Origin of the sequence: Caldicellulosiruptor diazotrophicus, assembly GCF_017347585.1 — a bacterium.
GTDB classification, from domain to species: domain Bacteria; phylum Bacillota; class Thermoanaerobacteria; order Caldicellulosiruptorales; family Caldicellulosiruptoraceae; genus Caldicellulosiruptor; species Caldicellulosiruptor diazotrophicus.
The window spans coordinates 2,262,844-2,320,514 of sequence record NZ_AP024480.1 but is presented as its reverse complement, the minus strand read 5'-3'; the positions used below and the strand labels follow the sequence as shown (position 1 = coordinate 2,320,514).

The 57,671-nt window shown below is 33.8% G+C and carries 55 protein-coding genes and 2 pseudogenes (1 of these 57 running past the window's edge); 43 read left to right on the top strand and 14 right to left on the bottom strand.

Translation table 11 applies throughout. The features are described from left to right. Positions 1 to 116: 116 nt before the first annotated feature. The 4 genes from CaldiYA01_RS11010 (at position 117) to pstB (ending at position 5,643) form a co-directional block, all read left to right on the top strand. Positions 117 to 548 (top strand): MarR family winged helix-turn-helix transcriptional regulator, encoded by a 432-nt coding sequence (locus tag CaldiYA01_RS11010; RefSeq protein ID WP_207179695.1) that lies wholly within the window; start codon positions 117 to 119, stop codon positions 546 to 548. 37 nt (positions 549 to 585) lie between these two features. Beyond that, entirely contained in the window at positions 586 to 2,814 is a 2,229-nt protein-coding gene (locus CaldiYA01_RS11005; protein ID WP_207179692.1) for an ABC transporter ATP-binding protein, read from the top strand. Further along, positions 2,811 to 4,694, top strand: a complete 1,884-nt coding sequence (locus CaldiYA01_RS11000) for an ABC transporter ATP-binding protein (RefSeq protein ID WP_207179690.1) — start codon at positions 2,811 to 2,813, stop codon at positions 4,692 to 4,694. The genes CaldiYA01_RS11005 and CaldiYA01_RS11000 overlap by 4 nt, the downstream gene beginning before the upstream one ends. A 193-nt stretch (positions 4,695 to 4,887) precedes the next feature. Next, positions 4,888 to 5,643, top strand: a complete 756-nt coding sequence (gene pstB / locus CaldiYA01_RS10995; RefSeq protein WP_207179688.1) for a phosphate ABC transporter ATP-binding protein PstB — start codon at positions 4,888 to 4,890, stop codon at positions 5,641 to 5,643. On the opposite strand, the pseudogene CaldiYA01_RS12560 reads toward pstB, so the two are convergent. After that, a pseudogene (locus CaldiYA01_RS12560) lies at positions 5,620 to 5,682 on the bottom strand (hypothetical protein); the annotation flags it as partial. The gene pstB and the pseudogene CaldiYA01_RS12560 overlap by 24 nt on opposite strands. On the opposite strand from CaldiYA01_RS12560, the gene phoU reads away from it, so the two are divergent. From phoU to CaldiYA01_RS10960, 7 genes are read left to right on the top strand one after another with little or no spacing between them, the layout of a single operon-like run. Continuing rightward, a complete protein-coding gene (gene phoU, locus CaldiYA01_RS10990; RefSeq protein ID WP_207179686.1) occupies positions 5,681 to 6,424 on the top strand; it encodes a phosphate signaling complex protein PhoU in 744 nt (247 codons plus the stop codon). The pseudogene CaldiYA01_RS12560 and the gene phoU sit on opposite strands and share 2 nt — an antisense overlap. Further along, positions 6,414 to 8,189, top strand: coding sequence for an EAL domain-containing protein (locus CaldiYA01_RS10985; protein WP_207179684.1), 1,776 nt, complete (start codon positions 6,414 to 6,416; stop codon positions 8,187 to 8,189). The genes phoU and CaldiYA01_RS10985 overlap by 11 nt, the downstream gene beginning before the upstream one ends. Continuing rightward, a complete protein-coding gene (locus CaldiYA01_RS10980; protein WP_207179682.1) occupies positions 8,186 to 9,712 on the top strand; it encodes a Ppx/GppA phosphatase family protein in 1,527 nt (508 codons plus the stop codon). Before CaldiYA01_RS10985 ends, CaldiYA01_RS10980 begins: the two co-directional genes overlap by 4 nt. A 19-nt stretch (positions 9,713 to 9,731) precedes the next feature. After that, positions 9,732 to 10,481, top strand: a complete 750-nt coding sequence (gene tmk, locus CaldiYA01_RS10975) for a dTMP kinase (RefSeq protein ID WP_207179681.1) — start codon at positions 9,732 to 9,734, stop codon at positions 10,479 to 10,481. Continuing rightward, on the top strand, positions 10,466 to 11,188 hold the full coding sequence (gene tmk / locus CaldiYA01_RS10970; RefSeq protein WP_207179679.1) for a dTMP kinase: 723 nt from the start codon (positions 10,466 to 10,468) through the stop codon (positions 11,186 to 11,188). Before tmk (CaldiYA01_RS10975) ends, tmk (CaldiYA01_RS10970) begins: the two co-directional genes overlap by 16 nt. After that, positions 11,166 to 11,753, top strand: coding sequence for an HD domain-containing protein (locus tag CaldiYA01_RS10965; protein WP_207179677.1), 588 nt, complete (start codon positions 11,166 to 11,168; stop codon positions 11,751 to 11,753). The genes tmk (CaldiYA01_RS10970) and CaldiYA01_RS10965 overlap by 23 nt, the downstream gene beginning before the upstream one ends. A 17-nt stretch (positions 11,754 to 11,770) precedes the next feature. Continuing rightward, on the top strand, positions 11,771 to 12,133 hold the full coding sequence (locus tag CaldiYA01_RS10960) for a hypothetical protein (RefSeq protein WP_207179675.1): 363 nt from the start codon (positions 11,771 to 11,773) through the stop codon (positions 12,131 to 12,133). A 54-nt stretch (positions 12,134 to 12,187) separates the two neighbouring features. Here the strand turns inward: CaldiYA01_RS10960 and CaldiYA01_RS10955 are convergent, their stop codons facing one another. Further along, complete coding sequence (locus CaldiYA01_RS10955; protein WP_207179674.1) at positions 12,188 to 13,465, bottom strand: methyl-accepting chemotaxis protein; 1,278 nt, start codon at positions 13,463 to 13,465, stop codon at positions 12,188 to 12,190. 186 nt (positions 13,466 to 13,651) lie between these two features. Here CaldiYA01_RS10955 and murA point away from each other — a divergent pair, with 186 nt between their 5' ends. From murA to CaldiYA01_RS10870, 17 genes and pseudogenes are all read left to right on the top strand, one after another. Beyond that, positions 13,652 to 14,896: a UDP-N-acetylglucosamine 1-carboxyvinyltransferase gene (gene murA, locus CaldiYA01_RS10950; RefSeq protein WP_207179672.1), complete on the top strand. Its 1,245-nt coding sequence runs from the start codon at positions 13,652 to 13,654 to the stop codon at positions 14,894 to 14,896. An 88-nt stretch (positions 14,897 to 14,984) separates the two neighbouring features. Then, complete coding sequence (locus CaldiYA01_RS10945; protein WP_207179664.1) at positions 14,985 to 15,398, top strand: DUF1284 domain-containing protein; 414 nt, start codon at positions 14,985 to 14,987, stop codon at positions 15,396 to 15,398. Continuing rightward, the gene (locus CaldiYA01_RS10940) at positions 15,391 to 16,335 is read left to right on the top strand and encodes a biotin--[acetyl-CoA-carboxylase] ligase (protein WP_207179662.1); all 945 of its coding nucleotides are present in this window, start codon (positions 15,391 to 15,393) and stop codon (positions 16,333 to 16,335) included. Before CaldiYA01_RS10945 ends, CaldiYA01_RS10940 begins: the two co-directional genes overlap by 8 nt. A 17-nt stretch (positions 16,336 to 16,352) precedes the next feature. Further along, positions 16,353 to 17,483, top strand: coding sequence for a dihydropteroate synthase (folP, locus tag CaldiYA01_RS10935; protein ID WP_207179660.1), 1,131 nt, complete (start codon positions 16,353 to 16,355; stop codon positions 17,481 to 17,483). Between the two features lie 26 nt (positions 17,484 to 17,509). Further along, complete coding sequence (locus CaldiYA01_RS10930) at positions 17,510 to 17,725, top strand: DUF3006 domain-containing protein (protein ID WP_207179658.1); 216 nt, start codon at positions 17,510 to 17,512, stop codon at positions 17,723 to 17,725. Between the two features lie 4 nt (positions 17,726 to 17,729). Then, positions 17,730 to 18,203: a 2-amino-4-hydroxy-6-hydroxymethyldihydropteridine diphosphokinase gene (gene folK / locus CaldiYA01_RS10925; protein ID WP_207179656.1), complete on the top strand. Its 474-nt coding sequence runs from the start codon at positions 17,730 to 17,732 to the stop codon at positions 18,201 to 18,203. 7 nt (positions 18,204 to 18,210) lie between these two features. After that, the gene (locus tag CaldiYA01_RS10920; RefSeq protein WP_207179655.1) at positions 18,211 to 19,005 is read left to right on the top strand and encodes an SDR family oxidoreductase; all 795 of its coding nucleotides are present in this window, start codon (positions 18,211 to 18,213) and stop codon (positions 19,003 to 19,005) included. Between the two features lie 28 nt (positions 19,006 to 19,033). Continuing rightward, entirely contained in the window at positions 19,034 to 19,588 is a 555-nt protein-coding gene (locus tag CaldiYA01_RS10915) for a Uma2 family endonuclease (RefSeq protein WP_207182842.1), read from the top strand. Between the two features lie 26 nt (positions 19,589 to 19,614). Continuing rightward, entirely contained in the window at positions 19,615 to 20,949 is a 1,335-nt protein-coding gene (locus CaldiYA01_RS10910) for a hypothetical protein (protein WP_207179653.1), read from the top strand. A 36-nt stretch (positions 20,950 to 20,985) separates the two neighbouring features. Then, positions 20,986 to 21,654, top strand: coding sequence for a PspA/IM30 family protein (locus tag CaldiYA01_RS10905; RefSeq protein WP_207179651.1), 669 nt, complete (start codon positions 20,986 to 20,988; stop codon positions 21,652 to 21,654). A 215-nt stretch (positions 21,655 to 21,869) separates the two neighbouring features. Next, positions 21,870 to 24,164, top strand: a complete 2,295-nt coding sequence (locus CaldiYA01_RS10900) for a SpoIIE family protein phosphatase (RefSeq protein WP_207179644.1) — start codon at positions 21,870 to 21,872, stop codon at positions 24,162 to 24,164. Next, positions 24,145 to 25,221 (top strand): stage II sporulation protein D, encoded by a 1,077-nt coding sequence (spoIID, locus tag CaldiYA01_RS10895; protein WP_207179642.1) that lies wholly within the window; start codon positions 24,145 to 24,147, stop codon positions 25,219 to 25,221. The genes CaldiYA01_RS10900 and spoIID overlap by 20 nt, the downstream gene beginning before the upstream one ends. A 40-nt stretch (positions 25,222 to 25,261) precedes the next feature. Beyond that, on the top strand, positions 25,262 to 25,663 hold the full coding sequence (locus CaldiYA01_RS10890) for a hypothetical protein (protein WP_207179640.1): 402 nt from the start codon (positions 25,262 to 25,264) through the stop codon (positions 25,661 to 25,663). Next, positions 25,614 to 26,219: a hypothetical protein gene (locus CaldiYA01_RS10885; protein ID WP_207179638.1), complete on the top strand. Its 606-nt coding sequence runs from the start codon at positions 25,614 to 25,616 to the stop codon at positions 26,217 to 26,219. The genes CaldiYA01_RS10890 and CaldiYA01_RS10885 overlap by 50 nt, the downstream gene beginning before the upstream one ends. 136 nt (positions 26,220 to 26,355) lie before the next feature. Then, positions 26,356 to 27,294, top strand: coding sequence for a DUF4097 family beta strand repeat-containing protein (locus CaldiYA01_RS10880; protein ID WP_207179636.1), 939 nt, complete (start codon positions 26,356 to 26,358; stop codon positions 27,292 to 27,294). Positions 27,295 to 27,382: 88 nt separating this feature from the next. Further along, positions 27,383 to 27,978, top strand: a pseudogene (locus CaldiYA01_RS10875) (IS607 family transposase). After that, the gene (locus CaldiYA01_RS10870) at positions 27,926 to 29,122 is read left to right on the top strand and encodes an RNA-guided endonuclease InsQ/TnpB family protein (protein WP_207179635.1); all 1,197 of its coding nucleotides are present in this window, start codon (positions 27,926 to 27,928) and stop codon (positions 29,120 to 29,122) included. The pseudogene CaldiYA01_RS10875 and the gene CaldiYA01_RS10870 overlap by 53 nt, the downstream one beginning before the upstream one ends. 263 nt (positions 29,123 to 29,385) lie before the next feature. Here the strand turns inward: CaldiYA01_RS10870 and CaldiYA01_RS10865 are convergent, their stop codons facing one another. From CaldiYA01_RS10865 to CaldiYA01_RS10845, 5 genes are all read right to left on the bottom strand, one after another. Next, positions 29,386 to 30,099 carry a SurA N-terminal domain-containing protein gene (locus CaldiYA01_RS10865; RefSeq protein WP_207179634.1) on the bottom strand — a complete coding sequence of 238 codons (714 nt, stop codon included), beginning with the start codon at positions 30,097 to 30,099 and terminating at the stop codon, positions 29,386 to 29,388. Positions 30,100 to 30,214: 115 nt separating this feature from the next. Beyond that, complete coding sequence (locus tag CaldiYA01_RS10860) at positions 30,215 to 31,837, bottom strand: NAD+ synthase (RefSeq protein ID WP_207179633.1); 1,623 nt, start codon at positions 31,835 to 31,837, stop codon at positions 30,215 to 30,217. A 19-nt stretch (positions 31,838 to 31,856) separates the two neighbouring features. Then, positions 31,857 to 32,303 (bottom strand): type VII toxin-antitoxin system MntA family adenylyltransferase antitoxin, encoded by a 447-nt coding sequence (mntA, locus tag CaldiYA01_RS10855; protein ID WP_207179632.1) that lies wholly within the window; start codon positions 32,301 to 32,303, stop codon positions 31,857 to 31,859. Between the two features lie 67 nt (positions 32,304 to 32,370). Next, positions 32,371 to 33,897, bottom strand: a complete 1,527-nt coding sequence (locus CaldiYA01_RS10850) for a response regulator transcription factor (RefSeq protein ID WP_207179629.1) — start codon at positions 33,895 to 33,897, stop codon at positions 32,371 to 32,373. Between the two features lies 1 nt (position 33,898). Further along, complete coding sequence (locus CaldiYA01_RS10845) at positions 33,899 to 35,629, bottom strand: sensor histidine kinase (protein WP_207179627.1); 1,731 nt, start codon at positions 35,627 to 35,629, stop codon at positions 33,899 to 33,901. 264 nt (positions 35,630 to 35,893) lie between these two features. Between CaldiYA01_RS10845 and CaldiYA01_RS10840 the strand changes: the two genes are divergently transcribed. The 5 genes from CaldiYA01_RS10840 (at position 35,894) to CaldiYA01_RS10820 (ending at position 43,710) form a co-directional block, all read left to right on the top strand. After that, positions 35,894 to 37,246, top strand: coding sequence for an extracellular solute-binding protein (locus CaldiYA01_RS10840; protein ID WP_207179626.1), 1,353 nt, complete (start codon positions 35,894 to 35,896; stop codon positions 37,244 to 37,246). Positions 37,247 to 37,366: 120 nt separating this feature from the next. Beyond that, positions 37,367 to 38,251 carry a carbohydrate ABC transporter permease gene (locus tag CaldiYA01_RS10835; RefSeq protein WP_207179619.1) on the top strand — a complete coding sequence of 295 codons (885 nt, stop codon included), beginning with the start codon at positions 37,367 to 37,369 and terminating at the stop codon, positions 38,249 to 38,251. Next, a complete protein-coding gene (locus tag CaldiYA01_RS10830; protein WP_207179618.1) occupies positions 38,248 to 39,087 on the top strand; it encodes a carbohydrate ABC transporter permease in 840 nt (279 codons plus the stop codon). Before CaldiYA01_RS10835 ends, CaldiYA01_RS10830 begins: the two co-directional genes overlap by 4 nt. Positions 39,088 to 39,220: 133 nt before the next feature. Next, on the top strand, positions 39,221 to 41,662 hold the full coding sequence (locus CaldiYA01_RS10825) for a glycoside hydrolase family 2 protein (protein WP_207179617.1): 2,442 nt from the start codon (positions 39,221 to 39,223) through the stop codon (positions 41,660 to 41,662). 212 nt (positions 41,663 to 41,874) lie between these two features. Next, a complete protein-coding gene (locus CaldiYA01_RS10820) occupies positions 41,875 to 43,710 on the top strand; it encodes a glycoside hydrolase family 15 protein (protein ID WP_207179616.1) in 1,836 nt (611 codons plus the stop codon). 64 nt (positions 43,711 to 43,774) lie between these two features. Here the strand turns inward: CaldiYA01_RS10820 and CaldiYA01_RS10815 are convergent, their stop codons facing one another. The 5 genes from CaldiYA01_RS10815 to CaldiYA01_RS10800 all read right to left on the bottom strand — a co-directional run bounded on the left by CaldiYA01_RS10815 (position 43,775) and on the right by CaldiYA01_RS10800 (position 46,091). After that, positions 43,775 to 44,374 carry a hypothetical protein gene (locus tag CaldiYA01_RS10815; protein WP_207179615.1) on the bottom strand — a complete coding sequence of 200 codons (600 nt, stop codon included), beginning with the start codon at positions 44,372 to 44,374 and terminating at the stop codon, positions 43,775 to 43,777. 86 nt (positions 44,375 to 44,460) lie between these two features. Beyond that, complete coding sequence (locus tag CaldiYA01_RS10810) at positions 44,461 to 45,012, bottom strand: hypothetical protein (protein ID WP_238480526.1); 552 nt, start codon at positions 45,010 to 45,012, stop codon at positions 44,461 to 44,463. Further along, positions 45,002 to 45,127 (bottom strand): hypothetical protein, encoded by a 126-nt coding sequence (locus tag CaldiYA01_RS12420; RefSeq protein WP_269076401.1) that lies wholly within the window; start codon positions 45,125 to 45,127, stop codon positions 45,002 to 45,004. The genes CaldiYA01_RS10810 and CaldiYA01_RS12420 overlap by 11 nt, the downstream gene beginning before the upstream one ends. 63 nt (positions 45,128 to 45,190) lie before the next feature. Next, positions 45,191 to 45,739: a hypothetical protein gene (locus CaldiYA01_RS10805; protein WP_207179612.1), complete on the bottom strand. Its 549-nt coding sequence runs from the start codon at positions 45,737 to 45,739 to the stop codon at positions 45,191 to 45,193. After that, a complete protein-coding gene (locus tag CaldiYA01_RS10800; RefSeq protein ID WP_207179610.1) occupies positions 45,729 to 46,091 on the bottom strand; it encodes a hypothetical protein in 363 nt (120 codons plus the stop codon). The genes CaldiYA01_RS10805 and CaldiYA01_RS10800 overlap by 11 nt, the downstream gene beginning before the upstream one ends. A gap of 294 nt (positions 46,092 to 46,385) precedes the next feature. On the opposite strand from CaldiYA01_RS10800, the gene CaldiYA01_RS10795 reads away from it, so the two are divergent. The 10 genes from CaldiYA01_RS10795 (at position 46,386) to CaldiYA01_RS10750 (ending at position 56,493) form a co-directional block, all read left to right on the top strand. Next, positions 46,386 to 47,579, top strand: coding sequence for a glycosyltransferase family 4 protein (locus CaldiYA01_RS10795; protein ID WP_207179609.1), 1,194 nt, complete (start codon positions 46,386 to 46,388; stop codon positions 47,577 to 47,579). A gap of 38 nt (positions 47,580 to 47,617) precedes the next feature. Continuing rightward, positions 47,618 to 49,756 carry a sugar phosphate nucleotidyltransferase gene (locus CaldiYA01_RS10790; RefSeq protein WP_207179606.1) on the top strand — a complete coding sequence of 713 codons (2,139 nt, stop codon included), beginning with the start codon at positions 47,618 to 47,620 and terminating at the stop codon, positions 49,754 to 49,756. Between the two features lie 74 nt (positions 49,757 to 49,830). Next, the gene (locus CaldiYA01_RS10785) at positions 49,831 to 50,817 is read left to right on the top strand and encodes a glycoside hydrolase family 5 protein (protein WP_207179604.1); all 987 of its coding nucleotides are present in this window, start codon (positions 49,831 to 49,833) and stop codon (positions 50,815 to 50,817) included. Positions 50,818 to 51,022: 205 nt separating this feature from the next. Next, positions 51,023 to 51,388, top strand: a complete 366-nt coding sequence (locus tag CaldiYA01_RS10780; RefSeq protein ID WP_207179602.1) for a DUF2089 domain-containing protein — start codon at positions 51,023 to 51,025, stop codon at positions 51,386 to 51,388. Positions 51,389 to 51,393: 5 nt separating this feature from the next. Beyond that, positions 51,394 to 51,831: a hypothetical protein gene (locus CaldiYA01_RS10775; RefSeq protein ID WP_207179600.1), complete on the top strand. Its 438-nt coding sequence runs from the start codon at positions 51,394 to 51,396 to the stop codon at positions 51,829 to 51,831. Positions 51,832 to 51,863: 32 nt separating this feature from the next. Further along, a complete protein-coding gene (locus tag CaldiYA01_RS10770) occupies positions 51,864 to 52,121 on the top strand; it encodes a hypothetical protein (RefSeq protein ID WP_207179598.1) in 258 nt (85 codons plus the stop codon). Then, positions 52,118 to 53,875 (top strand): ABC transporter ATP-binding protein, encoded by a 1,758-nt coding sequence (locus CaldiYA01_RS10765; protein WP_207179596.1) that lies wholly within the window; start codon positions 52,118 to 52,120, stop codon positions 53,873 to 53,875. Before CaldiYA01_RS10770 ends, CaldiYA01_RS10765 begins: the two co-directional genes overlap by 4 nt. Positions 53,876 to 53,888: 13 nt before the next feature. Then, positions 53,889 to 54,404, top strand: coding sequence for an ABC transporter transmembrane domain-containing protein (locus CaldiYA01_RS10760; RefSeq protein WP_207179594.1), 516 nt, complete (start codon positions 53,889 to 53,891; stop codon positions 54,402 to 54,404). A 70-nt stretch (positions 54,405 to 54,474) separates the two neighbouring features. Continuing rightward, positions 54,475 to 55,893 carry an ABC transporter ATP-binding protein gene (locus CaldiYA01_RS10755; RefSeq protein ID WP_408612152.1) on the top strand — a complete coding sequence of 473 codons (1,419 nt, stop codon included), beginning with the start codon at positions 54,475 to 54,477 and terminating at the stop codon, positions 55,891 to 55,893. Positions 55,894 to 55,992: 99 nt separating this feature from the next. Continuing rightward, positions 55,993 to 56,493 carry a VanZ family protein gene (locus tag CaldiYA01_RS10750; protein WP_207179592.1) on the top strand — a complete coding sequence of 167 codons (501 nt, stop codon included), beginning with the start codon at positions 55,993 to 55,995 and terminating at the stop codon, positions 56,491 to 56,493. Positions 56,494 to 56,500: 7 nt separating this feature from the next. On the opposite strand, the gene CaldiYA01_RS10745 is transcribed toward CaldiYA01_RS10750, so the two are convergent. Next, positions 56,501 to 56,992: a DNA-binding protein gene (locus CaldiYA01_RS10745; protein ID WP_207179591.1), complete on the bottom strand. Its 492-nt coding sequence runs from the start codon at positions 56,990 to 56,992 to the stop codon at positions 56,501 to 56,503. Between the two features lie 6 nt (positions 56,993 to 56,998). Next, positions 56,999 to 57,671, bottom strand: partial view of a TrkH family potassium uptake protein gene (locus CaldiYA01_RS10740; RefSeq protein ID WP_207179589.1) — the 3' portion only. Its footprint extends 839 nt past the window's final position; only the last 673 of its 1,512 coding nucleotides appear in the window; the start codon falls outside the window, past its right edge — the gene reads right to left on this strand; it ends in the stop codon at positions 56,999 to 57,001.

Genomic DNA, 57,671 nt, shown 5'->3' with positions numbered 1-57,671 from the left:
TTCTTTAATTTTAACATATTGACAACTTTCTATTCAAAGAGTAAAATTTAATTCGTATCAAAAATATTTATATTCGAAATATTCGATACGAAATAATTTATTATATGGTGGTGCAAATGGAATTAAGAGAAAAGAAAATAAGGCTTTTAAGGTTACTAAAAGAAGTGTCAGTCAAAATAAAAGAGGCGCTAAAGTATAAAAGGGATGAATTTGAAATACCTGCACCTCATTGGATGATAATGGCGATGCTTGATGAAAACGGCAAAATGAAGGTGGGTGATTTGAGCGAAAAGATTGGTCTTTCAAACAGCACAGTGTCAGGAATATTAGATAAGTTGGAAGAACAGGGGTTTATTGAAAGAATTAGAAGTAATGAAGACAGGAGAGTTGTTTGGGTGCAAACAACTCAAAAGTTCAAAGAATGCCTCTACGAGCACTTCAAAGAGGCAGAAAAGCAGTTTGAAAATTTACTCAGCAAAGCAACAGAGGATGAGATAGACAAAGTGCTTGAGGGCTTTGAAACGCTCAAAAGAATCTTGGAAAGATAAAAACTCAAAATATAATAGCAAAAAGGGTGATAGAAAGTTGAAAAAAGTACTCAAATACCTAAAACCTTATACTCTGCTTGTATTAGCAGCAATTTTGTTTGTGTTTATTCAAGCTATGAGTGAACTCACATTACCTGATTATATGTCAAAGATAGTAAATGTTGGGATACAGCAAAGCGGTATCGAAAATGCAGTACCTGAGGTTATAAGAAGTTCTACCATGGAAAAGGTGCTTTTATTTGTCCCGCAAGATAAAAAAGATGATATTTTGAGTATGTATGATCATGTGACAAAAACTTCTATTGATTACAGTAAGTATCTAAAAAAATATCCTATCTTATCAAATGAAGATATATATGTATTAAATACAAAAGAAAAAGACAAGATTGATAAGGTAAATGTTGATTTAGGCAAAGCAATTTTGGCTGTTGCTGGAATAGAAAAGATAAAGAAAGAGGCAAAAAATGGTGTTATTAACTTTAACGGCAGGCAAATACCTGCAAGTATTGACCTTTTTGCCTTATTAAAACAGCTTCCACAGCAGCAGGTAAACCAAATTCAAGAAGAAATAAACAAAAAGTTTTCGTCGCTTGGTGACAGTATGATAGTTCAAGCTGCAGCCTCTGTAATAAAAGATGAGTATAAAAAAATTGGTATAGACATAGGGAAAAAGCAAACTATGTATATTATCAGGATGGGTTTACTTATGCTTCTTTTAACATTGATTTCAGCTATCTCAACAATTTTAGTTGCATATTTTGCTGCAAAATCTGCAGCAGGCGTTGCAAGGGACTTGAGAAAAGATGTATTTTCTAAGGTTGAAAGCTTTTCTATTGAGGAGTTTGATAAATTTTCGACAGCTTCACTTATTACAAGAACAACAAACGACATCATGCAAATTCAGATGCTTTTAGTAATTGGAATTAGAATGCTATTTTTTGCACCTGTGATGGGGATTGGCGGTGTATTCAAAGCTTTGTCTAAGAGTCATTCGATGTCTTGGATAATTGCTCTTTCTGTGATAGTTCTTCTTGGACTTATAATGGTTTTGTATGCTATTGCAATGCCAAGATTTATGCTTATGCAAAAATTGATAGACAGGCTTAACCTTGTTGCAAGAGAGAATTTGTCTGGAATAATGGTTGTCCGTGCATTCAATGCTCAAGAATTTGAAGAACAAAGATTTGATGAGGCAAACAAAGACCTCACAAGGGTTGGACTTTTTATCAACAGGGCAATGGCAGTGCTATTTCCGTCGATGATGTTTATAATGAATGGTACAACTCTTTTGATTGTTTGGGGTGGTGCACATTATATTGAAAATTCAAGTATGCAAGTTGGTGATATGCTTGCGTTTATGCAGTATTCTATACAGATAATCTTTTCATTTTTGATGCTTTCAATGCTCTTTATCCTTGTACCAAGGGCCGCTGTTTCTGCAAGACGTATTGAAGAGGTTCTTTCAACAGAACCTACAATTAAGAATCCTGAAAAGCCTGAAAAGTTCAGAGAAGATATGAAGGGTATGGTAGAGTTTAGAAATGTATCATTCAAATATCCGGGTGCAGAAGAGTATGTTCTTCAAAATATAAATTTCAAAATCTTACCAGGCCAGACAGTTGGAATAATTGGCAGAACAGGAAGTGGTAAAAGCACGCTTGTAAATCTCATTATGAGATTTTATGATGCAACAGAAGGTGAGGTTTTAGTAAACGGGGTTGATGTGAAAAGAGTAAATCTTGAAGATTTAAGGTCAAAAATAGGGTATGTTCCTCAAAAGAGCTGGCTTTTTAGCGGTACTATCAAATCAAACCTCAAGATTGGCAACGACAATGCAACAGATGAGGATTTAAGACAGGCTGCTGAGATTGCGCAGGCACTTGAGTTCATAGAAGAAAAACCTCAAAAGTTTGATACAGAGATTTCACAGGGTGGTACTAACGTATCAGGTGGACAAAAGCAGAGACTTTCAATTGCACGTGCGCTTGTAAAAAATCCTGATATTTATATATTTGATGAAAGCTTTTCAGCACTTGATTTTAGAACTGAACTAAAACTCAGAAAAGCTTTAAAAGAAAAGCTAAAGGACAAAACAGTGATAATAGTATCACAGAGGATTGCGACATTACTTCATGCAGACCAGATAATAGTTCTTGAAGATGGGAAAATAAGTGGTATTGGCAAACATGAAGAACTTTTAAGAAGCTGTGAGACTTATCGTGAGATTGCTATTTCACAGCTTCCAGAGGAGGAATTGCTGGCATGAGCGAAAGACAGACAGCATCGTACAGACCACATATGCAAAGAATGAGAAGACGCGGTCCTGGTGGACCTATGGGACCAGGATTTGTCGGTGAAAAACCAAAGGATTTTAAGACTGCTATGAAAAAGCTTATAAAGTATTTGTCTGCTTATAAATTTTCAATTATAGCAGTAATTGTTCTTGCAATGTTATCTGCTGCATTTTCAATTGCGGGTCCCAAAATTCTCAGCAAAGCAATTACAAAGATATTCGAAGGACTTATGAGTAAGATAAGCGGTTCAAGCAATGGTATTGATTTTGAGTATGTTGGTAAAATCATTTTAATTTTGTTAGGACTTTATATTGTTAGTGCTTTATTTGGCTATATTCAGGGCTGGATAATGTCTGGTGTTTCAATGAAGTTAACATACAGGCTCAGAAAAGAAATCTCACAAAAGATAAATAGACTTCCCTTGAAATACTTTGAGAGCACAAACCAAGGTGAGATACTTTCAAGAATTACAAACGATGTTGACACACTCACACAGACTTTGAATCAAAGCCTTACACAGATAATAACTTCAACTACGATGGTCATCGGTGCGCTTGTAATGATGCTGAGCATAAATGTCTTGATGACAGTAGTTGCTCTGCTGATAATTCCAATTTCTTTTTCTGTTGTTGCGCTGATAATTGGTAAGTCACAAAAGTTTTTTATGCAACAGCAGGAATATTTAGGACATGTAAACGGTCAAGTTGAAGAAGCATACGGGGGGCATGTTGTCATCAAAGCTTTCAACGCTGAAAAGAAGACGATAGACAAGTTTAACTTTTTCAACAACAAACTATATGATGCTGCTTGGAAATCACAGTTTTTGACAGGTGTTATGATGCCGCTTATGAACATAATAGGCAATCTTGGTTATGTTGTTGTAACAGTTATGGGTAGCTATCTTACTATAAAGAGGACCATCGAGGTTGGCGATATTCAGGCTTTTGTCCAGTATATAAGGTCGTTTACACAGCCAATTGCCCAGATTGCAAATATTTCAAACATTCTTCAGCAAACAGCAGCTTGTAGCGAGAGAGTGTTTGAGTTTTTAGAAGAAGAGGAAGAGGTGCCAGATACACCAAATCCAGAGATTGATCTTGAAAACATAAAAGGCAATGTAGAATTCAGAAACGTCAGATTTGGTTACAAGCCAGATAAGATTGTTATAAACAACTTTTCTGCAGATATAAAAGCTGGTCAAAAAATAGCAATTGTAGGTCCGACAGGTGCAGGTAAAACCACTATTGTAAAGCTTTTGATGAGGTATTACGATGTGAATGATGGTGCGATTTTGATAGATGGCCACGATATAAGAGAGTTCAAACGTGAAGATTTGAGGTCGTTTTTTGGCATGGTATTGCAAGACACATGGCTTTACAATGGCACAATAAAAGATAACATCCGCTATGGCAAGCCAGATGCAACAGATGATGAAGTGATAAGAGCTGCAAAGCTTGCACATGCAGACCATTTTATAAGAACATTGCCACAGGGTTACGATACAGTGCTCAATGAAGAAACAACAAATATTTCTCAAGGTCAAAAACAGCTTTTGACAATTGCAAGGGCAATCCTCAAAGACCCAAAAATTTTGATACTTGACGAGGCAACAAGCTCTGTTGATACCTTGACAGAACTGCAGATACAAAAGGCAATGGACAATCTCATGAAAGGAAGAACATCTTTCATAATAGCCCACAGGTTATCAACAATAAGAAACGCAGACCTCATCTTGGTTATGGACCATGGCGACATTGTCGAACAAGGTACACACAAAGAACTTTTGCAAAAAGGCGGATTTTATGCTCAGCTTTACTACAGCCAGTTCGAAAAGGAAGAAGAAGTGGTCTAAAGAAAAATTAATTCCTCCTCCATTTAAGTAATTTTTGGGGGAGGAATTTTTATATTAGTTTGATATTAACTTTTAAAGAATTTTTAACATAGATATAAAATGAATTTAAACTTAAGATGGTATTATACTGTTGAAAAAAAAAGAAAAATAATTTAAATTGTTGGGTTAAGTAGTAAAGGGGATTGTATGGATTATGGAGTCAAAAATAGAGACCATTGATTTAAACCTTTTTTATGGAAATGAACAAGCTCTCAAAAATGTAAATATTTCAATTCCAGAAAAAGCAATCACAGCTTTAATAGGACCATCTGGATGTGGCAAGTCTACTTTTTTAAGGACCTTGAACAGAATGAATGACTTAATAGAAGGAGTAAAGATTTGGGGAAAAGTATTTATTGATGGTACTGACATTTATGCAGATAGTATAAACCTTATAGAACTTCGCAAAAAAGTGGGAATGATTTTTCAACATCCAAATCCTTTTCCTATGAGTATATACGAAAATGTTGCTTATGGTCCAAGGATTCATGGAGTAAAAGATAAGAAAAATTTGGATGAAATTGTCGAAAGATGTCTTATAAGGGCAGGACTTTGGCAAGAGGTAAAAGATAGGCTTTCAAAAAGTGCTTTTTCGCTTTCTGGTGGACAACAACAAAGACTTTGTATTGCGCGGGCTCTGGCAGTAGAACCACAAATTCTTCTCTTAGATGAGCCAACTTCAGCACTTGACCCCCTTTCCACCCTTCGTATCGAAGAACTTCTGATAGAACTGAAAGAGTATTACACTATAGTAATAGTTACTCACAATATGCAACAGGCAGCAAGAATTTCTGACTGGACAGGTTTTTTCTTAAATGGTGAGCTTATTGAGTTTGGTAAAACAATAGATATCTTCCATGCACCCAAAGACAAAAGAACAGATGATTACATATCTGGAAGGTTTGGCTAATGCCCAAAAAATAACTTTGAGAACGAGGTAGGTAAAAATGATACGTTCGACTTTTTTAAGAGAGCTTAAAGAAATAAACTTTGAAGTTTACAAAATTGCAAGTCTTGCACTTGAAGCAATTGAAAAAGCTATGGAGGCTTTTATAAAACAGGATGTAAGTTTAGCCACTGAAGTTATCAAAAACGATACTGACATAGACAATATGATAGAGGAATTAGAGAAAAAGAGTACTATTGTTATAGCAACTCAGCAGCCTATGGCAAGCGATTTAAGACTTTTAGTAGCTGCTACAAGAATAGCAAATGATATAGAAAGAATAGCAGACCATGCTTCTGATATTTCTAAACTTGTGTTAAAGCTTGAAGGTCAACAACTCGTTGAAATTGGGAATGAAATACCCTATATGTCAGAACTTGCAAGAATGATGTTTAAAGATGTAATGGAAGCGTATATGCTTTCTGATATAGAAATGGCCAAAAAAGTAAAAGCTATGGATTGTAAAGTTGACCAGATGTTTAGGTTTCTTCTTGAAAATATAGAAAAGACAATTAAGGAAAAGCCAGAGTTCACATCTCAATGTATTTTGCTTATATTAATTGTTAAATATATTGAAAGAATAGCTGACCACGCAACGAATATAGCAGAGTGGATTGTATATAAACTTACAGGGCTTCTAAAACATGAGTGGGAATTTAATGATGCAGCTACTGAAACAAATAACATAATTATGGATAAAAGAGAAAAAAATAAACAAAATGGTGAAGAAGAAGATGTCAAGTAAACTTGATTATTTAAACTTTTTAATTGAAAGACAAAATATTGACCTTTCATTTCAACCAGTTGTGTTTGCAACATCTGCTCAGGTAATTGGCTGGGAAGTGTTTCTTATAAACCCATATGAAACTGGTTATATTGATTTAAAACTTTTGTTTGATATCATGAAAGAAAATGAACTTATTATTAAGATTGACAAAATTATTTTTAAAAAGATTGTGGATGTTTTAATCAATAATAAAAATAATATAGAAAATAGAAAATTTTTTGTAAATATCTCACCAATATCTCTTATGAATAATGATTTTACTACATTTATAGCAAGTATTCTTTCTACCAATCCTATGATAACAAAAAATATTGTATTTGAAATAAGTATAAAATCATGTGAGAATTTGTCTGTTAATGATTTGCACTATTCAATAAAAGTCCTTAAAAAACAAGGATTTACATTTTCTGCAGAAAATATAGGCTCACTTTATTTTTTTCTTGATTTCATATCTATCTCAAAACCCACCTATGTCAAAATTGGTAGGGAGGTATATCGCGATATAGCCATGGATTCTATAAAAAGTAAATACTTGCACTCTTTTATAGAATTCTGTGACGAAAGTCAAATAAAAGTTATCGCTACAATGATTGAAAAGATAGAAGAACTACTAAGTTTACTGGAAATTGGGATTGAATATTTGCAAGGATATTTTATAATGCCTCCTAATATAGAACTAAAACACACGGTCTCTAATGATATAAAAGAGCTTTTATTGGAAACTATAGAAAACCAAAGGAGATATTATCTTTTTAAAACTTCAAAAATTTGCATAGGAACGCTTTGTATAAAGATACCTTATGTTGAACCCAATGTATCGTGTGAGAAAGCTCTTGAGATTTTAGAAAAAAATCCAAAACTACATGGGCTTGTTGTAACAAAAGATGGAAAAGTTAAAGGACTTATAAAAAGGGAAAAATTTTTACTTAATTTATCTACGATGTATGGCTTTGCAGTGTACTCAAAAAGACCTGTGGCACTTTTGATGGATTCAAACCCATTGGTCGTAGAATACAATGCTTCATTAGACGATGTAGTCAGAGAACTTTCTGCAAGGGAGAATGAGGATATTCATGATTACATAATTGTAACCAAAAATGGGATGTATGAAGGTGTGGTTACAATAAAAGATTTGTTGAAAAAGTCGACACAGCTTGAAATAAGTTTTGCAAAGCATTTAAATCCGCTTACCAACTTACCAGGTAATTTATTGATTGAGAAAGAAATAAGTAACGCCTTAGAAAATGAGAAAGAATTTTATGTCTTTTATGTTGATATTGATAATTTTAAGCCATTCAACGACTATTATGGATTTGAAAAAGGTGATAAGGTTATATTACAACTTGCATCTATATTAAAACAAATACAAATGGACTGGCAAGAAAAAATTTTTGTTGGGCATGTTGGCGGTGACGATTTTATTGTAATTGTTTATGACAAAGCAGAAGTTGAGAAAATTGCTAAAAAAATAATTGAAGAATTTGATTCTTCAATTCCATATTTTTACGACAACTATGACCTTAGTAGGGGCTATATAGAATCTAAAAACAGAAAAGGAGAGGTGGAAAAGTTTGGGCTTATGAGTTTATCAGTGGCTTGTGTTAAAGTTGTACCTGGAATGTTTTCAAACGTTGAAGAAATTTCAAATTGTCTTTCGGATGTTAAAAAATTTTGCAAACAGAAGAATACCAGCTGCTATATAATATGGGAAGGTGAAACATGAAAAGAAGAATAGGAATAATCGATATCGGTTCGAATACCGTAAGGGTTGTAGTGTATGAGGTTGATAAAGGAATATTTTTTAGATTAATCGAAGATGAAAGCATAGTAGTAAGACTTGCAGAATATGGAGAAAACAACCAGATACCTTCTTATAAGATTTCGCTTTTAGTTGAAGTACTCAATTTTTTTAAAGCGCTTTGCAAGATGAATGGAGTTGCAAAACAGGATATATTGGTAGTTGCTACCGCTGCTATTAGAGATGCAAGCAATAAGATGGAAGTTTTGGAGAATATAAAAAAATCTACAGAATTAGAAGTTAAAGTACTTTCAGAATTTGAAGAGGCAAACTATAACCTGTGGGCAATAAAATGTTCTTTAAACTATCAAGATGGACTTTTGGTTGACATTGGCGGTGGAAGTACAGAGTTTGTTTATTTCAAAGATAAAAACTTAAAGTACTGGGGTTCAATCAGGCTCGGTGCTGTAAATTGTTCAAAAATGATTATGGAGTCTTCTTTATCATTGAATGAAATAGAAAGCGAAGTAAAGTTGATTTTTGAAAAATATAGATGGATGGAAGAATTAAATAATGTAAACCTGATAGGAATTGGTGGAAGTATAAGGAATCTCGGAAGAATTATTCAACACAAAAAAGGTTATCCTATTACTACCTTACACAATTTTGCAATTTCATATCAAGAATTTATTGAGGTTTATAACATGCTTCAGAGTTTAGAAGTTGAAAAACGAAAAAGTATTCCAGGACTTTCTGAGAAAAGGTCTGATATTATTTTAGGAGCTTTTTTGATATTGAAAGTGCTGATTGAAAGAATAAAAGCTCAGCAAATTTATGTCAGTTCATACGGACTTCGCGAGGGTATATTGTTTGAAAGCTTATTCAAAGATGCAAATTCAACGGCTTTTTCCTCTGAAATACTATTAGAGTATAGCATAAATAATTATTTGAATTTCTTCAGCTTTAGCAAAAAACATGCCAAAAATGTGTGCAGATATGCTACTATGTTATTTGACCAGCTATTACCTATTTTTCCGAATTATTTTACCAAAGAAGATAGAATTATTTTAAAAACGGCTGCTTTGCTTCATGATATAGGAACTTATCTAAGTTTTTATCAACATGCTCAGCATTCAGCTTATGTAATTTTGAATCTCCCGTTATTTGGAATTTCACATCAAGATATTATACTTACTGCAGAGATTATATCTTTTCATGAAAATTCAAAATCAAAAGCACCTTTTTTGACAAGGTATATTAATTTATTAAGTCATGACAAGATAAAAAAGATAAAGCCACTTGCATTTATATTAAAACTGGCTGAGATACTTGATAAAAGAGAAAATGGACTTGTTACCTCTATAAGATGTAGTGAAGAATGCGAAAAAGTAGTTTTAAGAATATATTCAAAGTCGAATCTTGGAATTGAAATATCTCTCGCAGAAAGATTAAAACCTCAATTTGAGAAGATATTTGGCAAACAGCTTATTATAAAAAACAATATGTAAAAGGAGATGAAATATTCCAATGATGTTTAAAGAAATAAGAGGTTTGGGACTTACCAAAACATATGAAGGAAGATTATTTGTTGTAGAGGGATGTGACGGTTCTGGTAAATCTACTCAAGTTCATCTTTTAAAAAAGTGGTTAGAATTTTTGGGATATACAGTATTTTTTACTGAATGGAATTCATCTGATTTAGTAAAGAATGCTACAAAAAAGGCAAAAAAGAAAAATCTATTAACTCCGACTACTTTTTCTCTTTTGCATGCTTGTGATTTTGCTGATAGGTATGAAAGGCTTATACTTCCTCATTTGCGAGCAGGATATATAGTATTGTGCGACAGATATATCTACACAGCTTATGCACGGGACATCGCAAGAGGCTGCAATCCTGACTGGGTCAAGACAGTATATGATTTTGCAGTGAGGCCAACTGTAACATTTTATTTCAAAGTGCCTGTAGATATAGCAATTGACAGGATTTTAATGGGTCGAACACAAATAAAGTACTATGAAGCAGGGATGGATTTGGGTTTGAGTACTGATACTACAGAAAGTTTTAAACTTTATCAGTCAAAGATTATTCAGATGTACGACATGCTTGCTGAACAGGAAGGGTTCATTACAATTGATGGGACTCTTTCTATAAGACAACAGCAAAAGATGGTCAGAGAGATTGTTCAAAGATATCTTCATGATTACAAACCACCTACTCAAAAGTGGATATTGAGTACTTATAATAAGGAAGGTGAAGCTAAATGGCAACTGAAATGAAATTTTATGGATTTGGACTTCCCAATTTCGAATTATTACAAAAGCGTGGAAAGTTGGTTGTAATAGAAGGACCGGATTGTTCTGGAAGGTCAACACAGATAGAGCTTTTGAAAGAATGGCTTGAAGCAAGCGGTTATGCAGTTTTAAATACTGGATTAAAAAGATCTAGACTAGTAGGTGATGTTATACAAAGAGCCAAAAAGGGCAATATACTTGGAAAGACTACTTTAAGTCTTCTTTACTGTTGTGATTTTGCTGACCAGCTTGAAAATCAAATAATCCCTGCTCTCTCTGCAGGTTTTATTGTCCTTGCGGATAGGTATATCTTTACTCTTATGGCTCGTGATATTGTCAGAGGAGCAGATAAAGAATGGCTTAAAAAACTTTTAGGTTTTGCTGTAGTTCCTGACCTAATAATATATCTTGATGTTAGCATTGATATTTTACTTACCAGAACATTTCAGAAATATGGACATCTTGATTACTGGGAATCTGGTATGGATATTCAGCTTTCGGCTGACATGTTCGAAAGTTTTAAAAAATATCATTTTTTGCTCAAAAAAGAATATGAGGAAATGGCAAAGGAATACAATTTTGTAGTCGTTGATGGTAATCAGGGCGTAGGCATAATACAAAAGAGAATTAGGGAAGAAATATTAAAAATACTACAAGAGGAGGATAAAAATGAATCAGTTAGAACTGTTTGACCATAACGTGCTTCAACTTGCTCAAAAATATGGATATGATCCGCGACATGCAAATTTTGTAAAAGAACAAGCACTATTTTTGTTTGACAGCACTATAAATTATCATAACTTGTCAGATTCTGATAGAAAGCTTTTGGAACATGCTTGCATACTGCATGATATTGGAACATTTATTAATGAGAAAAAACATCACAAACATTCATATTACCTAATTAAAAATGACCTTGCCTTAAAGGAGTATCCAAAAGAAGTAAAAAAGATTTTAGCTTTGGTGTGCTATAACCACAGAAAAAAAATTAAGTCGAAAACGTTTAAACTAAAAACTAAAGACAAAAATCTGACACTTATATTGAGTGCAATTTTAAGACTTGCAGACAGCTTTGATTATTCGGGCGAAGAGATACAAATAAAGGGAATAAAAATTGAGAATGATTTTTTAAGGATTGTTGTTGATGGAATAATAACACCTACTCTTCTTCGCCGAGTGGAAAAAAAAGGAGAACTGTTTTTGTATCTATTTGAGTTGCAAAAGATTGAAATTGAAAACAAGGTAAGGGTAAGCTAAAAAGGAGGCATGTGAAAATGAACAGTGAAAATAAATTTGCTTTGGAGATGGAAGATTTAAAAAAAGAAGTTAAAAATCTAACACAAGTTGTTTGGGCGCTTAACCAGCAAATGTTTTCTTTATGTTCGAGTATAGAAAATTTAAAGCTTTTGTTGGATGAGAACTATAAAATAAACGAAAAAGCATTTTTAAAAATTGAGATTCTGGGAAGAGTTCATCAAGAACTTCTGAAATGGAGAAACGAAAAACAGCATAAAGAACTTCAAAAAGAACTTGATTGTAAAATAGAAAAGCTTGAAAATCTTGTTAATCTCCTATTAGATAACGTTTATTGTATTCATTCCCGGCTGTCTGATACTAAAGAGTATACACAAAAATAGAGCAAAAACAAGGGGTTGGCCTTTTAGAAAAGTTTGAAGGACAACCCCTTGTTTTTATCGTATCTTATACTTCTTAAGCCTCTTTTCGAGCTCATCAACAAGCTTTTGAAGCGACTGTGCAGAGTATTTCATTTCGTTTATTGAGTTTAACTGATTTTCAACAGTTGCTGCAACCTCCTCAGATGCTGCAGCTGTCTCTTCAGATACAGAAGATATACTCTCTATTGCCCGAATAACCGCATTTCTTGCTTCTTCCATTCTGCTTAGCGCTTCTTTTACAACATATGTCTTTTCTACAATTGCATTTATCTCATCAGAAATTTTGGCAAAAGACTGCTGCGATTCCACAACTGCATCTTTCTGACCCAACGCTGCTTCTTTTATTTCATCTATTATCTTAATTGTATTTTCTGTCTCACCCAAAATAACATCGACAATAGAATTTATCTCATCTGCTGCCTTTTTGCTCTGGTCAGCAAGTTTTCTGACCTCATCCGCAACAACTGCAAATCCTCTTCCTGCCTCACCTGCCCTTGCTGCCTCAATTGCAGCATTCAAAGCTAAAAGGTTTGTTTGTTCAGCAATTGTGTTGATAACCTCAACAAAGTTGGAGATATTTTTGATTCTCTCTATAAAAGAGATGATAGTGTCAATTACTTTTTCAGCTGTTGACACTGCAATTTCGCTCTTTTCTCTAAGGGCACTCATCTTTTCAATTCCCTCTTTGTTGAGAATATCAATCTTATTTGCTTCATCAATCACACCATTATAGCTTTCAGATACAGCATTTATCTGTTCAGAGAGGTTATTTACAAGCAAAACACCGTGCTGTGCTTCTTCAGCTTGCTGGGATGCACCTTTTGCAATCTCTTCAACTGTCTTTGCTATCTCTTCAATTGCAGCAGCTGCTTCTTCAGATGTCTTTGTAACCTTTTTAGATGCACCGACGATTGCGTTTGACAGGTCAAAAAAGCTCTCAATCAGTGTTTTTATATCCGAAAGAACAATGTTTACACTCGATGCTACTCTCTGGATGTTGCCGAACTCTTTTGATGAGATTAGCCTGCTGTAATCACCGTTTTTGATTTTTTCAAGGACATCTTCAAGCTTGGAAATCATTTTGTTCATCTCATAGCGAATCATAAAAGCAGTCAGCGCAAGTGTCAGTAAAAATGTAACTGTTGCAACTAAGATAGAATAGAGTTTTAATTTAGCTGTTGGCATTATAATACCAAGTATGATGTCAAGTACAATAATAAAAGCTAAGGCGACATATGTAAGACTCATAACTCCTTTTTTCACAGTGCCATTTTGGTCATTTTTTGGTGGCATTTAGTTCACTCCTTTAACCCAAAAATTTCTCTTGTTATTTCTATTATAATACAAGATGTGTCCTTTTTGCTAATATTTCTTTTCAGAATAGTATCTAAAAATTATATATAACTTTTTGTCTAAAGCTATAAAAAGATTTCAATACTACTATAATAAACAGAACTTTAAGATAGGGAAGAGAAATAAATGTCGAAATTTGTAATAGAAGGTGCAAATAAAATTTCTGGTTCGATAAAAGTTCACAGCTCAAAAAATGCGATATTGCCACTTTTGGCAGCGTCCTTGTTGTCAAATAACAAGGTTGAAATTCTGGATGTTCCGCTTTTGGAGGATATTAAAATACTTTTACAGCTTCTTGCCTACTGTGGTTGTGATGTGAAAATTGAAAACAATAATCTGCAAATCACTCCTGATATCAAAAACGGTGATATAAACGTAGATGGGGTGAACAAACTCAGAGCTTCAATACTTCTTTTAGGAAGCCTTCTTGCACGTGGGAAAAAGGTTGTGCTGGGTATGCCGGGCGGGTGTAACATCGGCACACGACCAATTGACCTTCACATAAAAGGGCTTTCCCAGCTTGGCGCAGAGATTAAACTCAATCAAGGGTACATTGAAGCAAAAGTTAAAAAACTAAAAGGTGCCAAGGTATATTTAGACTTTCCATCTGTTGGAGCAACAGAAAATATCATGATAGCAGCCGTTTTAGCAGAGGGTGAAACAATAATAGAAAATGCTGCAACAGAACCTGAGGTTGTATGTTTGGCAAATTTTTTGAATTCAATGGGAGCAAAAGTGATGGGTGCCGGCACTGATACCATCAGGGTTTTGGGAGTGAAAAAGCTTTCTGGCTGCTCATTTGTGCCAATTCCAGATAGGATTGAGGCGGGAACGTACATGGCAATGGCTGCGATGTGTGGCGGTGAGCTTGAACTTACAAATGTTATTTGTGAGCATATAAGACCTATTATTGCCAAGTTCAAGGAGAGCGGTGTGAAGGTCTATGAAGGGGAAAATGCTGTGCGCGTTGAGGCACCGGATAAGATTTTAGCAACAGACATAAAAACCTTGCCTTATCCTGGTTTTCCGACAGATATGCAAGCACCAATGATGAGTATGCTAAGCATAGCAAAAGGAACAAGCGTTGTCATTGAGACAATATTTGAAAACAGATTCTTACATGTTGGAGAGCTTGTCAAAATGGGCGCGAATATAAAAGTGGAAGGAAGAGTAGCAGTGGTTGAAGGTGTTAAAAAGCTAAAAGGTGCAAAGGTTGAAGCAAAGGATCTGCGCGGTGGTGCTGCACTCGTTTTGGCAGCGCTCTGTGCAGAGGGTGTGAGTGAAGTTGAAAGTGCATTTCACATTGACAGGGGGTATTTTGAATTTGAGAAAAATATCGCAAGTCTTGGTGGGAAAATAAAAAGAGTATAAAAATGGGTTTTTATCTTACGCTGCTGAAAATTGTGGTATAATTAAAGTAAAAAGTTTAGTTTGATAAAGGGGAATAGGCAGCAGAAAAATGCCAATTATACTCAGAGCACATCATCTTTTATGCTTTCTGGGTTTTATAGGAGCAGGGTACAATAAAGAATTTGTTGAAAATTTTGAGAGGGTATATAAAAGTGTTTATCTTGAAAATTTACCTATAAAGATTGTATCTTTTCCTGACGAAATTTGCATGTACTGCCCAAACTTGAATGCTGCAGAGTGCAGGTTTGAACAGAAGGTCAGAATGTATGATGAAAAAGTAATTGAGCTTTTAAAGTTCTATGGGATTTCTGATTTAGAAGATGTGCTGCCATCTGAAGCTTACAGCGCTTTGAAACAAGCTTTGCCACAGCAGCTCGAGAGTATCTGCCGAACATGTGAATGGTTTGTCCTTGGCTTTTGCAGAGAAAGCTTTCATAGAAAGGACTTGTGGAAAAATGGATGAAAAGGACATTTTTATATTAAGAAAGTTATATGAAAATGAGTATATCTCTGGTGAAGAGCTTGCCTCTTATTTGAATATTAGCAGGATGGCAATAAATAAGAGAATAAAGTCGCTTAAAGATTTGGGTTACAAGATAGAGTCTACCAAGAAAAAAGGATATGAGCTTTCTGACAAAGATATAATAAGAGTCTGGGAAATAAGAGACTACATCCAATCTTCAAACCTTTTCAAAGAGTTTATATACATTGATGAGGTGGACTCAACAAATACATATGTAAAACAGAACCAGCAGCATTTTAAAAATGCTACAGTTGTATATGCTGAGAGGCAAACTCAAGGAAGAGGTAGGCTTTCACGCAGGTGGGTGGACCTTGAAAAGGGTATAAAGATGTCCATATTATTGAAACTTCTTTTACTGGATTTAGAAAAGATTATACCACTTACACTTTTCACAGGACTTGTGATAAACAGGGTTTTAAGAAAATATGGAGTTAACTCTTTTATAAAATGGTCAAATGACATATACTTAAATGGCAAAAAGATTTGTGGTATTTTGTCAGAGCTGTCAGGTGAAGTTGAAGGTCTTGGCAGTATTATAATTGGTATAGGAATCAACGTCAATGCAAAAAGCGTGCCAGAGGATATAAAAGACATCGCAACAACCTTGAAAGCTGAAACATCGCAAGATTTTGACAGGACAAGACTAATTATTGACATTTTAATTGAATTTGAAAGAGATCTTTCAAACTTTGATAAATATGGTTTTTCATATTTCAGGGATGAGTATAAAAGCTTTTGCATAAATCTTGGAAAAGAGATTTTGATAAACGGTGAGAGGATGCTTTGCAGGGACATTGGCGAAAATGGTGAGCTTGTATGTGAAAAGGATGGGAAAATAATAGAGATTTCAAGCGGTGAGGTTACAATAAGATTTTAAAAAGGAGATGGTAAAGCTTGAGGCTTATATCAAAAGATGCGAATATAAAGAGGATTTTGTATCAAAAAGGTTTTGATGAGAAAGATATTTTGGAATTTGAGAAAAAAGCAAACTCAATAATCCTGAGATTTGATAACATAAAAAATCTTTCAGAGTTTGTCCAGCTTCTTTCAAACCTCGGTTATTTTACAATTTCAAACGGCAATATGTGCTTTGCAACAACATCACTTTACAACTTTGAAAAGACAAGATGTGTTCTTGCAGAGGAAGGGATAGAGTGCAGTTTTGATACAGATTTTAACATTTTGCAAAGGTACTTGCTGGCAAAAGATAAGCAAATAAGCCTTTTGAAGACAAACGTGATGGGGATTATAAATGTCACACCAGACTCGTTTTATGAAAGTTCAAGAGTTCAAGTTGAAAAGGTAACCCAAAGAGCACTCCAGATGATTCAAGATGGTGCAGATGTTCTGGACATTGGCGGTGAGTCTACAAGACCTTTTTCAGAACCAGTTGAGGAAGAGGAAGAGCTAAAAAGAGTAGTTCCTGCAATTAAAGCTATAAGAGAAGTTGATAAGAATATTCCAATTTCTATTGATACATACAAGAGCAAAGTAGCTCAAAAAGCAATAGAAGCCGGTGCTGACATTATAAATGATATCAGCGGCGGGACGTTTGACAAAGATATGTTTTACGTGGCAGCGCAGTATAATGTTCCTATCATAATCATGCACATCAAAGGTACACCAAAGGATATGCAGAAAAACCCTTACTATGAAGATGTTATAGAAGAGATTTTGCAGTTTTTTGAACAAAGGATTGAACAGGCACAAAAAGCAGGTGTGAAACTTGAAAACATCATCTTAGACCCTGGTATTGGCTTTGGGAAAAGGGTTGAAGACAACTTGGAGATATTGCGAAGATGTGAAGAGTTCAAGGTTTTAGGTAGGCCAATTTTGATTGGGGCATCCAGAAAATCGGTGATTGGTCATGTGCTGGGCAATCTTTTACCTGAAGAAAGGCTTGAAGGAACTTTGGCAATCTCTGTAATATGTGCTCAGAAAAAGATTGAATTTGTAAGGGTGCATGATGTAAAAGAAAATAAAAGAGCCATCTTGATGACACAGGCTATCTTCGATGGAGTTTAAATTTTAAAAAAAGAGGTGTGCATTTTATGGTAAAAAAAGTAGTCATTGATAGGTTTGAAGGTAACTTTGCAATAGTTGAGCTTGAAGGAAGAAAAATGGTAGCAGTCCCCATAGAAATTGTTCCAGAAGATGCAAAAGAGGGTGATGTTCTTATTATATCAACAGATGTGCAGAGTACTCAAGAGAGAGAACAAAGAATAAAAGATCTTTTTGAGAGCTTAAAAGGGGAAGGCGGAAAGTAAAAAGATGGATAGGCATATTGTATTTTTGGGGCTTGGAAGTAATCTTGGGAACAGACATAAGAATATACAAAAAGCAATTGAGCATTTGAAAGATAAGGTAAGAATTGAAAAGGTTTCGAGCATAATTGAGACGCAGCCTTACGGATTTGTAGATCAGCCAAAGTTTTTAAACTGTGTTTTGAAAGGCACAACATTACTTTTGCCATTTGAGCTTCTTGAGTTTGTGCTTGAGATAGAAAATAAAATGGGCAGAATAAGGCTTTTTAAATGGGGACCGAGGAACATCGATATTGACATTCTTTTTTATGATGACTGTGTCATAGACACAGAGAAGCTCAAAATCCCCCATCCAGAACTTCACAAAAGACTGTTTGTACTTGAGCCTCTTTGCGAAATTGAAAAAGATTTTATCCATCCTGTGCTGAAAAAAAGCGTGTATGAGCTTTACACTCAGCTAATCTCTTCAAGAAAGGAATGAATAGAAAATGGGGAATTCACCTTTTCTTTCGATAGCCGAGTTTGAAGGCAAAAATGTGGTTATAACAGGTGCTGCCCAGGGAATTGGACTTGTCACAGCACTTTCTTTTTTGGAAAATGGTGCAAAAGTGTTTGCCATTGACAATGACAGAGAAGCAATTGAAGATGCTACTTTCGACTTTTTTGATAAGTTCAAAGACAGGATAACCTTTTTTGAGTGTGACTTAGCAAATCCAAAAGAGATTGAGCTTGTCTGCCTCAAGATTGGTGATGTTGCTGGCAAAATAGATGTTCTTGTCAACAATGCAGGTATAGGCTCAACAAAGTGGATTGAAGAAAGAAGCGTTGATGAGTGGGATGAAGTGATAAATGTTAACTTGAGAGCACCATACTTAATGGTAAAATTTCTCCTGCCGTATTTAAAAGAAGGTGCTTGTGTTGTAAACATAGCATCAACAAGAGCTTTGATGTCAGAGCCAAACACAGAGCCGTATTCAGCGTCAAAAGGTGGTATACTTGCACTTACACACTCTTTAGCAGTGTCACTTTCACACAAAAAAATAAGAGTAAACGCGATAAGTCCCGGTTGGATAGAAACATCAAAGTACAAAAAAAGAAAATATCGTCGTGAATCTGAGCTCAGAAGCATTGATCATCTTCAGCATCCGGCAGGAAGGGTGGGTATGCCCGAAGACATTGCAAACGCCATATTGTTTTTGTCATCTGAGAAAAGCTCATTTATCACAGGCACAAATCTAATTGTTGACGGTGGTATGACAGTTAAGATGATTTATGAGGAGTAAAAAATATCAAAAAGGTAGGTAAACAGTGATGATTCCTGAAAAGAAAAGAGCAACATATGAGGAGTTTTTAAAAATTTCGCAGGAAAAAAGAGCAGAGTTTATAGACGGAAGTATCTATCTTTTAGCGTCGCCTTCGTTTGAGCACCAGATGACAATATCGAAGCTGAACCTTGAGTTTATGAGATATTTTGAGGGGAAAGAGTGCATCCCTGTAATCTCTCCGTTTGATGTGATTTTTGAAGATGAAAAGACAGGAGACATTCACGTTATACAGTCGGACATTGTGGTAATATGCAACAAGAAATTCATCACAGAAAAAGGATACAAAGGTGTGCCAAAACTGATTGTTGAGGTGCTCTCACCATCAAGTGCTTCTGTTGACTATATAAAAAAGATGCAGCTTTACAGCTACTTTGGTGTTTGTGAGTACTGGATTGTAAATCCGCGTAACAAATCTGTCCAGGTTTTCGTTTTAGATAATGGAGTATATATAGAATATGCTGCACTGTCTCAAAAAGGGATTGTAAAGTCAGCTGTATTTGAGAACTTAGAATTTGACATAGAGAATGTGTTCAATTTTTAAAAAATAAAAAAGAGAGGCTTAAAAATATGTGGGGTGGGTTTTACAAGATTGAGATAGACTTTTCAAGACTTTTGTGGATACAGTTTTTTTGGATTTTTCTTGGACTTCTCATTGCAATTGCCTTTATTGTATTAGTTGTATTGATAAGAAGAAAAAGGGCTGAAAAATTCAGAAGGCTTAAAAACCTACAAACAGTGGAAGAATATTTTGAAGAAATTTCAAATAGAATTTTAAATTTAGAGGATAAAGTAAAATTTTTCAAGTTACTTGATGATGGGAAAAACCATGAGAACAAGTTCGAAGAGGTTACAATAAATTTCAAAAACCTAAAAGACTATTATGAAGGGATAAAAAAGAGTTATTCAGAGGGGGAGTTTAAAACCTTTTTGACAATTTACAACATACTCAAAACTGATTTAGATTTTCTGGAAAATGTTTTAAAAGATTCTGAAAAAATGCTTCAAAAAGAATTAGAGTACATTGAAAAGGTAGAAAAAGCTGTAGGTGAGGTTAAAAATAAGGAGGTTTTAAAGCAAAAGATAGATAATTTGCTTGCAAAAAGACTTTCTGATGATGATTTGAAAAGGGAAGTTGAGGGTATAAAAAGAATTGATGAGACAATAGAGTATTTTAAAAGTCTTAATGATAATAAGAGAAGTGAATATATAAATTCAATGATACAACTTTTGACCGAAAGATTTGAAGAAAAATATCCTGTTGTTCTGTCAAAATTACCTGACAAAGCTTGGGAACTTCAAAAGATGTATGATAGTTTGCTTTTAAAACTTCAGGTATCAAGCGATGTAGAAAAAATTGTTCTGGCAGAAGATTTTTTTGAAAAGCTTGTACAGGTTGAAAATGAATTAATACAAAATGTTCATGAAATGATGAAAAACAAAAAAGAGCTTGTCGACAAGTTTGAAGAAATTGTATCAGTTTACGACAAGGTTGGCTTTAAATTTTATAAAATAGACCTTGAGATTGATCGAGTGAAAAATTTGCTTGAAAGCTGTACTGATATCCAAAAGTTAGAAAAAGAGGTATCTGAATTAGAAAGAAAAATTTTAACCTTTATACGTGAGTTTTCAGAGTGCAAAAAGCTTCTTGAAAACTTTGAGAAATTTTTAAAAGAAGCAAAAAAAAGGTTAAATGTGAGTATGTCATTTAATCTTTTTAGCTCATATTACGAAAACTTAAAAGAATTTTTGTTCAGTAGTAACTTTGATGAGTTCAAAAAACACTATATAGAATACCAGAGTGCCATCTCAGATATGCTTTTAAAGTCGTCTTCATTTTCAACTGGTTCAAGCGATACAATTAAAAAGGTCATAAAAGACCTTTTTGATGAGTTTTTTGGATAAAAATAAAATATTACATTTTCGGGAGGTTTTATTGTTATGGGGGTATTTCAAAAGATTGCTCAGCTTCTAAAGGCGAACATAAACGACCTTATTGAAAAGGCAGCCGATCCTGAAAAGATGCTCAATCAGCTGATTGAAGACATGGAAGACCAGCTGCAAAAAGCAAGGGTTGAAGTGGCAAACGCTCTTGCAGATGAAAAGATTTTGCAAAAGAAGGTTGAAGAAAATAAAAAGGCTGCTGAAGATTGGCAGAAAAAGGCTGAACTTGCAATCACAAAAGGTGAGGATGAACTTGCTGTAGAAGCACTCAAACGAAAAAGAGAATTTGAACGACTTGCAGATGAGTATCAGAAACAGTATGAGGCACAGCACGAGGCTGTAGAAAAGCTAAAAAGCGGGCTTAAGATGCTGGAAGACAAGATTGAAGAGGCAAAAAGAAGAAGAGATTTGCTCATTGCTAAATCTAAAAGGGCTGATGCCCAGGTAACAATCACACAGACCATGAGCAAGCTAACAGACACTTCTGCGTTTGAGTCGTTTGAAAAGTACGCGCAGAAGATTGAACAGAAAGAAGCAAGAGCTCAGGCGCATGAAGAGCTTTTAAATGTTTCAAAAACACTTGAAGACAGATTTAAAGAACTTGAAAACAGTGATGAGGACATTTTGGATGAGCTTCAAAGACTAAAAGAGAAAATGGGAAAGTAAAAAGAAAAATTTGTGTGAGCAAGCAAACTTTTTATATCGGGTGCAAAAAGGTGTTTTAGACCTTTGCACCCTTTTTTATTTTTTGTCGCAAAAAATTTTATAGTCATATTACTATTTACAACAAAAAATACTCAAATGGGTAAGTAGAATAAATTGTGCAGGTATTTGGATTACAAAAGATTTTTAGAATTCATACAAAAGGAGATGATTTTGCCTTGGAAAGACTGGAAGTTTTGCAGTTTAAAAGACAGCAAACAAAAAATTCAGGAGATAACATATCAGATAGGTTCTTAGTTTTCAGTGCACATGAGATTTTTGTTTTAATGTTGGCATTTTTGCTTGGAAGATGCAACCTGTTTTCAAAAAGTTTTTTTTCAAGTGCATACGTAGCAAGTTTTAAAAAGAAAGATTACTTATATTATTTAGCTTCACTTTTTTCTATTTTCGGAATAATATCATGCTCAGATAAAAGTTTGGTATTAAAATATGTTCTTTCTATTCTTTTGATAATTACAATAAATCATTTTCTAAGTCTGAACCTTTATTCAAGGGCGCTACTTTGTGCTCTTAGTGTAGGTAGTAGTGGCAGTATTTCTATTTTCCTGTATTCAAAACCGCCTGTAGAATTTTTGTATCTTGTACTTGAGATGATTGGTTGTTTTTGGGCAGTAGTTATGTTTGATAGATTTTTGGACTCAGTTTTTTCAAAAAAAGTATATTCGACTGACCAGACAATAATTATGGTGGTAGTTCTGACTTTAAGTTTTTTGGGTCTTTCAAATGGTTTTGATTCGGTGCTTGCTGTAAGATATGTACTATTTTTCATTCTAATTTTTTCAATATCGTTTTTTCATGGGATGACAATAGCAACTGCAATGGGGTTTATTGTTGGAGTCTTAGAGAGTGTATATGAAAGAACAAGTTTAGAGGTTTCGTGTGCATTTGCATTTTCAAGCCTTGTTGCAGGACTTTTTAAAGGGTTTGGGAAACTTGGAGTTGCTCTTGGTGGATTTTGTGGGTATATCATATCCATATTTTATATATCTTCAAACCCAGTAATAAGAATACGAGAGATTTTATTAGCAACTGTAATTTTTTGTTTATTTCCATTGGGAAAAATTATAAGGATGCAGAGTGCTGAGGAGAGGGAGGTACAGAGGATGATAAAAGAAAAGATTTTTGGGGTTGCGTCTATAATTGAAAATATCCAGCAGAATGTTTACAACAAACCAGCAGTTTTGATTTGCAAGGACGAGGCAAAAAATATTGTTCAAAGTGCTTGTCAAAAACTTTGTTTAGATTGCGAAAATTCAAATGTCTGTTGGAACATAAATTATCATAGAACCAATCAGAGCTTAAACGAGATAAAAAATATAATATTGAAAAAAGGAAAACTTTCTCAAGATGATTTCAAAGAATTTAAATTTTTGTGTGGAAAATATAAAGAGTTTGAAATAGTTATAAATAGTTTTTTAGAATCTTTGAAATATTCAAAGCTTGTTCAAAAGGCATCAAGCACCAAAGATAATTTGTTCAAAACACATATGGAGGTTTTAAAAGATATTGTAATTAATGTTGCAAAAATGGCTGAAGATGATGCAAAAAAAGACATAGGGACATCAAGAGAGATTGAACTTGAACTGGCACGGTTTGGGTATGAAGTTGAAAAAGTTGAGTATTTATCATATGACAATTATTTCCAGATAGATATAGAGCTAAAAGACGGATTCAAAGCTCCCAAAAAACTTGAGATAGAAGAGATTATAAAAGGTGTTGTAGGCTGTAGTGTAGAAATTATTTCGGAGGTGCCAAAAATTTCTGGTGGATATACAATTTCTATAATAAAAAAGCCAAACGTACAGATAGATTATTCCATATATTCAAAGAGCAAAGAAAATATAAACGGTGACAGGGTATGTTTTTTACAACTCAAAAACGGGAAGTTTTTGGCTTGCATTTCAGATGGTATGGGAACAGGTAAAACAGCTTCAGAAAACAGCTTTATTGTTATAGATGCACTCAAAAAATTTTCATCACTTGGGTTTGACAGAAAAGTTGCAATAAGATTTATAAACTCACTTCTCAGCATAAAAAATGATGAAGAATTTGCATCTGTTGATGTGGTATGTATAGATAGATATACACTTTTATGTGAGTTTTTAAAAGCTGGGGCAATGCCCACCTACATAAAAAGAGGAAATGAGGTTTTAACAATCGAGTCAGATTCTCTTCCAGTTGGCATAGAAGCCGAAAGCCAGTTTGATTTTTCAACTTTCAAACTTCAAAAGGGTGATATGATATTTATGTTTTCAGATGGACTTTTTGAAATTTTAGGTGAGGATGGTGACAAGATTTTGAAAGAGTTTATTGCCAAAAACCAATTTGTCTCAACCCAGAGCAGTGCCAAACAGATTTTTGAGTGGGCAATTTCTAATTCTTTTTTGATAAAAGATGATGTAACCATAATTGTTTTGAGAGTTGGGGGTGAACTTGAAAAAAAAGGTGAGTAAGAAAAAACATAATTTCTTTTGTCTGGATACAATTCTAATGCTGATGGCATTGGCTATTCTATTGATTATAAATATTGTTACAGAGGTAAAACTCAATGACTTTAAAAGTGTACAGAAGGAAAAGTATGATATTGTGCAAGAAAGAGATAATCAAATTGTATATTCAAACATGAAACCCAAAAACCAAAAAGATAATATTTATATAAATCTTCTTAGAAAAAATAAAAACAAAATAGAAAAAATTTCTCTTGAAGAATATGTTATAGGCGTTGTAGCAGCAGAGATGCCTGCCGACTTTAACATAGAGGCTTTGAAAGCCCAAGCAGTTGCTTCGAGGACATATGCTGCAAAGAAAATTGTAACCAAAGCTTTTCACAAAGGATATGAAAATAAAAAAGTTTACCTTTGCGATGATTTTTCTCACTGCCAAGCATATATTGATAAAGGTGAGATGAAACAAAGGTGGGGCAAAAATTTTGAAAAGTACTACAACAAAATACGCAAAGCAGTAGAAGAAACAAAAGGACAGGTACTTGTGTACAGAGGTGAAATTATCGATAGCCTATATCATGCTGCATCTGGTGGGAAGACTGAAGATGCCAAAGAGGTGTTTAAAGAAGAAATTCCGTACTTGAAAAGTGTTGTAAGCCGCGGTGAAGAAGGTTGTCCTAAATTTTCCGGTGAATTTTATTTTACCTATAACGAGTTGCTGAAAAGATTAAAAAAATATTTTCCCGGATTGATGGTAGACACACAAAATAAATCTACCCAGATAAAGGTTGTTGAAAGGACACCTACACAAAGAGTAAAATCTATTAAAATTGGAAATATAATTTTGAGTGGAGATCAATTTAGGAGTATCTTTGGACTTTATTCTACAGAATTTTGGGTTTACCCTGATAACAGAGGGTTGAGAATCAAAACAAGAGGATATGGACATGGCCTTGGAATGAGCCAGTGGGGAGCAAATTACCTTGCTCGCCAAGGGAAAAATTATAAACAAATTCTTCTTTATTACTATCAAAATGTTAAGATTTGTAGGTTAAAATATAAGTAGTAGAAAATATAGTGCAAATTTTAGAAAGGAGAAATTTACCTTGAACTGTTATTTAGTGGAAAATAATATTGAAAAGTTAAAAAAGTATATTGAAAAAGTTGGGCCTGACAGATATGCTAAAGAATATCTTCTTAGGAAAATGATATATCTTCACATATACATAGAGGACCTGACACCTACACAGGCAAATATAATAAAACAGACAATGCTTTCCATTGGTTCAGACGCTGTTGTCAACAAAGGTTCTATAGACCACTCAGTCCAAAAAAGTGACTGTTTGGTGTTTGGGAATGTTCTGCAGCTTAAAATGCTTTGTGAAAAGCTTAAAAAACAGCCTTTTAAACTTAAGGAACTTTCAGACAAAATACAAAAGATTGTGGAGGGATTTGAACGTGATTGTCTATATACCAGTAGAACCGAACAAGAAAAAGATGATACTTGAAAATGGGATAAATATAGAAAAGGATTATAACAAGAAAATCGGAATGTGGGGCGTATATGTCAAGTGCATATCAGGATTTTTGACACCTGAGCATATAGCAGCAGACTGGATTGCGGTAAGTGTGGATACTCAAAAAACATACATTGCAAACCATGACCTTTGGCTTGCTTACAAGCTTTCGAAAAATGAAGTCTTCAATAAAATGTACATAACATCTATTGTGAATACAAAAAAATACAGGTTTGGACAGTATAGAAGTCCAGAGGTTTTGATTATGTCTTCTATTAATAAAGAGAATATAGTAGATGTAAAAGATCAAATAGGTCTGTGTGATAAAATTCTCTTTCAAAATGACCAGATATATATTGATTGTCTTGTAGAGAAAATTTTTCAAAATACAAATGTGGCAAAACATATTATTGTGGACTATTTTACAAAGCTTTGCCTTCAAAATACTGATTTCAGTGCACAGGTTGTAGAAAGAGATGGTAATAAACTTTATGTGTTTATTAACAGAAAAGAAGAATGTGCATGGACTGTAGAGATTTCACAATAGAACCCCTTGAGATTTTAAACAACCTTTACAAATTTGGCTTTTGGGTAGTATACAAAAAGATGTATTTATTATAAAATTTCTATATAAAAATTGTTTTTAGATCTTCTCTTTTTTCGAAAACTCAAGGGGGATTTTTATGAAGTTAAAACTCGCAATCGTTTTTTTGGCAATTCTTTTGATGCTGGTTGCTTGCGCACCTCAAAAAACAAAGACGAAAGAGTATTCCCAGGAAGGAAGGTGGAAGGTTTTAGGTTATAGAGGAAAAGCTTTTGTCATTGACTGTGACAGCTCTTTTATTGTTATCAGGGGGAAGGCTACGTCTGATATTGCTATTAGATATATCAAAAAAGTGATATGGAGATATAATGAAAGTGGCAATAATGTCAAAGACCTTGATAAAACTCAACTGCAAAAGATTTTTGATGACATGGATTTAAGCATAGAAAATGAGATAGACAGGGTATATATAAAAGCAAGAGCATATGCAACTTCTGAAGCAGTGTTAGCAAACAAAGTTTCAAATCCAAAGAAGGAATTTAAATTTGAGATTTTTTTGCCGCAGGAATGCAAAGTAGTCGTTCAAAACAACAGTGGAAGTGTAAGTATCTCAGATGTTAAAGGTGGCTCTTTTTACATAGTAAATGGTGTGGGAGATATTGAAGTGACAAATACAGAAACAGTGCTTGACATTAAAAATGGTGAAGGTAATATAAAACTTGACTATGTCAGTGGAGATTTTACAATTAACAATGGCAAAGGAAACATAAATCTTAAAATTGAAAAAACGGGTAGTTTCAAAGTTTCAACAACAAAAGGAAATGTTATAGCTAAGATAGAGAAGGTAAGTGGATATGCCAATTCATCTTTTTTGAATGTGGGTGAAGGAGACATTAATTTTGCTGTTGGGAAAGATGTTAAAGCAAAGGTTAAGATATTGGCAAAAGGGAAAGTGAAATCTGACTTTGATCTTACAAAAACAGGAAACAGCTACTATATAGACCTTGATTCAGGGGGAAATACTATTGAGATAACAAGCCTAAAAGGTTTTGTGAGAATATATGGTAGCAAAAATTAATAAACGGTTTTAAACATATTAAAATTTTAGATAAAATATATTTGCCTGGCTTCTAAATTGTGCTATAGTATTTATGGATGATATAAATATGAAAGCAAAAGAAGTTCTGGAATTATTAAAAATATCAAGACCAACCCTAACTAAGTATGTAAAAGAAGGGAAAATAAAAGTAACGGTTATGCCAAATGGATTTTATGATTACAACTATTTATGCAAGGGTTTCAACTCCAAAACAAAAGAGGGATTTAGAAAATCAAATTGAATTATTAAAACAGTTTTGTTTTAATAGTGGCTATAAAATACACGGAGTATTCTCTGAACAAGCATGGGGAATTAGCTTTGAAAAAAGAAATGAATTTTTTAAAATGCCCGATAGATATTCTTGCAGGTAAGGTACAAAGGGTTGTTATAGCCTATAAAGATAGGTTGAGCAGAGTGGGATTTGAATTGTTTAAACGCTTATTTAGAAAATTTAACACTGAAATAGTAGTTGCATCGGAAGTTGGAAGCAAGAAGCTTGATTCTCAGGAAATAATTGAAGAAATTATAAGTTTGCTCTACTGTTACAGTATGAAATTTTATAGCAAAAGAAAAATTCAAAAAATAAGAAAGCTTTTAGAAAGTGAGGTGTTTGAAGATAATACTCAAGAGGACAGAGCAAATACAGATAAACAAGAACCATGAGTTATGGAATTATTGTGATAAAGTGTGTTTTGCAGCAAAGAATTTATACAACTTTGCAAACTACACTGTAAGACAGGAATTTATAAAAAGTGGCAGGTGGATAAGATACAGAGAACTTGACAAAATGTTAAAAGACCATGAGAGTTATAAGAGCCTGCCAGCTCAGACTTCACAGCAAGTGCTAAGACTTCTTGATAAAAACTGGAAGTCATTTTTTAAAGCAATGAAAGAATGGGGCAAAGATAAAAGTAAATTTTTGGGTAGACCTAAATTACCAAAGTATAAGAAAAAAGACGGCAGGGCTATTTCTATTTTTACAAATCAGCAGTGCAAGATTAAAAATGGTTATTTGACTTTTCCGAAGACAGAATTAAAGCTAAAGACAAGGATAACAGACAAATTAAAAGAAGTCAGGATAATACCAAAAGGAAGCATTTATGTAGTTGAAATAGTTTATGAGAAAGAAATAGCCAAGGTAAAAAGACCACCAAAGAGGATAGCAGGAATAGATTTAGGGCTTAATAACTTTGTAACTTTAGTAAATAACATAGGCATAAAGCCTATTGTTATTAATGGCAAAGTTATTAAGTCAATAAATCAATATTACAACAAGAAAAGAGCACAGCTTATGAGTTATGTAGGCAATAGAGGAAGTAGCAAAAGAATAGAGAAGTTGACTTTAAAGAGGAACAACAGGATTAAGGATTTTATGCACAAAGCAAGCCGTTTTATAGTCAACTGGTGTAAGCAACACGAAATAGACACCCTTGTTGTTGGTTATAATCCAAACTGGAAGCAGGAGATAGAGCTTGGCAAAGTAAATAATCAAAATTTTGTTTCTATACCATTTAATCAGTTTGTAAATATGCTCAAGTATAAGTGTGAAGAAGAAGGGATTAGTGTAATAATTACAGAGGAGAGCTACACAAGTGGCTGCAGTTTTTTAGATGGAGAAGAAATCAAAGAAATAAATTATAATCCACGTCGAAGAATAAAGAGAGGCTTATTTAGGAGCAACAAAGGGATATTAATAAATGCGGATGTAAACAGTGCGTATAACATTATAAGAAAAGTATTCCCCGAAGCATTTGCTGAGGGGATAGAGGGTGTGGGGTTACACCCAGTTAGGTTGAATGTAGCCTAACAAAGAATAGTGTTTAGCAAAATTTTAAATAGTTTTTAATACTTTAAACACTATTCATAACCTAAAAATTACTGATGGGATAAGCATAGAAAATATTTTAAAAGGGCAGTCAAAAAACAAAGTTTTAAAAATTTTATCTTACAATATGTAGGTGATACTGAAAACCCATATATTGTTAAATTAAAGGGGTCATCCAAATATCTTTTTGGACGGCCCCTCTGTTATTTTTGACTGTATTTCAAAAAAAGGTAAAGGAAAAATGTTTATTGCAATTCAGAAATTATAATTTCAATTTTTGAATTTGATTTAACTTTCTTTTTAAGATCATTTATGAATTTCTTTACTTCGTCAGGTGTTGCATTAGGATGTTCCTTTACATATTCATCAACTTTTGCATTTAAATATTTGCTTATAGTTAATATTTCCTGATAAGCACTGATGACTTTTTCATTAAATTCATTTTCAGAAAGCTGTGTTTTGTACATATCTAACACTTCTTTAGCTTGCTTAGCATTTTCAATATCACCTTTTATCTTCCCATTTAAAACATCATCTATTGTTTTTTTCACATTATTAAAGTAGGCTTCAGCTTCTTCCTTTGATACTAAATATCCTTCTTTCTTTGCAGATTCCATTAAGGCTTTTCTTTCGATGAGTTCATTGAGAAGTTCTTTTTTAGTTTTTTGATAAGGAGTAACTAAAGTATTTTGTTTAGTTATAGCTCCTAATTTTGCCAGATTATCAAATCGAAGCTTTTCATACAGTTCAGCAATTTCAAGATCCTTTTTATAAATAGGAATACCATCAACCTTAGCAATAATGTCGCTATTATTACTCTTTTCTATTTCCAATGTTTTTTTAACTGTATAGCTTAGACTGTCTTCACCTGAAAGAACAGTTTTTTTTAGCAAAATTCCACCAGCAATTGTTATTATTAAAACCACAAATACCAATATATTGATACTTTTTCTTTTCATTATTATCAATCTCCAACTTTGTACTAATTTCCTCTCCTTTGATAATATTAAAAAAAAAGAAAAATGTCAATATCAAAGATTATTTACATAACAAATAACATTATATTTATATCATCTACACCCACCTTTGGACAATTGGCATGCGCCTGCCAAAACCAAACGCTTTTGATGTTACTTTCAGGCCTGGTGCTGCCTGTTTTCGCTTATATTCTGCTCTTTCCACCATCTTTATTACTTTAAGTACAAGATCTTTTGGGTATCCCATTTCTACAATTTCTTCTATGCTCTTTTGCTCTTCTATATATGCAATAAGTATTGGATCAAGCACCTCATACGGTGGGAGAGTATCCTGGTCTTTTTGGTTGGGTCTGAGCTCTGCAGATGGTGGTTTTACTAAAACGTTGTGAGGTATTATTTCTCTTTCTCTGTTTATATACCTTGCAAGCTCATACACAAGCATTTTTGGCAAATCTGATATAACTGCAAGCCCGCCTGCCATATCACCGTAAAGCGTGCAGTATCCAACTGCAAGCTCTGACTTGTTCCCTGTTGTCAGAACAAGCCGGTTTTCCCTGTTTGATATAAACATGAGGATATTTCCGCGAATTCGCGCTTGGATATTTTCTTCTGCCAAGTCCTGCAGAGCAACTTCGCTCCCATTGAACATTTTAAGATAGCTTTTAAACGGCTCTTCAATTGAGTAAACTCTAAATTCTATGCCGAGGTTTTCTGCTAAGCTTTTTGCATCTTTTAAACTGTGCTCTGAAGAATATCTCGATGGCATGGCAACACCAAGCACATTTTCTCTTCCCAGTGCCTCAACTGCCAAACAGCAAACAACTGACGAGTCAATTCCTCCAGAAAGACCCACTACTGCCTTCTTGGTTATTCCTGTCTTTTCAAAATAATCTCTTATTCCAAGCACCAGCGCTTTTTTAATCCACGAGATGTCTTCGTGTATTTTAATTCCAGGCATCTCATCAATCTTTTCAAGCTCAATTTCCAATATGTCCTCTTCAAATTCTTTTGCTTTTGCAACAAGCTTGCCATCTGAACTTATAACAACGCTGTTTCCATCAAAAATCAGCTCATCGTTTCCACCAACCTGATTCACATATATAACTGCAGTGCCATACTTTGTTGCAGCCTCTTTCAAAACTTTTAGCCTCTGAGTTTCAAGTTTTGTGTAGTGATAAGGTGATGCTGAAAGGTTTATAAACACCTTTGCACCCTTTTGACAAAGCTCATCGAGCACGTTTATGTCGTACATTGCATTTTCATCGTTGTTTATATTCCAAATATCCTCACATATGCTTATGCCGAAGTTTATCCCTTCAATAGTCACAACCTCTCTTGCAGGGCTTGGTATAAAATATCTGTTTTCGTCAAAAACATCATAAGAGGGTAAAAGAGTTTTGTGTATAATCTTTTCAATCCTGCCTTGATGGAAGATAACAGCACTATTGAAAAGTTTCGAAACATGATGACTCTTTGTTGGGCTACCGACAATAACAAAACTGTCTTCCACTTCTTTTGCAATTTTTTCTATTGCATTATAAGCAGCCTCTATAAAGTCTTTTTGAAACAAGAGGTCTTTTGGAGGATATCCGCAGATTGCAAGTTCCGGAAATATAAGAATTTTTGCGTCTCTGTGGGATTTTATAATTCTTATTATCTTTTTTGTGTTGCCTTCAATGTCTCCAACAATAGGATTTATCTGGCAAAGCAAAACCTTCACATTCTCCACCTTCTTTGTGCTAAATATCCTTCTGGTCTTTTTTAAAAAATTCTTTATTTTTTATACTTTCAAGAATCTTTTGATTGTATATTTCAGAATAATAGCTAAAATCAAAGTACTCTCTGAGGACACTTACTTCAAATAAGCTTCTTTCTTCATGGTCTTTTAGAATTATCCCATCCTTGATTATGCTGTACTTAAGAAAAATATTAGCATTTTTCAGGTTGACAATATCAACATCTCTTTTAAATAGAGCTTTTCCCTCTTCCATCAAAAGACCTCTCAAGATTGCTTCATTCATCGCAAGTAAATCTTCTTCAAACATAACTGCAATGTCAACATCGCTCATATTGTTAAATGTTCCTGTTGCAAATGATCCGAACAAATATGCAAACTTTATTGCACATTCTTTGCTTATCCTCTCAATAAACTCCCTTGCCAGGTCTATAAATTTTTTTTGTTCCATAACACATCCACACGGCTTTTTTCAAACTCTTTCATAAAATTATATCACAAAAAAGGAAAAAACGCTTTTATTTTTGTCTTTCCTCTTTGAACTTCCTAGGAGACGTTCCTGTGTATTTTTTAAATATCATCGAAAAATATTTATAGTCGCTAAATCCAACCTTTTCGGCAACCTCATAAGATTTTAGGTTTGTAGAAAGGAGAAACTCTTTTGCTTTGTTTATCCTGAGTTCATTCAAAAAGTCCACAAAACTTTTACCAGTTTCTTCTTTGAATATTTTACAAAAATAGTTTGGAGAAATTCTACAAACCTCAGCAATATCAGACAGTAAAATTTGGGTTGCATAGTTTTTCTCAATGTAACTTATGGCATCTTTTATAATTTTCCTGTGCCTACTTTCTTTTACATTCTGAATCTTGTCAATGCAAGAGATGACAAAGTCTATTAGGCTTTTTTTCATATTTTCATGTTCCTGCTTTTTAAAAGAAAAGGCTGCGCTTTTGACAAACTCATCTTTTAAAACAGGGCAGATTTCTTTTGCCTTTGTGAAAATAAGGTCAGAAAGCTTCTTATAAGTATTTTCTAAAGAACTTTTATCATTTTGATCTTCCAGTTTTTCAAAAATCTTATTTAATAACAAAGTTGTCTTTTCCTTATCAAGAGACATAAAAGCGTTCAAAAGCTCGACCTCATCTTCAGTCAGCTGAGATAGAAGGAACTTACTATCTGATGCACTTTTTAAAGATAAATGTAGTTCCTTTTTGCTTGGAACAACAATTCCTTTTGAAAATGAGATCTTAACGTTAAGATACTTCTTGGCATTGAATTTTATTTGATTTAGAAGCTTTTCATCTATTTCTTTTGGTTCATTCAAGTTTAGTATCAAAATCAAGATGTTTTCACCAAAGTTGCCGTAAAATACAAATCCACGATACTTTTCCTGGATATCTTCTTCGATTATGTTTGCAAGTAGATTTAGCACAAATTCTTTGTTCTTTAACACAGAAGATTCCATTAACATAAAAATATCTTCAACTACAACCAAAATTACCTGAAAGTAAGGACCTTCTAAGGAGATTTTCAAAAGCCTTTCTTTTACAGGGTCAAGGACTATTTCGGGATTTGCAAACAGAGTTTTTAAAAATGTGGACCTCAAAACATATATGTTCTCTTCCACAATGTTCTTATAAAGCATAGTCTCAAAAGACTTTTTCAGCTCCTCAATTATAGATTCCTTTAACCCGATAACTACCTTGATTAGCTCATCTGCGCTCACAGGCTTAAGAAGATAATCAGATGCACGGAGTTTGAGAGCAGTCTTTAAGTAGTCCACATCGTCATAACCTGTGAGAAACACAATCTTTATGTTCGGCAGGCTCTGTTTTATAATCTTTGCAGCTTCAAGTCCGTCCAAAATGGGCATTCTAATGTCCAAAAGGACAATGTCTGGCTGTTTTGAAAAGCAAAGCTGTGCTGCTTCCTGGCCATTTGATGCTTCTCCTACTATTTCAATTCCGTACGACGTCCAGTCAATTGAAGATATTATTCCTTTTCGGATTATCCTTTCATCATCAGCAACAACCATTTTAATCATTTCAAATCACCCCTTCTTTTAAAGCTGGTTGTACAACCGTCACCTTTGTTCCAAGCCCTGGTGTGCTTTCGATTTCTATGCCGTATTCATTTCCGAACGCAAGTTTTATTCTGTCATTGACATTTTTAAGTCCTATTTTGCCATTTGTATCATTCTTCAGAGTACTTTCAAATACCTCTTTTGGAGCACCAGCTCCTGTGTCGGTTACAATAAAATACAGCTTTTCGTCTTTTGTAAACACTTCAATACTTATTTTCCCCCTTTTTCCGCTTTTTTCTATACCATGATAAATTGCATTTTCTACAATTGGCTGCAAAACAAGCTTTACTGTTTTATAGCATAGGGCTTGGCTTTGAACGTTTAACGAAAATTCTATCAAGTCCTGATACCTGAGATTTTGTATGAGGATATAACTGCTGAGATGTTCTATCTCTTCTTTTACAGTTATGATGTTACTTTTGTTTGCTAATATTGACCTGAAAAGTTTCGAGAGCGCCTCAACAAGGATGCATGCTTTATTTGCACCTTCAAGCCGAGCTGTCCAGTATATTGTATCAAGTGTGTTGTAAAGAAAATGAGGATTAATTCTTTCTTGCAGTGCTTTTAACTCTGCCTCTTTTTGCTTTATTGTTGCAATGTAAACCTGGTTCATAAGCTCATTGAGTTTTGCAGACATACTGTTGAATGCTTGAATTAGCTTTGACACCTCATCATTTCCTTTTGGCTGCATATATACATCAAAGTTCTGATTTGAAATGTGATCAATAAGGATTCTCAGCTGTTTGAGAGGAAAGAGAATACGATTTTGAATGAAAACAAGAAAAATAGATGCAGCGAAAAAGGCAAGAAGGATAGTAATAAAAAGATAACTTTGTATAGCTCTGTTTTCAGCAACAAGACCCTCCTTTTCTACAAAACTTACAACCTTCCACCCAAGAGGTTTTATGGTAGAGTATGTGATAAGAAAGGTTTTGCCAGACAGTTTTGTGTAAAAAAAGCCTTGCTCAAAATTTTCCATAGGTTTTGTCGAAATCATCTTGGCAAGGTTCTTTCCAATTAAAGTCTTGTCTATTGAGCTGAGGATAAAGTAGTTTTGGTTACAGATGACAAAGTTTTCAGAAAAATTTGAACTCAAGTGTATCACCTCTTCAAACAAGCTTTTTTCATCAATGTTTATCTCTAAATATCCGATTAGGTTTTTGAGGTTATTAATATCTCTTATAGGGCGAACAAGGGAAATTACATAAGTTAATATTCCTGCCCTGCTTGTTATAACGTTTGGGTACCATTCGTAGCTCTGGACGTTGATATTTGAAAGATTCAAAGTTTGTTCTTTTATTCCATATGTATCAAATATAGTATTATTTTTACCCATTATATAGATGGAATGGATATATGGTTTTTCACCAACAAGGTATGTTAAAAAGTCGTTTACATGTACCCTTGCCTTTTCAAGTTCATACAAGTCAGTTTTAAAGTCAGATTTCAAAAGCTGCCTCAAATCGCCGCTTTGAATAAAATAAAGCGAAGCTTCTTTTATATCATTTGTAATAAGCTCAAGAGAGCTTGCAATCTGTTTTACAGTATGAAGATGTGAAAATGCAAATTTGTTTTCTACTATTTTGACAGATTTTATATATGAGGTTATTCCAATCGGGAAGCTTGAAAGAATAATCAGAAAAATTGCACATACCATAATTTTGAACTGGAGACTACCTGATATCTTTTTCACTTTACCGATTCCTTTCTAATTATAAAATATTTTGAGAATAAAATAGCACAGAAAATGCTTAAATAACAAGGGTGAAAGATTCCAAAATGATAAAAATTTATAATATTCGAATATTTGTTTGGAAAAAATCTTAAATGAATAATGAAACAGCAAATGTGTTAAAATAATAGAAGTTTTAATAAGATTATTACCTACAAATTGCATAATCAAATTTATATAATTGACAGTAGAAATGAAATAAAAAATGAGAGGGAGGCAAAATCTATGAAAAACCCAAGATTTGTGAAAAGAGTTTTGGCTATTTTAGTGGTTTTTGGACTTATGCTTTCGCTTGCTGCCTGCAAGAAAAAGGCAGCTCAGCAGCCGCAGCAGAGCAGCCAGAACAAAAATATCGAAGAAAAAATTACTTTAACGTTTACTCACATGTTTACAAACGACGGAAGTGCAATAAGCACTGGTTTTTACAATGCACTAAATGAGTATAAAAAATCACATCCAAATGTCACAATAAAGCAGGAAGCTTTGTCGCATGACACTTATGAGACAAAGATAAAAACACTTGCTGCCGGTGGGGAACTTCCAGATGTGTTTGTTATAAAAGGCTCAATGGTTGACCCATTTTACAACAACAATCAGATTGTACCTTTGAATGATGCGCTTGACAGTGACATGGCATGGAAAAATAGCTTTGTTGAGGGTGCGTTTGACGATTTCAAAAGAGGTGACAAAATCTTAGGAATACCAATCCAGGTTCAGCCAACATCCCTAATTTTCTATAACAAACAGATTTTTAAAGAAGCAGGCATAAATGAGTTTCCAAAGGACTGGAATGAGTTTAAAGATGCTGTCAAAAAACTTAGATCAAAAGGGTATATTCCAATCACTGCAGGAAACAAAGGAAAATGGCTTGTTGAGTCATGTATTCTGAGCACTCTTGGTGACAGGTTCACAGGGACAGAGTGGTTTGTGTCTATAAGAGATAGAAAAGGTTCAAAGTTTACCGACCCAGAGTTTGTAAATGCGCTCAGGGCAATTGATGAGCTTGTTAAAATGAAGGCGTTTAACACCGATATCAACTCGCTTGACAACAACCAGCAGAGGACTCTTTATTATAACAAAAAAGCTGCAATGTTCTTTGAAGGTGGCTGGGCAATTTCACTTGTGACAAATGAAGCTCCAAAGGATGTTTTGGATGCAACAGAGCTTGCTATAATTCCCCCTGTGCCAGGTGGTAAGGGCAAACCTAACACAGTTTCAGGCGGTGCTGGCTGGGCATTTCAAATAAATGCAAAACTTGATGGGAGCAAGAAAAATGCTGCTCTGGAACTTTTAAAAGCGCTCTCAAGCTATGCGTATTCAAGGCCTATGCTTGAAAAGGGTGGTTTTCCTGCAACAAAAGTTACAAATTATGATGAAAGTAAGCTTTCTACTCTTGCAAAGAAATACCAGCAGCTTGCAAAGAATATAAAATATGTGCCTGTGTATGATGTTCAGCTATCACCTGGTGTGATTGAAGTTATGAACAGTGGTCTTCAAGACATGATAATAGGCACAATTACACCCGAAAAGCTTGCTCAAAAGATTCAGCAGGAGTACGAAAGAGAGGCTTCTAAATAAAGAAGATGGTTTACTTTTAAATTTTCACCAATAAACAGAAAGGGGAGGGAAGAGTTTGCCCTCCTCTTTTAGTTAGAAAGTATAAATTTAGAAAAATTTTTCAGAGGTGAGTATACTTCTATGGAAAGGGGTCTTTTTAAACCAAAATCAAGAGTTTTCATTGGGTATTTGGTTTTGCCGGTTTTATGGTATGTATTTGTTGTTGTCATGCCGCTCATTTTGGCCTTCAACTACAGTCTTTATGACTGGTCTGGCGGGCCAAGAATGAGATTTGTTGGACTTTCAAACTATGCAGAGCTTATAAAAGATACAGATTTTTGGCTGTCGTTTAAAAACAATATCATAATCACCTTACTTTGCATTGTTGGGCAGATTGGCATTGCCTTTATTTTGGCTGCCCTTATGACAACAAGGGTTTTAAAATTCAAAGAGTTTCACCGCACAGTAATATTTTTGCCTGTGGTTCTATCTGCAGTTGTAATAGGCTTTATCTGGACGCTCATGTATAACCAGCAGATAGGAATTTTAAACTGGATTTTAAGAGCAATTGGTCTTGAAAGCTTGATAAAGCCATGGCTTGACGACCCAAAGATAGTTATCTACTCTGTTTCTGTGCCACTTATATGGCAGTACATCGGGTTTTATCTTGTAATTTTAATGGCGTCGCTTCAGTCTATTCCGAAAGAAATATTTGAGGCAGCCGAGATAGACGGTGCAGACGGTTTTAAAAGAACAATTTATATCATATTGCCTCTTTTGGCAGATACTTTAAAGGTTTCTGTGATGCTCTGTATTGCAGGAAATATGAAAGTGTTTGACCATATATATGTCATGACAGGCGGTGGTCCTGGCAAAAGTTCAATGGTCATGGCCCAGTATGCTTACAATAATTCGTTTATAATGTTCAAGCTCGGTTATGGTTCTACAATCTCTGTTGGAATACTTGTATTGAGCCTTGCAATAATTTTGCTTTCGCGAAAACTAATGGGGGGAAAGAGACAATGACGCTCAAAAGGATACTATCAAGAATAGGAGCTTTGATTATAAACGCTTTTGTGATGTTGCTTTCACTTTCATCTATTTTCCCAATTGTCTGGCTTATTTATTCATCACTGAAGACAGAAAGAGAATTTGCACTAAACATTGCCGCGCTGCCAGCACATCCAACCTTTGAAAATTATATAAATGCCATCAAAACTGCAAAGATGCACATATACTTTTTCAACAGCCTATTTACAACAGTTGTCTCTGTCATCTTGATTGTTTTATTTAGCTTCGTGGTTGGGTACTTCTTTGCAAGATACAGGTTCACAGGGAGAAATCTTCTTTACACAATGTTTTTGGCGGGGATGCTAATACCAATCCATGCTCTGCTTGTTCCGATGTTTGTTGAGTTCAAAGTGCTTGGACTTTTGGACAAAAGAATAACGCTGATTTTGCCATATGTAGGGCTTGGACTTCCAATGGCAATATTTTTGATGGAAAACTTTATAAAAGATATTCCGCATGAGATTGAAGAAGCTGCGTACATTGATGGAGCGACACTCACTACAACTCTTTTTAGGATCATTCTTCCCATTTGCAAGCCGATTATTTCAACAGTTGTGATTCTAAGCAGTTTGTCTTCATGGAACGAGTTTTCGTTTGCCCTTGTTTTGATAAAAAGTGATGCTTTGAAGACTTTGCCTGTTGGTCTTACAAATTTCACTTCTCAGTACACAGTAAAATACACCCAGCTTATGGCAGCAATCACAATTGCAATACTTCCTGTGATTGTGGTATATCTGATATTCAACAAAAAAGTAATCCAGGGACTTGTTGCAGGCGCTGTCAAAGGGTGATATGAAGATTTTTACCCTTTTATTTTTTTCTTAAAAAATGAGATAAAGACTGAAAATAAAGAAAGAAAAACTTGCTGTGAGAAGTATTATAATAAATTCTAAAAGACTAAACAAACACAGGAGGGCAGAAACTGTGAGAATAAATCTTGACGGAAAATGGAAGTTCAGAGAAGTTGGTCAAAATGAGTACTACGAGGCAAGCGTGCCAGGGTGTGTCCAGCTTGATTTGATTAACCTTGGAAAGCTTCCCGACCCTTTTTATGCTACAAACGAGGTTTTGTTTTATGATCTGGAAGAGAAAGATTTTGAGTATGTAAAAGAGTTTGATGTTGATAATGTCGATTTTCAGGTCAAAAAGCTTGTATTCGAAGGAATTGATACGGTATCTGAGATTTATTTAAATGACCATTATTTGGGTAAGACCGACAACATGTTTTTGAAGTATGAATTTGATGTGAGTCTTGCACTTAAAAAAGGGAAAAACATTTTAAAGGTGATCCTTCTTTCACCAATAAAAGAGGCAGAAAGGCTCAAAAGCATTTACCAGTCAAGCTACAGCTATCCGCAAAGAAGCTGGATAAGAAAGTCGCAGTATTCGTACGGCTGGGACTGGGGGCCAAGAATTCTCCAGATAGGAATCTGGAAGAGCGTGTATTTAGAGCTTCACAATGGGCTTGAAATTCAAGATGAGTTTGTAAAAGTGGAAAGTATCTCAGATGAGCTTGCCATTGTAAGAGTGTTTGCAAAGATAAACTGTTTTGAAAAACCATCCGAAGTTGAGATAGGGGTATTTGATGGTAGCTTTTCTATGAAAATTTTTCCAGAGGTTTATAAATCAAAAGAGGGGTATTTTATTGATGAAAGGATTGAGATAGAAAACCCAAAACTTTGGTGGCCAAACGGGTATGGGGAGCCCTCTTTGTATGAGTTTAAAATAACTGCAAAGAGTTCGAATGAAGCTCAAGAAAAGAAGGTCACAACAGGGCTCAGGACTGTAAGAGTAATAAAGGAAAAGGATGAATATGGTGAAAGTTTTATCTTTGAAATAAATGGCAAGAAGGTTTTTGCAAAGGGTGCAAACTGGATACCTGCTGATTCCATCCTGCCAAGGCTAAAAGAAGATGACTACAAAGCTTTAATCAAAATGGCAAAAGATGCAAACATGAACATGCTCAGAGTCTGGGGCGGCGGAATTTATGAGTATGACTGGTTCTATAGCGAGTGTGACAAAAATGGTATAATGGTGTGGCAGGATTTCATGTTTGCATGCGCAATCTACCCTGATGAGTTTGACTTTTTCGTTGAGAATTTCAAAAAAGAGGCAGAGTACCAGATAAAACGACTGAGAAACCATCCGTGTATAGTGCTTTGGTGTGGAAATAACGAAAACAACTGGGGTTTTAGAGACTGGTGGCACATTGGCGACCCAGAATTTTTGGGAAATAGAATTTACAAGAAGGTTTTGCCACAGATTCTATCAGAGCTTGACCCAACAAGACCGTACCACATCTCAAGCCCGTATGGTGGAGAGCATCCAAATAGCAGCACTGCTGGTGACAAGCACACATGGGATATCTGGGCTGGCTGGAAAGACTATATTTACTACAAACACGATAATGCAAGGTTTGTGAGCGAGTTTGGTTTTCAAGCAGCAGCGCATATTGACACAATGAAAAAATATATTCCTCTAAAAGACCAGACAATCTTTTCAAAGACCTTGAGAATGCACGAAAAGCAGGAAGAAGGTTTAGAAAGGCTTATAAGGTATATGGCAGGCTCAATTGGTCTACCAAAAGACTTTGACTCTTTTGTGTATTTGTCACAGTTTGTTCAAAAAGAGGCTATAAAGCTTGCGGTTGAGCACTACAGGAAGAATAAGTTCAGGACAGCAGGAGCACTTTACTGGCAGCTGAATGATTGCTGGCCTGTCATCTCATGGTCGTCAATTGACTATCTAAAAAGGAGAAAGGCGCTTTACTATGAGTCAAAAAGGATATTTGCAAAGTTTTTGCCAGTGGTTGAGTATGAGAATGGAAAGCTAAAGGTATATGTTGTAAGCGATGAACTAGAGTCAAAACAGGGCCAAATCAATATTACAATCTGGAATTTTGACGGGCAGAAGTTATACGAGAAAAACCTGACTGTTGAAATTCCTGAAAATGGTGTGGTTGAGGCATTTTCTGAAAAAGTAGAAAACTTGAATATTTTGAAGGGTGAGTGGTTATATATACCCAAACATGTTGAAACGGCTGTAATTGGAGATAAGATAGACAGAGGACTTTTGGAAAGCATAGTTTTTGTAAGCCTTTTTGTCGATAGAGTGGAATACGAAAACTACTTTGTATTTGAAAAGCCAATAAACCTCGAGCTAAAACCCTGCCAGTTTGAATATGAAATAAAAGATGACTATATTGTAATAAAACCCAAAACTCCCGCAATTTGCCTTATAATTGAAGCTGACAAGGATGTAGAAGACAACTTCATTTTTGCAAGACCTGAAAAAGAGTATAAGATTAATCTAAATGGAGGACAGGTTAGAAAGGTTTGTGATTTGTTAGATTTGATTGAGCGATGAAAAATAAAACTACTAAAAAAAAAGCTCTAAGATAAAATCCTCTCTGGCATTACAATAAACTTTGCCGGAGAGGATTTTTTTGGCACAGAAGGGGTAAAATAAAATTAGTAAAATTGCTGAATCCACAAACTGCTGAAAATCTGCTATAATAAGATTACTGCAAATGTTTGCACAAGATTTAAATAAAAGTTTTCAAAGAAAGAGGGATTAGTTTGAAAAAACCATATCTTATAGAAGCTATAATAGGGAACACAAAGGTTTTAGGGCAGCTTGATTCAAATGGCATATTGCAAAGGTTTTATTGGCCTGCAGTAGATTATTATCAGCAGGTGAAACTCTTTTTATCAGCCGTTTTTTTGGATGGGCTTGTATTTTTCGAGGATGAAAATTTCAAGATAAGAAGTGGATTTGTGGATGACTTTGCGTACTTTTTTGAATATAAAATTGCAGACAGAACAATTTTTCAGCTTGACTTTGTTGACTTTGAAACAGACAGCTTGGTTCGTTTATGGGAAACTGGCTTCGAAGACTTCTATGTCTTTTTAGAACCTATGATAAATTCTTCAAGCCTTTTTAATGCTGCAAAGGTTGATAAGGAAAATGAAATAATCTATGCATATTTTAAAGGGACATATATAGGTCTTGCTTTTGAGAATAAGATAAAAAGCTTTACAGTTAAAAACGGAATTGATGATGCAAACGATAATCAGCTGGAAGGCTGGAATGAAGCTACAAACCCACAAATTGCTGTAAAACTTGAGAATACAGGAAAGGTTGTATGTTTTCTTGCTTTTGGAAATTCAAAAAATGAGATATACCAAAAACTTTCTTACTTAAAACAAAAAGGGTATGATGAAATTTACAGGCAAAACAAAACCTTTTGGAAAAAGAAATTTTCAAAAGTAAAGATCATTTGTACAGAAGATCCCAAAAACATAGAGCTTCAAAAAAGAAGTGCCTATGTATTTTATACTCTGCAAAATTCCAAAACAGGTGGAATTTTAGCTGCATCTGAGGTTGACGAGAAGTTTTTCCACTGTGGCGGGTATGGTTTTGTATGGGGAAGAGACGCTGCGTTTATAGTATCTGCAATGGATGCGCTTGGACTCTCAAGGGAGGTTGAAAGGTTTTTTGAATTCAAATTTTCTTGTCAGGAAAAGGAAGGATTCTGGGACCAGAGATATTATACAGATGGCAACTTAGCTCCAAGCTGGGGAGTTCAGATTGATGAGACAGCTTCTGTTGTGTGGGGATTTCTCAGCTACTGCGAAAGACAAAATTCCTTGCATTTGATTGATTTGCATAAAGAACAGCTCAAAAAAGCACTGCTGTTTTTGATAGCTGCTGTGGATAGCGAAAAGGGAGTTATTTTTAGAAGCTTTGACCTGTGGGAAGAAAGAGAAGGAATTCATCTTTACTCAAATGCAAGCATTTATGCTGCGCTGAAAAAAGCAAAAAAATATTTTCCTGTTCTTGAAAATGAAATTGAAAATAAGCTGAAGGCAATAAAAAATCAGGTGGCAACAAGGTTTTACAGTCCTAAACTTTCCCGGTATGTAAGGTCAACAGATGTTAGAATTTCACATGAGGAATTTTTAAAGCTTCCTGAAGAGAACAGGTACATGCAAAAAGATGAGAGATATGAGATAACCTATTATTTCAAAAAGCAAGATGAAGTTGTTGACATTTCAATGCTTGGCATTTATTATCCTTTTGAAATGGTAGATAGCAGCGATAAGGCTTTCAAAGCAACCATTTTGGCTATTGAAAGGGAGTGTCAAAATTCAATTGTCGGGGGCTACAAGAGATACTTTGATGACAGGTACATTGGTGGAAATCCATGGATACTGACAACACTCTGGCTTGCAATTTACTACAAAAAAACTGGTCAGATTGACAGGGCAGAAAAACTTTTTGAGTGGGCAAAAGCGCACAGTTTGCAAAACGGACTTTTACCAGAGCAGGTTGACAAGCTCACTGGCAAGCCTGCTTGGGTTGTACCTTTAGCATGGTCCCATGCAATGTATGTGCTGTATCTTTATGAATAAATTAATAATAAAAATAAAGACCAGCTTGTTTGTTTTAAACAAAGCTGGTCTTTTAGTTTTATTATTACACAGGATTATAAGGTAAATATTTCTCCAATCTCTTTTTTAAAGGTTGACATTTAAAGGTTGTTTTTCCAATTATTTCGCCATCAATAAATTTTATTTCCACATCGTATATTGCTTTTTCTAGTTGAGAAAAGTCAAGAATGATATGTTCTGCATATTTTATAAAGTAATTATTAGTTTTTTCTCCTGGTGGAATATTAGCTAAGGAAAAATAACATTTTTCAGAATTCTTTTTTATCTCGATAATAATAGGGCATGTATCAACAGGGTTAATTAGTTCAATATATATTACAAACTTTTTATCATTGCCAAAAAGAACATGGGTTTCATGTAATAATTTTAAAAACCCATCTTCAGTTTTAAACGTTTCCAAACCAATTTTTACTTTTTCTATTTTTAACTCTTTTTTTAGTTTTTTTAGTTTTTCAATAGTTGCAAAAATTATTAATTGTTCGTTACAAGCAATAATAAAAGCTTCATTTTCTTTTAAGAAAGTTGAAATATTAATAAAATCACTATTTCTCTCACATTCAATGATATTGTTTTCTGTTATGATTTTTATTTCTTGAAATGTATCTAAAGGAAGGTAAAGATTCATTAACGTTTACCTCGCACTTTATAATTATTTCAAAATAGTCTTTATACTAAATAGTTACTATTCTGAAATCTATTCTATAATTTCTTTTATTTTAATAACAAGTTTAGTATTTCAAAGAAAACAATACCTAGAATACATACTGCAATATACAAACCAATACCTTCTAAAGATGGAGCAAATATTACCAAGAGTATTATTGCCGCAAGTATAAAGAAGACCACTATTTTACTAAAATTCTTATATTTATAAAATTTAACTTTTTCTAAATGAAAAAAGCGAATAGTAAAAAGTGAAAACAAAAATTCAAATATTATTAACATTACAAGAAGTTTTAGTGAAGATATTATCCTAAGCAGAAGTATACCAATATTAAACACACAAGAAAAAGTGATAAAAAATACCGCAGGTTTTATTAAAATTTTCTTTGAGTAACCATTTAGATTTTGTTCTACTGACAAATCTAATATGCTATCAACTACTACTCCAACTACTATAAAAAGTTGTGCAATTCTATTTGCTACATTTCCTTTTAAGATTGGTAAGTTTCTATTGAGGTAAAAAAAAATCAATACTAAGAGTGATAAAATAATTCCACTGAGTGCCCAATTCAAAAAATGATGTTTGGTTTTATTTGCCATATTCATTCCAACCTCGGACAAATCCTTTTACAAAAGATATACCAGTTGTAAAATATTCTCCATATTCAAATATTTTAATTATCTCTTTTGCAAAAGCACTTGCAGCACTGGACAAACTATCTTGTTCTACTCCCCTTAAACATATATCCATTTCTCATTATATTAAATCAAAAAAAATTTATCTTAATGTAAAATTTAATACCTCGAAAAGTATTGTAACAAAAACAAAAATTAATAAATATCTATACATACCTTCTATTTCAGGGAATATTATTCCCAAGAAAATTCCTAACAAGAGAGCAGATAATATAATAATTTTTGTATAATTTTTGTAATTCTTAAATTTAAGAATATATAAGTAATTAGAACGCAGAACAGAATATGTGAAAAAAATTTCGAGCAAGATAAAAGCTCCCAAGTCTTTTATGCTTGGTATTATTTTTAAAACTAAAAGACCAATGTTTAGGGGTAGAAAAAAGAAAACTAAAAATAACAGAAAGTTATTTAATAAAATTCTAAGATGTACTTTGTTAGAATTTTCAATACATTTAGCATCAATTATTGCACTGACTACTATTCCAACTACAATCAACAATTGAATAATTCTGTTTAAAGGATTTTCTTTAAAGTAAGAAGAGTCTTTTAAGTAGTAAACAGCATAAACGAGCAGTGTAGAAGTAATGCATCCAGCTACGATCCAACTAAAATAACTTTTTTTATTTTCCATACTCTCTCCAACCTCTAACGAAACCTTCTCCAAATGACCAACCTATTGATATCCATCCGACAATTCCAGGTGATTTAATTACTCCTTTTGCAAAACCACTTACAGCTCCAGACATGCCAGCTTGTCCTATTCCTCTTAATGTATATCCATTTTTCATTACAGCATTAAATTCTCTGTTTTGTTTGTAGCCACTAATACCGCCTTTAATGCCATTTTCCAAACCTGAAGCTATTGCTGTTCTTTCTATATCATTTATGATTTCTTTGACGCCTTCTTTCACACCATTTAAAACTCTGCCTCCAAACTCTTTCAATTCCTGTATAGGAATTTTTCTTACAACATATACCTGCATTCTACATAACCCCTCTAAAGTTGTATTTTAGAAATTAAGATGATATTTTAAATATACCATAAAAAAGCAACGTAAATAATGTTAAAATTTTGATAAAATATTTATGCAAGTTACATAATTTGCAAAAAGAGTTCTGAGGAAAAGATTTGCAAACTTAAAGTATTATAAATTGGAGAAGATAATATTAGAAAAAGAAATTAAAAATATAGAAAAATTTTTGTTAATACTATACACAAAGTGGTATAAATTATATAAACCCTCTTAAAAAATTACTAAAAGAAAGGAGATGAATGGTTGCGGATACTGCAGCTTACATGGGAATATCCACCAAGGATTGTTGGTGGCATCTCAAGGGTAGTAAGAAGCATCTCACAAAAGCTTTCCAAGGACGATAATGTGTATGTTATTACCCTCTCAGAAGACTATGAAAGGACAGAAGATCATGGGAATCTTAAGATATTTAGAGTTCAAGTGTATCCACTGAATTCCCTTAACTTTATCGACTGGGTCATGATGATGAACATGGCACTTGCTGAAAAGGCTATATATATTGCACAAAGTGAAGGCAGATTTGACATAATTCATGCGCATGATTGGCTTGTAGCATTCGCTGCGCGGATGGTAAAACATGCTCTTCGAATTCCATTGGTTGCAACAATTCACGCAACAGAACATGGACGCAATGGTGGTATATATACAGATATGCAGAAGTTTATCCACAATGTTGAGTGGTGGCTGACATTTGAAGCGTGGAAAGTAATTGTGAACTCTGAGTTTATGAAACACGAATGTGAAAGGATTTTCAGCTTAACACCAGACAAATGCATTACAATTCCAAATGGTATAGATTATGATGAGTTTGCAAATGTAGAGTTTGATTTGGAATTCAGAAGAAAATATGCATTGGACAATGAAAAAATAGTTTTTTTTATTGGAAGACATGTGTACGAAAAAGGAATTCACATCTTGATAGAAGCTTTCAGAAAAGTACTTGATAACTTCTACGATGCAAAGCTAATAATCGCAGGCAATGGTCCAATGACAGGTGAACTTTATTCAAAAGCTCACTTTTTAGGGCTTTCAAATAAAGTGTTATTTACAGGCTTTATTTCTGACGAAGAAAGGAAAAAACTGTTTAAAGCTTCTGATATTGCTGTATTTCCAAGCCTTTACGAGCCTTTTGGGATAGTTGCTTTAGAAGCAATGGCATCAGGATGTGTACCAGTGGTATCTGACATAGGAGGTTTTTCTGAGATTGTTAAACACTTTCACAATGGACTTACTTTTTTCTGTGGAAATTCAAATTCGCTTGCTGATATGATTTTGCTTGCTTTGAAAGATGATATACTTCGACAGAAATTGTCAAGACAAGCACAGTCTGATGCAAAAGAAATTTATTCATGGGATGAGATAGTGAAAAGACTTAGAAATTTATACCAGATGATTGTTACAGAAGCAAAAAAGATGAATTGGTTTTCACTAAATTAGAAAAAATTTTAAGTCAGAAGGAGGAGGTCTAAAAAAGTATGAAAGGTATTATAATGGCAGGCGGGTCTGGGACAAGGCTCAGACCATTGACTGTGTCACTTCCAAAGCCGATGATACCTTTTTTTGGCAGACCAGTTATGGAGTATGCAATAAAACTTTTCAAAACCCATGGTATTTTTGAAATAGCAACAACTCTTCAATATCATCCTGACAAGATAATCAACTATTTTGAGGATGGGCAAAAGTGGGGGGTTTGTATTCAACACTTTATTGAGGACAGGCCTCTTGGCACAGCAGGTTCTGTCAAGAATGCAAAAGGGTTTTTAGATGAGACTTTTGTTGTCTTGAGCGGGGATGGAATTACAAATGCAGACCTCACAAGAGCTGTAGAGTTTCATAAGCAGAAGGGCAGCAAGGTCACAATTGTATTAAAAGAGGTTGAAATACCAATAGAGTATGGTATTGTTCTTACAGACGAAGAAGGAAGGATTCAAAGGTTTTTTGAGAAGCCTTCATGGAGTGAAGTTTTTTCGAATCTTGCAAATACAGGTATTTATATAATTGAGCCAGAGATACTCGACTTTATAGAAGATGGCAAACCATTTGATTTTAGCAAGGATTTATTTCCAAAACTATTAAAAGAAAAAGTGCCCATGTTTGGGTTTAAGATGGATGGTTACTGGTGTGATATTGGAGATGTGGGAAGCTATATTAAAGCTCACAGGGATGTATTTAGACTTGGTGGAATACTTGACCTTGATTTGAAAAGTTCTAAAATTTCTAAGTATTCTAATATTTCACCAAACGCTAAGATAAGCCAAAGTGTGTTTATTGGAAGTGAGTGTGAGATAGAAGACGATGTTGAAATAGGCGAGTTTTGTGTAATTGGTGATGGTGTAAAGATTGCAAAAGGAACTAAGCTGGAAAGGGCTATACTTTGGAGTGGCAGTTTTATTGGTAAAAACTGTGAGCTCAAAAGCTGTATCATCTGCAGCAAATCCATTTTGAAAGACTATGTAAGAGTGTCTGAAAAGGCAGTGGTTGGTGAGAACAACCTTTTGAAAGATTTTGTTGAGGTTAAGGCAGAAGCTAAAATTTGGCCAGAAAAAACAATTGAGTCTGGCACAGTAATAGATGAAAACATCTACTGGGGGACAGAGGTTATTAAAAGTGTATTCTGGGTTCGTGGAATTACAGGTGATTTTAATCAGGAGATAACACCCCAGTTTGCAATAAAACTTGGGAATTCTATTGGTTCTGTATTTGATAGAAATGCAAGAATTTTAATTGGTGATGACTACACAGAAAGGAGCAGTGTTATTCGAAAAGCTATTGAAACAGGCTGCCAGATAACCGGTGCAAGACTTTACAGGACAAGAGGTGTAATACTTCCTATTTTTAGATACATTGTAAAGGACTATTATGACGCTGGCATTTATGTACGCTCAAGAGGAAATAGCATAAGGATTGAGATATTTGACCAAAACGGTATGAACATTGACAAGTCGCTTGAGAGAAAAATTGAAAATTTGTTTGTTACATGCGATTTCAGGACCTCTTCAAATATCAATTTTGTAAATGAACTTGTCTCATCACCGCTTGAGATGTACTTTGCAAGGCTTGAAGAGACGTTTGAAAGTTCCAGGTTCAAAGGGTTAAAGGTTTGTATAGTCTCGGAAGACAAATCTATAATTTCGCTTTTTGACAGGATTTCTGAGCGATATGCATTAAAGAGTACTTTAATCAGTGGGGGGTCTAAACAGTGTATAGAGAATCTTAAAAATATGTGTATGCAGAGCGAATATGATGCAGGGTTTTTGATTGACAGGCAAGGAGAACACTTTATCATGATGCTGGGAGACTGCACAGTGTACGGCGAAAAGCTCAAAATGCTACTTGCATGGCTTGAAATGAAAAAGTTTAAAAATAATCATATTATTTTGCCTGAGTTTTTCAAGGCGTTTTTGAATGATGTAGATAAGCTTTTAGATGTTCCTGTAAAATATACAGGAAATGAGATTAGAGATTATATGAAAGTTATTTTAGAGCATGGTATTAATTACTTTTTCTACTACGATGCAGTTTCGTCAGTAATGCTAATATTGGAAAAACTTGCTGAAGTGAAAGATTTGATAGAAAAAGTAAAAAAATTAGATGAAGTTCATGTGTTAAAATAGTTAAAATGTAAAAGGAAGGGGTAATGAAAATCTACCCTTTCCTTTTTTGATTTTTTAGCAAAGGAGAGTAAACAATGAATATATTGTCAAAATATAAAGGATTCAACCTACTCGGTTTATTTATTCCAAATATGAGTTATGGATTTTTTGAAGATGATTTTAAGTGGATGCAGGAATGGGGATTTAACTTTGCAAGAATACCCATGAACTACATAAACTGGTATGTAGAAAGGCAACCAGGTATAAAAGAAGAAGTTTTAGAGATGATAGACAAGGTTGTTGTATGGGGCCAGAAATATGGTATTCATATTTGTTTGAATATTCATGGTGCGCCGGGTTATTGTGTAAATGAAAAAACTAAGGAAGGCTATAATCTATGGAAAGACAAAGAACCTCTTGAACTATTTGTATTATATTGGCAGACATTTGCCAAAAGGTATAAAGGAATATCTTCAAAGTATTTGAGCTTTAACCTTATAAATGAACCAAGACAGTATTCTAAAGAAGAGATGACAAAAGAGGATTTTATTAGAGTTATGACATATACTGTTGAAAAAATAAGGGAGATTGATAAAGAAAGACTTATAATAATTGACGGTGTTGACTATGGTAATGAACCTGTTTTTGAACTCGCAAGTTTAGGTGTGGCGCAAGCTTGCAGGGCATACATTCCGTTTGAACTTACACACTATAGGGCAGAATGGGTGCAAGGAAGTGACAAGTTTGGTGTGCCTTCGTGGCCACTTATACGCAAAAATGGTGAAGTTGTTGATAAAGATTATTTGAAAAGGCATTATGAAAAGTGGGCAAATTTATTTAGATACGGTATTGGTGTAATTTGTGGTGAAGGGGGATCATATAATAAAACACCCCATCATATTGTTATAAAGTGGTTTGCTGATGTACTGGATGTTTTAAAAGAACTCGGAATTGGGATTGCACTTTGGAATTTGCGTGGCCCTTTTGGAATTATTGATTCTGGAAGAGATGATGTTGAATATCAAGACTTTTATGGGCACAAGCTTGATAAAAAGTTACTTGACCTTTTAATGAAATTTTGAAAATATATGTCTAAAGTTTTATAGTTGAAGAAAATGGAGTCACATGAGATAAAAATGTGACTCCATTTTTTATTTTGAAAAGTCATATTTTAATAAAATTAAAATAAAAGTATTCTAAATTTTAAAAATATTAAAATTATACTTGCAACATATTAAAATTTCGAGTATAATTTATTTAAACAAGAACATAAAGGTGACAAAATAAATGAGGGTAAAGCTATTGAGTAAATGTCCTATATGTGGCTCCGGGCTTGAAATTATCAAACTAAGATGTCCATCTTGCAGGACTACTATAGAAAACAATTTTGAATATAACAAGTTTATGAAATTAACAGATGAACAACTTCAATTTGTTGAGATGTTTCTAAAAGCAAGGGGCAACTTTAAAGAGATGGAAAGGGAACTTGGACTTTCGTATCCAACACTCAGGGCAAGACTTGAAAGTATTTTAGAGGTACTTGGTCTTAAGGACATTGGCAAGAGACAGGATACAATAGAAGTTTTAGAGATGTTAGAACGCGGTGAGATTAGCCCTGATGAGGCTATAAAAATATTAAAAGAGGAGGATTAAGTGTTATGAAAGAGGAGATATTAAGAATACTAAAAATGGTAGAAGAAGGCAAACTTAATACTGAAAAGGCATACGATATGATTGAAATTATTCAAAAGAAAAGCTTTAGCCCAACTGAACAGCAAAATAAAGATAGGATACTCAGGATATTGGTAAGTTCGTCGGATAATGATGAGGTTAAAATAAGTCTGCCAATTGAGTTTATAAAGAGCATGATAAAGGCGACTGGTCCAATGTTTATTCAAAAGATAGTTGACCAGTCAATTCAAAGAGGAATTGGAAATTCCCCATATGAAGAAAATAATGATAAACCAAATTTTCAAAACATTTTTGAAGGTATTGATATTAATCTGGTTTTAAGTGCTATTGAAAGTGGTCTTGTGGGTGAAATTGTAAACATCCAATCTTCAAATGGAGATAAAGTTTATATTGGGATTGAATAAATTTTATTCTTAAAAAGGTGGTTTTTAAGAACATGAGAATAATAATAGGCAACCGCAATGAAAGAAAAATAGATATAAATTTTCCTCTTTTTACAGTAACATTTTTGTTGAGAGTTACACCTAAATTTGTGCTTAAACATATCTTAAAAAAACTACAAGCAAAGATAGCTCTTGATGACATAGATTTTAGAGCCATCTCACGCGCAATTTATTCTCTTCGAAAGTATAAAGGGTTAGCTATTGTGGAGATAAAAGAGTCGAATGGTTCAGAGGTGTTAATAAAAATATGAAAAAGAAAAGATTTTTTCAGTTTTCTGAGGTATTTAAGATAATCAAAAAAAATTTCTATTTACTTATAACAGTAGTTCTTTTATCTATTGGTGCATCACTTATTAATATATCTTTAATACAAATCGAAAAAAGTCTTGTTGATGCAGGAGTCAAAAAAGATTTTAATCTATTTATCAGCACATTAAAAATAGCACTTATAGTTATTTCGATAAAAATTCCTCTTGAATATATTAAAGCATATTTACACGGTAAGTTTTCTGAAAAAAGTTTAAAAGATTTGAGAGAAGAGATTAGCAAAAAGCTTATAGTTTCTGAAATAAACCTTATAGAAAAAAATACAACAGGTGATTTTATATCCAGACTCACTTCTGACCTGTCGATTATTAATGGATTTTTGACTCAATCATTAAATGATATATTATATCATCCGGTTGTTTTTGTTATTGGAATTGTTTATGGGATATTGGTGAGTTGGCAGATGACTCTCTTTTGTTTTGCAATAATTCCCTTAGTCATACTTGCTGCGTTATATATTAGCAAACCTGTTGAGAAATTTACAAAAAGTCAGCAACATTTGGTTGGTGAGACAAATACCACTGTTCAAGATGTAGTAACAGGTGCTTTATTGATAAAGGCTTTTTTGCTTGAAGCACATATTTTTAAAACTTTTAAATCGGGTTTGGAAAAGGTATTTCATCAGGGCTTAAAGATAGCCAAAATTTCAGCAATTCTTGAGACGGTGAAAGGTGTAATTCAAGTTGCACCAAGTATTCTTTTATTTTTATTTGGTGGTTATATGGTGATAAAGAACAAGCTTACATTTGGTGGACTTATAGCTTTTGCAGAACTTATGAATATATTCTTAGCCCCAATGCACATTTTACCTAATGCGATAAATAACTATAGGAAAACAAAGGCTGCTGTGTCAAGAATTAATGAGATATTATTGCATACTAATGAAATGTCTGGCGATTTAAACCAAAGTAAGGATGACTATGACTATGCAGTTGAGTTTGAGAATGTAGTATTTTCTTATGATACATTAATGAAACCGGTTTTAGAAGGTGTTAGTTTTAAAATAAAAAAAGGTGAGAAAGTAGCAATTGTTGGACCAAGTGGTAGTGGAAAATCAACCATTGTAAAGCTACTTCTTGGTCTTTACAGGGCTCAAAGTGGGCAAATAAAAATACTTGGCAATTCTTTAGAAGAGTGGAATTTAAAAAGTTTAAGAGATAAAATTTCTGCTGTAAATCAAGATGTTTTTCTTTTTCCCACAACAATATATGAAAATATCTTATATGGGAAATTAGAAGCAAAGAAAGATGAAATAGAAGAAGCTTGCAGGATAGCTAATATTCATGATTTTATAATTAATGAAGCAGGGGGTTATTTTAAAGAGATTGGTGAAAGAGGTGTAAATATGTCAGGTGGGCAAAAACAAAGAATTACCATAGCAAGGTCAATATTGAAAAGTGCTGAGATTTTTATATTTGATGAGGCTACCTCTGCGCTTGATACAGAATCAGAAAATGTACTTCAATCCGAAATTGAGAAAATTGTAAATGGCAAAACAGTAATTATTATTGCACATAGATTCTCTACAATTAAAAATGTAGACAAAATAATTGTTATAGATAATGGGAAAATTTGCGAAGAAGGAACTCACAGTGAACTGATTGAAAAAAAAGGAGTTTATTATAATCTTTATTCAAAACAATTTACTGAGAAAATGAAAGGAAATTTGTTTACTTAGGGAGTGAGACTTTGTGAAAAGAATAGCTAATTCAAATTTGATACGGCTTCTCTCTTTTATGTGGAAAGATGGGGGGACTCCACTACTTGGTATAAGTTATATAGTAGCATTGATAATATTGTCGTCACAGCAATTTTTGTTTAATTTTGTTGGCGCTTTGGGTTTAAAAATTGTGACAGATAGTATTCTGGAAAAAGACTTACATGGACTTTTTAAAGGTCTGATTTTTGTGGCTAAGTGGTTTGGCATTTTATTAATAATAATACCCTTATTTGGATATATATATGAATGCTGTATAATAAAAACCACAATAATTATAAAGGAAAATTTCTTTAAGAAAATATTAAGTTTATCATTGGACTACTTTGAAAAAAAGCACAGTGGGGATTTTATGTCACGTATTAACAATGATGTTGCTATTGCTGAAGGGGCATATTCCTGGCAGCTTATGATGCTGGCAATGGCTTTTATTAGTGGTATTGGTTCGGCAAGTGTAATATTTTCTGCAAATAAAATACTATTTTTGTAAGGAAAATTTCTTTAAGAAAATATTAAGTTTATCATTGGACTACTTTGAAAAAAAGCACAGTGGGGATTTTATGTCACGTATTAACAATGATGTTGCTATTGCTGAAGGGGCATATTCCTGGCAGCTTATGATGCTGGCAATGGCTTTTATTAGTGGTATTGGTTCGGCAAGTGTAATATTTTCTGCAAATAAAATACTATTTTTGTATGGATTGATCATAGGCCTTCTTCATCTTACTTTTAATGTAGCTTTTATAAAACCATTAAAAAACGTAAGTGATAAGATACAATCAAAGCTTTCAGAGGTTGTTCAGAGATTTTCAGATATTATCTCAGGTGCTTTTGTTATTCGTGTTTTTATGATAGGTGAGATAATTTTTAAAAAGTTTATCCAAACAAATTTAGCTGTTTACAAACTTTCATTGAAGAGAATAAATTATAATTCTATACTTGCAGCTTATAATTATACGGCAGGGCGGCTTATTTTTTTTGGACAGATAGTAATTGGTGGATATCTGGTTATGAAGAATAAGCTCACATTTGGTAATTTAATGATTAGTGTAAATATGATGGGTTCTTTATTATGGCTTTTTGGTTCTGTTGGGCAATTTTTAACAAATCTGCAGAGTTCTTTGGCAGGAGCACAAAGAATTTTTGAGGTACTTGATATTGATGAAAAGTATTTGGATGATACAAAGATAGAGTATATTAGTCTTCCTATGGTTACTGAAATAAATCAAAATAGTTCAAGTATTTGTATAGAATTCAAAGAGGTTAGTTTTTCATATAGCGAAACGAAAGAAGTACTAAATGACATAACCTTTACAGTTCCAAAATGTGCCAAAGTAGCTTTTGTTGGGAAAAGTGGTGGTGGAAAGAGTACTATCTTTAAATTAATAATGGGTTTTTATAAGCCACAAAAGGGAGAGATATTAATTTTCGGTCGACCTATATCATGTTATACTGTCAAGGAATTAAGAAGTCTTTTTGCATATGTTCCTCAAGATTGTTATTTGTTCAATGGAAATATATATGAAAATATTAGATATGGAAAGCTAAATGCTACAGAAAAAGAAGTTATTGAAGCTGCAAAAAAAGCAAATATTCATGACTTTATTATGAGTCTTCCAGAGGGATATAACACAAAAGTCGGAGACAAAGGTTTGACACTTTCTGGAGGACAGAGACAGAGAATTGCAATAGCAAGAGCTATTTTAAAAGATGCTCCAATATTACTTTTAGATGAGCCGACATCTTCTTTGGACTCTGAATCAGAGTTAGAAGTGATGAAAGCACTCAATGCACTAATAGAAGGTAAAACTACATTAATAATTGCACATAGGCTTTCTGCAATCAAAGATGCTGATATTATATATCTCATTGAGGATGGTAAAGTAATAGAAAAAGGTAATCATGATGAGTTATTACGCATTAAAGGGAAATACGCCAATCTTTATCTAAAGCAGTTTGCAACAAAATATTATTTTTAGTTTGTTTAATTAAGCTAATATAAAACTTAGCACATAAAGGCTATAATTGTAATGTATTAGATTTTTCTATTTTAATAATGGGAAGGGAAACCGATATTTATGAAAAACAGAATTTACATAAGATGGGCACTTGTCTTTGCATGGATGACTGTAATTTTTTGTTTCTCAGCACAGGAAGGTGCTATTTCGCATCAAAAAAGTTTTTCAATAGCAATGTTCGTGGAGAAATTTATAGAATTTTTTACAGGAAGGGATTTGGTTAATTCTTACAACAGAAAGAATTTTGAATTATTAATAAGAAAACTTGCGCATGTGACAGAATATCTCATTTTAAGTATGCTATTTTATAAAGCGTTTTTTGAATGCAACAAAAATTCAAAAAAGTCTTTTATATTGACAATTATTTTCTCTGTTGTTTACGCAATTTCAGACGAAGTGCATCAGATATTTGTATCCGGTAGAGGACCAAGTGCTATTGATGTAATGATAGATATGGTTGGAACAATTGGGTATTTTTTGATTGTAAAAATAAAAAATATAGCTAAAATAATACAAAATTTTGCTTTAAATAAAATTAAACGGCTGGTCGAAAAAATTTAGTCAGCCGCTACCATTTATATCTAAATACAGTCCACATAAGAAAGCTACCTATTGCAAAAATCAATATCCCAATGACAAACCTTGTTTTGTCAACTTTTTCTTCGATTTCATAACCTCTTTTTAAAATTTTTATTTGATATGCGTGTATATCTAAGTCTCCACCATGTTCCTTACAAGCCCTATTAAAAATGCCCTTTACATAAACAGTATCACCTTTTACCCCATGTTTTCCAAGATATTTAATTTTTTTAGCATCTTCATATTTCAAAAAAACACCAATTGCATTGCTGCCATCGTGAATATTGACCCAAGCGTAATTTCCTCTTTTCATTATTTCGCCTATAGCTTCTCCTTGAAATTCGATAAATTTACCATCATATTTAAAAGCATTATTTATAAGTGTATTACTATCAATAGGTTTTGCCAAAGAAGTTTCAGTTAAATATGTTATCATTATGCTGATTAATAACAACAATAATATGAATAACTTTCGTACCATCTTTTCTTATCCTTCCTTTGCTTCTTTAAATAGGAATGCAAAAAGCGCAATTACAGACATAAATTCAAGCCTTCCCACCCACATCATAAAGATATAGATAATTTTCAGTGCATCTGGCATGGAAGGCTGGGTAATCCCGATTGAAAGTCCAACGTTGCCAAGGGCTGAAGCAGATTCAAACATTGCAGCCTTAAGAGGATACCCAAAAAACGTACCTGCCAGCGTTCCAAATGCAAATGTTGTTATATAAAGAAGTATTATAATTGATGCATTTCGAACGTGCTTATCTTGCAATGTTATTTCTTTCAGGTGATGAAATTTCTCAATAACAACTGCCGAATCAGGTTTTATCATCTTTTTTATATCGTTTACAACGGCATTTGCAAGTATTGCAAACCTCAGTGCCTTTATACCACCTGCTGTGGAGCAAACAGAACCGCCTGCAAGCATAGCAATAACTATAAGAATTATTGCTGAGTCTGACCATTCATAGAAAAATTGCTGCGAGTAAAGTGTTGCAAAACCTGTACCTGTATGCGCAGAAAGAAAATGGTAAAAGGTTTTTCTAATTGAAACTGTGCTGTCTGAATAAATGCTTTTTAAAGCAACAGCACCAAGAAAACTCAAAATTGTTATTGTTGTAAAAAGACTTTTAATTTCAGCGTTTCTTATGCCTTCT

Bases quoted from the DNA above. Each gene is read 5' to 3' on its own strand.
- CaldiYA01_RS11010 (WP_207179695.1), top strand. From the start codon at position 117: ATGGAATTAAGAGAAAAGAAAATAAGGCTTTTAAGGTTACTAAAAGAA.
- CaldiYA01_RS11000 (WP_207179690.1), top strand. From the start codon at position 2,811: ATGAGCGAAAGACAGACAGCATCGTACAGACCACATATGCAAAGAATG.
- pstB (WP_207179688.1), top strand. From the start codon at position 4,888: ATGGAGTCAAAAATAGAGACCATTGATTTAAACCTTTTTTATGGAAAT.
- phoU (WP_207179686.1), top strand. From the start codon at position 5,681: ATGATACGTTCGACTTTTTTAAGAGAGCTTAAAGAAATAAACTTTGAA.
- CaldiYA01_RS10985 (WP_207179684.1), top strand. From the start codon at position 6,414: ATGTCAAGTAAACTTGATTATTTAAACTTTTTAATTGAAAGACAAAAT.
- CaldiYA01_RS10980 (WP_207179682.1), top strand. From the start codon at position 8,186: ATGAAAAGAAGAATAGGAATAATCGATATCGGTTCGAATACCGTAAGG.
- tmk (WP_207179681.1), top strand. From the start codon at position 9,732: ATGATGTTTAAAGAAATAAGAGGTTTGGGACTTACCAAAACATATGAA.
- tmk (WP_207179679.1), top strand. From the start codon at position 10,466: ATGGCAACTGAAATGAAATTTTATGGATTTGGACTTCCCAATTTCGAA.
- CaldiYA01_RS10965 (WP_207179677.1), top strand. From the start codon at position 11,166: ATGAATCAGTTAGAACTGTTTGACCATAACGTGCTTCAACTTGCTCAA.
- CaldiYA01_RS10960 (WP_207179675.1), top strand. From the start codon at position 11,771: ATGAACAGTGAAAATAAATTTGCTTTGGAGATGGAAGATTTAAAAAAA.
- CaldiYA01_RS10955 (WP_207179674.1), bottom strand. From the start codon at position 13,465: ATGCCACCAAAAAATGACCAAAATGGCACTGTGAAAAAAGGAGTTATG.
- murA (WP_207179672.1), top strand. From the start codon at position 13,652: ATGTCGAAATTTGTAATAGAAGGTGCAAATAAAATTTCTGGTTCGATA.
- CaldiYA01_RS10945 (WP_207179664.1), top strand. From the start codon at position 14,985: ATGCCAATTATACTCAGAGCACATCATCTTTTATGCTTTCTGGGTTTT.
- CaldiYA01_RS10940 (WP_207179662.1), top strand. From the start codon at position 15,391: ATGGATGAAAAGGACATTTTTATATTAAGAAAGTTATATGAAAATGAG.
- CaldiYA01_RS10930 (WP_207179658.1), top strand. From the start codon at position 17,510: ATGGTAAAAAAAGTAGTCATTGATAGGTTTGAAGGTAACTTTGCAATA.
- folK (WP_207179656.1), top strand. From the start codon at position 17,730: ATGGATAGGCATATTGTATTTTTGGGGCTTGGAAGTAATCTTGGGAAC.
- CaldiYA01_RS10920 (WP_207179655.1), top strand. From the start codon at position 18,211: ATGGGGAATTCACCTTTTCTTTCGATAGCCGAGTTTGAAGGCAAAAAT.
- CaldiYA01_RS10915 (WP_207182842.1), top strand. From the start codon at position 19,034: ATGATTCCTGAAAAGAAAAGAGCAACATATGAGGAGTTTTTAAAAATT.
- CaldiYA01_RS10910 (WP_207179653.1), top strand. From the start codon at position 19,615: ATGTGGGGTGGGTTTTACAAGATTGAGATAGACTTTTCAAGACTTTTG.
- CaldiYA01_RS10905 (WP_207179651.1), top strand. From the start codon at position 20,986: ATGGGGGTATTTCAAAAGATTGCTCAGCTTCTAAAGGCGAACATAAAC.
- CaldiYA01_RS10880 (WP_207179636.1), top strand. From the start codon at position 26,356: ATGAAGTTAAAACTCGCAATCGTTTTTTTGGCAATTCTTTTGATGCTG.
- CaldiYA01_RS10865 (WP_207179634.1), bottom strand. From the start codon at position 30,099: ATGAAAAGAAAAAGTATCAATATATTGGTATTTGTGGTTTTAATAATA.
- mntA (WP_207179632.1), bottom strand. From the start codon at position 32,303: ATGGAACAAAAAAAATTTATAGACCTGGCAAGGGAGTTTATTGAGAGG.
- CaldiYA01_RS10850 (WP_207179629.1), bottom strand. From the start codon at position 33,897: ATGATTAAAATGGTTGTTGCTGATGATGAAAGGATAATCCGAAAAGGA.
- CaldiYA01_RS10840 (WP_207179626.1), top strand. From the start codon at position 35,894: ATGAAAAACCCAAGATTTGTGAAAAGAGTTTTGGCTATTTTAGTGGTT.
- CaldiYA01_RS10835 (WP_207179619.1), top strand. From the start codon at position 37,367: ATGGAAAGGGGTCTTTTTAAACCAAAATCAAGAGTTTTCATTGGGTAT.
- CaldiYA01_RS10830 (WP_207179618.1), top strand. From the start codon at position 38,248: ATGACGCTCAAAAGGATACTATCAAGAATAGGAGCTTTGATTATAAAC.
- CaldiYA01_RS10815 (WP_207179615.1), bottom strand. From the start codon at position 44,374: ATGAATCTTTACCTTCCTTTAGATACATTTCAAGAAATAAAAATCATA.
- CaldiYA01_RS10810 (WP_238480526.1), bottom strand. From the start codon at position 45,012: ATGGCAAATAAAACCAAACATCATTTTTTGAATTGGGCACTCAGTGGA.
- CaldiYA01_RS10805 (WP_207179612.1), bottom strand. From the start codon at position 45,739: ATGGAAAATAAAAAAAGTTATTTTAGTTGGATCGTAGCTGGATGCATT.
- CaldiYA01_RS10800 (WP_207179610.1), bottom strand. From the start codon at position 46,091: ATGCAGGTATATGTTGTAAGAAAAATTCCTATACAGGAATTGAAAGAG.
- CaldiYA01_RS10790 (WP_207179606.1), top strand. From the start codon at position 47,618: ATGAAAGGTATTATAATGGCAGGCGGGTCTGGGACAAGGCTCAGACCA.
- CaldiYA01_RS10785 (WP_207179604.1), top strand. From the start codon at position 49,831: ATGAATATATTGTCAAAATATAAAGGATTCAACCTACTCGGTTTATTT.
- CaldiYA01_RS10780 (WP_207179602.1), top strand. From the start codon at position 51,023: ATGAGGGTAAAGCTATTGAGTAAATGTCCTATATGTGGCTCCGGGCTT.
- CaldiYA01_RS10775 (WP_207179600.1), top strand. From the start codon at position 51,394: ATGAAAGAGGAGATATTAAGAATACTAAAAATGGTAGAAGAAGGCAAA.
- CaldiYA01_RS10770 (WP_207179598.1), top strand. From the start codon at position 51,864: ATGAGAATAATAATAGGCAACCGCAATGAAAGAAAAATAGATATAAAT.
- CaldiYA01_RS10765 (WP_207179596.1), top strand. From the start codon at position 52,118: ATGAAAAAGAAAAGATTTTTTCAGTTTTCTGAGGTATTTAAGATAATC.
- CaldiYA01_RS10755 (WP_408612152.1), top strand. From the start codon at position 54,475: ATGTCACGTATTAACAATGATGTTGCTATTGCTGAAGGGGCATATTCC.
- CaldiYA01_RS10750 (WP_207179592.1), top strand. From the start codon at position 55,993: ATGAAAAACAGAATTTACATAAGATGGGCACTTGTCTTTGCATGGATG.
- CaldiYA01_RS10745 (WP_207179591.1), bottom strand. From the start codon at position 56,992: ATGGTACGAAAGTTATTCATATTATTGTTGTTATTAATCAGCATAATG.